The organism is Natronorubrum tibetense GA33 (genome assembly GCF_000383975.1).
GTDB lineage: Archaea > Halobacteriota > Halobacteria > Halobacteriales > Natrialbaceae > Natronorubrum > Natronorubrum tibetense.
Genome location: NZ_KB913020.1, coordinates 1 through 56,178, shown reverse-complemented (window position 1 = coordinate 56,178; position 56,178 = coordinate 1). Strand labels below are relative to the sequence as shown.

57 protein-coding genes and 1 pseudogene (1 of these 58 only partly in view) are annotated in these 56,178 nt (G+C 61.7%); 36 read left to right on the top strand and 22 right to left on the bottom strand.

Going from position 1 to position 56,178, the window contains the following annotated elements:
• The 3 genes from NATTI_RS0123320 to NATTI_RS0123310 all read right to left on the bottom strand — a co-directional run.
• Positions 1-491, bottom strand: partial view of a quinone-dependent dihydroorotate dehydrogenase gene (locus tag NATTI_RS0123320; protein WP_006091077.1) — the 5' end (the start) only. 580 nt of this gene lie to the left of the window's left edge; the window shows 491 of its 1,071 coding nt (coding positions 1-491); the start codon lies at positions 489-491; its stop codon lies off the left edge, out of view.
• A 150-nt stretch (positions 492-641) separates the two neighbouring features.
• Positions 642-2,012, bottom strand: coding sequence for an MmgE/PrpD family protein (locus NATTI_RS0123315; RefSeq protein WP_006091078.1), 1,371 nt, complete (start codon positions 2,010-2,012; stop codon positions 642-644).
• Between the two features lie 61 nt (positions 2,013-2,073).
• The gene (locus tag NATTI_RS0123310) at positions 2,074-3,261 is read right to left on the bottom strand and encodes a thiolase family protein (protein ID WP_006091079.1); all 1,188 of its coding nucleotides are present in this window, start codon (positions 3,259-3,261) and stop codon (positions 2,074-2,076) included.
• A gap of 476 nt (positions 3,262-3,737) precedes the next feature.
• Between NATTI_RS0123310 and NATTI_RS0123305 the strand changes: the two genes are divergently transcribed.
• A complete protein-coding gene (locus NATTI_RS0123305; RefSeq protein WP_006091080.1) occupies positions 3,738-5,021 on the top strand; it encodes a Cdc6/Cdc18 family protein in 1,284 nt (427 codons plus the stop codon).
• Positions 5,022-5,324: 303 nt separating this feature from the next.
• Here the strand turns inward: NATTI_RS0123305 and NATTI_RS0123300 are convergent, their stop codons facing one another.
• Genes NATTI_RS0123300 through NATTI_RS0123280 form a run of 5 tightly spaced genes read right to left on the bottom strand, consistent with a single transcriptional unit; the run spans position 5,325 to position 9,005 of the window.
• Positions 5,325-5,906 carry a MaoC family dehydratase gene (locus tag NATTI_RS0123300; protein WP_027119288.1) on the bottom strand — a complete coding sequence of 194 codons (582 nt, stop codon included), beginning with the start codon at positions 5,904-5,906 and terminating at the stop codon, positions 5,325-5,327.
• Positions 5,907-5,947: 41 nt separating this feature from the next.
• Positions 5,948-7,615, bottom strand: coding sequence for a class I adenylate-forming enzyme family protein (locus NATTI_RS0123295; RefSeq protein ID WP_019992206.1), 1,668 nt, complete (start codon positions 7,613-7,615; stop codon positions 5,948-5,950).
• 58 nt (positions 7,616-7,673) lie between these two features.
• Entirely contained in the window at positions 7,674-8,045 is a 372-nt protein-coding gene (locus tag NATTI_RS0123290) for a (2Fe-2S) ferredoxin domain-containing protein (RefSeq protein WP_006091083.1), read from the bottom strand.
• Between the two features lie 3 nt (positions 8,046-8,048).
• Positions 8,049-8,816, bottom strand: a complete 768-nt coding sequence (locus tag NATTI_RS0123285) for a CbtA family protein (protein ID WP_006091084.1) — start codon at positions 8,814-8,816, stop codon at positions 8,049-8,051.
• A gap of 3 nt (positions 8,817-8,819) precedes the next feature.
• The gene (locus NATTI_RS0123280) at positions 8,820-9,005 is read right to left on the bottom strand and encodes a CbtB domain-containing protein (RefSeq protein WP_006091085.1); all 186 of its coding nucleotides are present in this window, start codon (positions 9,003-9,005) and stop codon (positions 8,820-8,822) included.
• A gap of 247 nt (positions 9,006-9,252) precedes the next feature.
• Here NATTI_RS0123280 and NATTI_RS0123275 point away from each other — a divergent pair, with 247 nt between their 5' ends.
• From NATTI_RS0123275 to NATTI_RS0123235, 9 genes are read left to right on the top strand one after another with little or no spacing between them, the layout of a single operon-like run.
• Positions 9,253-10,290, top strand: coding sequence for a monovalent cation/H+ antiporter subunit E (locus NATTI_RS0123275; RefSeq protein ID WP_006091086.1), 1,038 nt, complete (start codon positions 9,253-9,255; stop codon positions 10,288-10,290).
• On the top strand, positions 10,287-10,574 hold the full coding sequence (locus NATTI_RS0123270; RefSeq protein WP_006091087.1) for a cation:proton antiporter: 288 nt from the start codon (positions 10,287-10,289) through the stop codon (positions 10,572-10,574). The genes NATTI_RS0123275 and NATTI_RS0123270 overlap by 4 nt, the downstream gene beginning before the upstream one ends.
• Positions 10,574-10,903 carry a monovalent cation/H(+) antiporter subunit G gene (mnhG, locus tag NATTI_RS0123265; RefSeq protein ID WP_006091088.1) on the top strand — a complete coding sequence of 110 codons (330 nt, stop codon included), beginning with the start codon at positions 10,574-10,576 and terminating at the stop codon, positions 10,901-10,903. The genes NATTI_RS0123270 and mnhG overlap by 1 nt, the downstream gene beginning before the upstream one ends.
• Positions 10,900-11,448 carry a DUF4040 domain-containing protein gene (locus NATTI_RS0123260; protein ID WP_006091089.1) on the top strand — a complete coding sequence of 183 codons (549 nt, stop codon included), beginning with the start codon at positions 10,900-10,902 and terminating at the stop codon, positions 11,446-11,448. Before mnhG ends, NATTI_RS0123260 begins: the two co-directional genes overlap by 4 nt.
• Positions 11,448-11,951 carry an MnhB domain-containing protein gene (locus NATTI_RS0123255; protein WP_006091090.1) on the top strand — a complete coding sequence of 168 codons (504 nt, stop codon included), beginning with the start codon at positions 11,448-11,450 and terminating at the stop codon, positions 11,949-11,951. Before NATTI_RS0123260 ends, NATTI_RS0123255 begins: the two co-directional genes overlap by 1 nt.
• A complete protein-coding gene (locus NATTI_RS0123250; RefSeq protein ID WP_006091091.1) occupies positions 11,944-12,324 on the top strand; it encodes a cation:proton antiporter subunit C in 381 nt (126 codons plus the stop codon). The genes NATTI_RS0123255 and NATTI_RS0123250 overlap by 8 nt, the downstream gene beginning before the upstream one ends.
• Entirely contained in the window at positions 12,317-13,924 is a 1,608-nt protein-coding gene (locus NATTI_RS0123245) for a proton-conducting transporter transmembrane domain-containing protein (protein ID WP_006091092.1), read from the top strand. Before NATTI_RS0123250 ends, NATTI_RS0123245 begins: the two co-directional genes overlap by 8 nt.
• Positions 13,921-15,885 (top strand): proton-conducting transporter transmembrane domain-containing protein, encoded by a 1,965-nt coding sequence (locus NATTI_RS0123240; RefSeq protein ID WP_006091093.1) that lies wholly within the window; start codon positions 13,921-13,923, stop codon positions 15,883-15,885. Before NATTI_RS0123245 ends, NATTI_RS0123240 begins: the two co-directional genes overlap by 4 nt.
• Positions 15,882-17,738, top strand: coding sequence for a Na(+)/H(+) antiporter subunit D (locus tag NATTI_RS0123235; protein ID WP_006091094.1), 1,857 nt, complete (start codon positions 15,882-15,884; stop codon positions 17,736-17,738). Before NATTI_RS0123240 ends, NATTI_RS0123235 begins: the two co-directional genes overlap by 4 nt.
• Positions 17,739-17,910: 172 nt before the next feature.
• On the opposite strand, the gene NATTI_RS0123230 is transcribed toward NATTI_RS0123235, so the two are convergent.
• Entirely contained in the window at positions 17,911-19,056 is a 1,146-nt protein-coding gene (locus NATTI_RS0123230) for a tyrosine-type recombinase/integrase (RefSeq protein WP_006091095.1), read from the bottom strand.
• 288 nt (positions 19,057-19,344) lie between these two features.
• On the opposite strand from NATTI_RS0123230, the gene NATTI_RS0123215 reads away from it, so the two are divergent.
• The 5 genes from NATTI_RS0123215 to NATTI_RS0123195 all read left to right on the top strand — a co-directional run bounded on the left by NATTI_RS0123215 (position 19,345) and on the right by NATTI_RS0123195 (position 25,213).
• Complete coding sequence (locus tag NATTI_RS0123215) at positions 19,345-20,175, top strand: DUF4097 family beta strand repeat-containing protein (protein ID WP_049806296.1); 831 nt, start codon at positions 19,345-19,347, stop codon at positions 20,173-20,175.
• Between the two features lie 251 nt (positions 20,176-20,426).
• The gene (locus tag NATTI_RS0123210; RefSeq protein WP_241434363.1) at positions 20,427-22,070 is read left to right on the top strand and encodes a hypothetical protein; all 1,644 of its coding nucleotides are present in this window, start codon (positions 20,427-20,429) and stop codon (positions 22,068-22,070) included.
• A gap of 3 nt (positions 22,071-22,073) precedes the next feature.
• On the top strand, positions 22,074-22,877 hold the full coding sequence (locus NATTI_RS0123205; RefSeq protein WP_006091098.1) for an ABC transporter ATP-binding protein: 804 nt from the start codon (positions 22,074-22,076) through the stop codon (positions 22,875-22,877).
• Between the two features lie 409 nt (positions 22,878-23,286).
• Positions 23,287-24,381, top strand: a complete 1,095-nt coding sequence (locus tag NATTI_RS0123200; RefSeq protein WP_006091099.1) for a tyrosine-type recombinase/integrase — start codon at positions 23,287-23,289, stop codon at positions 24,379-24,381.
• Between the two features lie 628 nt (positions 24,382-25,009).
• Positions 25,010-25,213, top strand: a complete 204-nt coding sequence (locus tag NATTI_RS0123195; protein WP_006091102.1) for a hypothetical protein — start codon at positions 25,010-25,012, stop codon at positions 25,211-25,213.
• Positions 25,214-25,228: 15 nt separating this feature from the next.
• Here the strand turns inward: NATTI_RS0123195 and NATTI_RS0123190 are convergent, their stop codons facing one another.
• Together NATTI_RS0123190 and NATTI_RS26695 are read right to left on the bottom strand one after the other, a co-directional pair.
• Positions 25,229-25,540, bottom strand: coding sequence for a hypothetical protein (locus NATTI_RS0123190; protein WP_006091103.1), 312 nt, complete (start codon positions 25,538-25,540; stop codon positions 25,229-25,231).
• Between the two features lie 110 nt (positions 25,541-25,650).
• Positions 25,651-25,815 (bottom strand): hypothetical protein, encoded by a 165-nt coding sequence (locus NATTI_RS26695; protein ID WP_162832109.1) that lies wholly within the window; start codon positions 25,813-25,815, stop codon positions 25,651-25,653.
• A gap of 118 nt (positions 25,816-25,933) precedes the next feature.
• Here NATTI_RS26695 and NATTI_RS0123185 point away from each other — a divergent pair, with 118 nt between their 5' ends.
• The 6 genes from NATTI_RS0123185 (at position 25,934) to NATTI_RS0123160 (ending at position 31,256) form a co-directional block, all read left to right on the top strand.
• A complete protein-coding gene (locus NATTI_RS0123185) occupies positions 25,934-26,644 on the top strand; it encodes an alpha/beta hydrolase family protein (protein ID WP_006091104.1) in 711 nt (236 codons plus the stop codon).
• Positions 26,645-26,815: 171 nt separating this feature from the next.
• Entirely contained in the window at positions 26,816-27,163 is a 348-nt protein-coding gene (locus NATTI_RS0123180) for an ArsR/SmtB family transcription factor (protein WP_006091105.1), read from the top strand.
• A complete protein-coding gene (locus NATTI_RS0123175; RefSeq protein WP_006091106.1) occupies positions 27,160-27,471 on the top strand; it encodes a DUF7521 family protein in 312 nt (103 codons plus the stop codon). The genes NATTI_RS0123180 and NATTI_RS0123175 overlap by 4 nt, the downstream gene beginning before the upstream one ends.
• A 310-nt stretch (positions 27,472-27,781) precedes the next feature.
• Positions 27,782-28,267, top strand: a complete 486-nt coding sequence (locus NATTI_RS0123170; RefSeq protein WP_006091107.1) for a universal stress protein — start codon at positions 27,782-27,784, stop codon at positions 28,265-28,267.
• 159 nt (positions 28,268-28,426) lie between these two features.
• Positions 28,427-29,602 carry a DegT/DnrJ/EryC1/StrS family aminotransferase gene (locus tag NATTI_RS0123165; protein WP_006091108.1) on the top strand — a complete coding sequence of 392 codons (1,176 nt, stop codon included), beginning with the start codon at positions 28,427-28,429 and terminating at the stop codon, positions 29,600-29,602.
• 214 nt (positions 29,603-29,816) lie between these two features.
• Positions 29,817-31,256 carry an NAD-dependent epimerase/dehydratase family protein gene (locus tag NATTI_RS0123160; RefSeq protein WP_006091109.1) on the top strand — a complete coding sequence of 480 codons (1,440 nt, stop codon included), beginning with the start codon at positions 29,817-29,819 and terminating at the stop codon, positions 31,254-31,256.
• 78 nt (positions 31,257-31,334) lie between these two features.
• Here NATTI_RS0123160 and NATTI_RS0123155 read toward each other — a convergent pair whose 3' ends face one another.
• Positions 31,335-31,643, bottom strand: coding sequence for a hypothetical protein (locus NATTI_RS0123155; protein ID WP_006091110.1), 309 nt, complete (start codon positions 31,641-31,643; stop codon positions 31,335-31,337).
• A gap of 76 nt (positions 31,644-31,719) precedes the next feature.
• On the opposite strand from NATTI_RS0123155, the gene NATTI_RS0123150 reads away from it, so the two are divergent.
• Together NATTI_RS0123150 and NATTI_RS0123145 are read left to right on the top strand one after the other, a co-directional pair.
• The gene (locus NATTI_RS0123150; protein WP_006091111.1) at positions 31,720-31,959 is read left to right on the top strand and encodes a hypothetical protein; all 240 of its coding nucleotides are present in this window, start codon (positions 31,720-31,722) and stop codon (positions 31,957-31,959) included.
• Positions 31,956-32,309 carry a type II toxin-antitoxin system PemK/MazF family toxin gene (locus NATTI_RS0123145; protein WP_006091112.1) on the top strand — a complete coding sequence of 118 codons (354 nt, stop codon included), beginning with the start codon at positions 31,956-31,958 and terminating at the stop codon, positions 32,307-32,309. Before NATTI_RS0123150 ends, NATTI_RS0123145 begins: the two co-directional genes overlap by 4 nt.
• 222 nt (positions 32,310-32,531) lie before the next feature.
• Here the strand turns inward: NATTI_RS0123145 and NATTI_RS0123140 are convergent, their stop codons facing one another.
• The 4 genes from NATTI_RS0123140 to NATTI_RS0123125 all read right to left on the bottom strand — a co-directional run bounded on the left by NATTI_RS0123140 (position 32,532) and on the right by NATTI_RS0123125 (position 34,392).
• Positions 32,532-32,816, bottom strand: coding sequence for a type II toxin-antitoxin system RelE family toxin (locus tag NATTI_RS0123140; RefSeq protein ID WP_006067346.1), 285 nt, complete (start codon positions 32,814-32,816; stop codon positions 32,532-32,534).
• Complete coding sequence (locus NATTI_RS0123135; protein ID WP_006067345.1) at positions 32,809-33,093, bottom strand: ribbon-helix-helix domain-containing protein; 285 nt, start codon at positions 33,091-33,093, stop codon at positions 32,809-32,811. Before NATTI_RS0123135 ends, NATTI_RS0123140 begins: the two co-directional genes overlap by 8 nt.
• A 103-nt stretch (positions 33,094-33,196) precedes the next feature.
• Positions 33,197-33,523 carry a chorismate mutase gene (locus NATTI_RS0123130; RefSeq protein ID WP_006091113.1) on the bottom strand — a complete coding sequence of 109 codons (327 nt, stop codon included), beginning with the start codon at positions 33,521-33,523 and terminating at the stop codon, positions 33,197-33,199.
• Positions 33,520-34,392, bottom strand: coding sequence for a shikimate kinase (locus tag NATTI_RS0123125; protein WP_006091114.1), 873 nt, complete (start codon positions 34,390-34,392; stop codon positions 33,520-33,522). Before NATTI_RS0123125 ends, NATTI_RS0123130 begins: the two co-directional genes overlap by 4 nt.
• A gap of 156 nt (positions 34,393-34,548) precedes the next feature.
• Here NATTI_RS0123125 and NATTI_RS0123120 point away from each other — a divergent pair, with 156 nt between their 5' ends.
• Positions 34,549-35,100, top strand: coding sequence for a DUF5796 family protein (locus tag NATTI_RS0123120; protein WP_006091115.1), 552 nt, complete (start codon positions 34,549-34,551; stop codon positions 35,098-35,100).
• A gap of 4 nt (positions 35,101-35,104) precedes the next feature.
• Positions 35,105-35,350, top strand: coding sequence for a DUF7508 domain-containing protein (locus tag NATTI_RS0123115; RefSeq protein WP_006091116.1), 246 nt, complete (start codon positions 35,105-35,107; stop codon positions 35,348-35,350).
• Between the two features lie 50 nt (positions 35,351-35,400).
• On the opposite strand, the gene NATTI_RS27400 is transcribed toward NATTI_RS0123115, so the two are convergent.
• Together NATTI_RS27400 and NATTI_RS0123105 are read right to left on the bottom strand one after the other, a co-directional pair.
• Positions 35,401-35,526: a DUF7128 family protein gene (locus NATTI_RS27400; protein WP_006091117.1), complete on the bottom strand. Its 126-nt coding sequence runs from the start codon at positions 35,524-35,526 to the stop codon at positions 35,401-35,403.
• Positions 35,527-35,595: 69 nt separating this feature from the next.
• On the bottom strand, positions 35,596-36,504 hold the full coding sequence (locus NATTI_RS0123105) for a ribonucleotide-diphosphate reductase subunit beta (RefSeq protein WP_006091118.1): 909 nt from the start codon (positions 36,502-36,504) through the stop codon (positions 35,596-35,598).
• A gap of 86 nt (positions 36,505-36,590) precedes the next feature.
• Here NATTI_RS0123105 and NATTI_RS0123100 point away from each other — a divergent pair, with 86 nt between their 5' ends.
• The 4 genes from NATTI_RS0123100 to NATTI_RS0123075 all read left to right on the top strand — a co-directional run bounded on the left by NATTI_RS0123100 (position 36,591) and on the right by NATTI_RS0123075 (position 41,703).
• On the top strand, positions 36,591-37,226 hold the full coding sequence (locus NATTI_RS0123100) for a helix-turn-helix domain-containing protein (RefSeq protein WP_006091119.1): 636 nt from the start codon (positions 36,591-36,593) through the stop codon (positions 37,224-37,226).
• A 113-nt stretch (positions 37,227-37,339) separates the two neighbouring features.
• The gene (locus NATTI_RS0123095) at positions 37,340-39,595 is read left to right on the top strand and encodes an AAA family ATPase (RefSeq protein ID WP_006091120.1); all 2,256 of its coding nucleotides are present in this window, start codon (positions 37,340-37,342) and stop codon (positions 39,593-39,595) included.
• A gap of 350 nt (positions 39,596-39,945) precedes the next feature.
• Positions 39,946-40,967 (top strand): IS630 family transposase gene (locus NATTI_RS25845; RefSeq protein WP_086009528.1). Its coding sequence is split into 2 segments (ribosomal slippage): positions 39,946-40,459 and positions 40,459-40,967, totalling 1,023 coding nucleotides; the frame shifts between segments, so codons are not numbered across the junction.
• Positions 40,968-41,349: 382 nt separating this feature from the next.
• A complete protein-coding gene (locus NATTI_RS0123075) occupies positions 41,350-41,703 on the top strand; it encodes a hypothetical protein (RefSeq protein WP_006093051.1) in 354 nt (117 codons plus the stop codon).
• A 1-nt stretch (position 41,704) separates the two neighbouring features.
• On the opposite strand, the gene NATTI_RS0123070 is transcribed toward NATTI_RS0123075, so the two are convergent.
• On the bottom strand, positions 41,705-42,148 hold the full coding sequence (locus tag NATTI_RS0123070; protein WP_006093052.1) for a hypothetical protein: 444 nt from the start codon (positions 42,146-42,148) through the stop codon (positions 41,705-41,707).
• Between the two features lie 331 nt (positions 42,149-42,479).
• Here NATTI_RS0123070 and NATTI_RS26295 point away from each other — a divergent pair, with 331 nt between their 5' ends.
• A complete protein-coding gene (locus NATTI_RS26295) occupies positions 42,480-42,914 on the top strand; it encodes a hypothetical protein (RefSeq protein ID WP_152423988.1) in 435 nt (144 codons plus the stop codon).
• A gap of 30 nt (positions 42,915-42,944) precedes the next feature.
• Here the strand turns inward: NATTI_RS26295 and NATTI_RS26290 are convergent, their stop codons facing one another.
• Entirely contained in the window at positions 42,945-43,811 is an 867-nt protein-coding gene (locus NATTI_RS26290) for a hypothetical protein (RefSeq protein ID WP_152423989.1), read from the bottom strand.
• A 285-nt stretch (positions 43,812-44,096) separates the two neighbouring features.
• On the opposite strand from NATTI_RS26290, the pseudogene NATTI_RS25840 reads away from it, so the two are divergent.
• From NATTI_RS25840 to NATTI_RS0123045, 5 genes and pseudogenes are all read left to right on the top strand, one after another.
• Positions 44,097-44,555 (top strand): annotated as a pseudogene (locus tag NATTI_RS25840) (hypothetical protein); the annotation flags it as partial.
• 268 nt (positions 44,556-44,823) lie between these two features.
• Positions 44,824-45,792 (top strand): DUF7283 family protein, encoded by a 969-nt coding sequence (locus tag NATTI_RS0123060; RefSeq protein ID WP_006093054.1) that lies wholly within the window; start codon positions 44,824-44,826, stop codon positions 45,790-45,792.
• Positions 45,793-45,856: 64 nt separating this feature from the next.
• Positions 45,857-46,822 (top strand): DUF7284 family protein, encoded by a 966-nt coding sequence (locus NATTI_RS0123055; RefSeq protein WP_019992201.1) that lies wholly within the window; start codon positions 45,857-45,859, stop codon positions 46,820-46,822.
• Positions 46,819-49,881 (top strand): DUF7286 family protein, encoded by a 3,063-nt coding sequence (locus tag NATTI_RS0123050; RefSeq protein ID WP_006090869.1) that lies wholly within the window; start codon positions 46,819-46,821, stop codon positions 49,879-49,881. The genes NATTI_RS0123055 and NATTI_RS0123050 overlap by 4 nt, the downstream gene beginning before the upstream one ends.
• Positions 49,882-49,988: 107 nt before the next feature.
• Positions 49,989-51,929, top strand: coding sequence for a DEAD/DEAH box helicase (locus tag NATTI_RS0123045; protein ID WP_006090870.1), 1,941 nt, complete (start codon positions 49,989-49,991; stop codon positions 51,927-51,929).
• Between the two features lie 21 nt (positions 51,930-51,950).
• Here NATTI_RS0123045 and NATTI_RS0123040 read toward each other — a convergent pair whose 3' ends face one another.
• Together NATTI_RS0123040 and NATTI_RS0123035 are read right to left on the bottom strand one after the other, a co-directional pair.
• Positions 51,951-52,421, bottom strand: a complete 471-nt coding sequence (locus NATTI_RS0123040; protein ID WP_006090871.1) for a hypothetical protein — start codon at positions 52,419-52,421, stop codon at positions 51,951-51,953.
• Positions 52,414-53,244, bottom strand: coding sequence for a ParA family protein (locus NATTI_RS0123035; RefSeq protein ID WP_193787792.1), 831 nt, complete (start codon positions 53,242-53,244; stop codon positions 52,414-52,416). The genes NATTI_RS0123040 and NATTI_RS0123035 overlap by 8 nt, the downstream gene beginning before the upstream one ends.
• A gap of 1,050 nt (positions 53,245-54,294) precedes the next feature.
• On the opposite strand from NATTI_RS0123035, the gene NATTI_RS0123025 reads away from it, so the two are divergent.
• Positions 54,295-56,034, top strand: coding sequence for an ATP-binding protein (locus tag NATTI_RS0123025; protein WP_027119283.1), 1,740 nt, complete (start codon positions 54,295-54,297; stop codon positions 56,032-56,034).
• Positions 56,035-56,178 lie beyond the last annotated feature (144 nt).

The following is a 56,178-nucleotide window of genomic DNA, read 5'->3' as shown; positions in this document are numbered from 1 at the left end:
CGCCGGTAGTCCTCGATCGCCTCCCGTTCGTTCGAGGAGTTCATCTTGCCGATGTTCACGCCGAGCGGGAAGCCGGGCGTCCCGTCGGTCTCGAGTCGTGATTTCACGCGTTCCATCCCCTGGCCGTTGAATCCCATCCGGTTGACCATCGCCTCGTCTTCTTGCAGACGGAACAGGCGCGGTCGATCGTTCCCCGACTGGGGGTATGGCGTCACGGTACCGATTTCGACGAAGCCGAAGCCGAGCGCCTCGAGGGCGTGGGTCACTTCGGCGTTCTTGTCGAACCCAGCGGCGACGCCGACGGGGTTCGGAAACGTGGTGTCGAACAGATCGACCTCGAGGGCCGGATGCTCGTACTGGTACACAGCTGAGAGAGCCGTTCGCGTTGGCCACGTCGACTGGGCCGTCCGGAGCGTCCGCTTGCCGAGGTCGTGGGCGGTCTCGGCTGGTAACTTGAACGCGAGGGGGCGAACCCGCGAATATAGCGTCATTAGCGAACGTTCGGGACGGCTGTTACCTAAACGTCCCGAAGGGCTCGAGGGGCTGGTCGGTCCGGGCGACAGTGCGACAGGCCCTCGGTGGAGTTACGGCGATATTCGACACGGCTTCGTTTTGGCCTCGATCGTCGGTTCACGGTTGTATCAGAGCGTCTCGAGGACATCTCCGACGTCTGGAACCGTCCGAAGCGAGCCCAGCGCGTGTAAGGCGTCGTCGATATCGACGGCCGCCGGTGCGCGCTCGGCGCACATGCAGAACTTCTCGCGGAGTTCCTCGTTCGAGAGCGGATCGTCGTGGGTCCCCGGCGGTCGTTGCTGGGTGCGCTCGTACGTCTCCCCGTCGCGCGTCGTAATTTCGATGCGTACTGCGTTCGAATCGTACGGTAACTCGTCGTCGATCGTCAGCTGAACTCGGTCGCGGACGAACTGGACAGCCGACTCGTCGAGTCGCTCCGCGTCGAACGCGGCCAGATCGACTCGTTCCCGGGCGATGGCGCTCGCGACGAGATACGGCATCGAAAACTTCGCCTCGAGTCCGGTATCGGGATCGTCGTACTCGAGCGCGTCGGCTGCTCCTTGCGAGGCCGTCACGGCGACCTCGTCGATCGTTCCGGCCTCGAGTTCGTGTCTGTCCGCCAGTTCGCTCGCGGCGTAGATCGCGGCGTGGGTGTAGTAACAGCAGGGGTACTTTTTGACATCGATACCGTCCTCGAGGATCGACCACCGCGTTCCCAGCTTGGGCAGTTTGTCGAGGGTCGGCCGTTCGTCGCCGCAGTACAGGTCGAAGAAGCCGTCCTCGCCGTCGATCGCGCCCGGGTTCGCCGTCGCGCCTTCTGCCGCAAGCAGTGCCGCGGTCGTCCCCGACCGGGCCGCCTGTCCGGCGTGGATCGGCTTGGTCGTCGAGCCGAAGTTCCGCTTGAGTCCGGCCGGCATCGAGGCGGCGATCGCGAGCGCGTGTTCGATGCGTTCGGGGGATAGCTCGAGCAGTCTGCTGACTGCCGCGGCCGCGCCGAAGACGCCGATAGTGGACGTCGCGTGCCAGCCATCCTCGTAGTGTCCGGGGCTGATCGGTCGCGAGAGATAGTTTTGGGTTTCGAATCCCGCAACGAAGGCCGTCAGTAGTTCGCTTCCGCTCGTACCCTCGCGCTCGCCGACGGCCAGCAGTGGCGCGACCATCGTAACGCTCGGATGGCCGTCCATCGCGGCGAGCGCGACATCGTCGAAATCGAGCGCGTGCCCGGCGGTCGCGTTCGCGAAGACCGCGTCCGAGAGCGGACGGCTCTCGTCGCGACCGAGAACGGTCGTCTCGCCGCCACCGTCGTCCAGTGCGGCCGACGCGATCGTGCCGGCTTCGGTGCCCGCGCCGGCCAGCGTCACGCCGACCGTGTCGAGAACCGCCCGTTCGGCCAATCTGAGGGCTTCTTCGGGGACGTCTTCGCTCGAAAGTGTTGCGACGAATGCAGCGAGGTCCGCGGCCGCTCGACCCGCTACTCGACTCGTGCTCGTACTCGTCATGCCCGTACCGTGCGGAGTGAGCGGTATAGCTTTTCTCGCTGATACTGATCGTCGGCTGCGCTCACCACTCCTCGAGCAGCGCCATAATTGCCCCGCCGCCGCCGATGCTCATGCCGAGGAAGCCCCGGGAGACGTTCGGATCGTTCTGGAACTGGTAGGCGAGGCTGGCCGCGAGCATCCCGCCGGAGGCACCGATCGGATGGCCGAAGGCGACCGCCCCGCCGTTCGGGTTCATCTTCTCCCTCGGAATGCCGACCCGGTCCATGACGTAGACCGCCTGGGCGGCGAAGGCTTCGTTGATCCAGTAGGCGTCGACATCCTCGGCGACGAGGTCGTTTCGCTCGAGCAGGTTCTCGACGACATCGCCGACGGCCTCGTTGAACCGGTCGGGGTCTCGATAGGCGGTCGCGTAGTCGACGACGCGCGCCATCGGCTCGAGACCGCGGTCCGCGGCCGCCGCCCCGTCGGCCAGCAGAACCGCGCCCGCCCCGTCGCTGAGCTTTGAGGCGTTTCCGGGGGTGATCGTGCCGTTCTCCGCGAACGGTGTCGGCAGTTCGGCCAGATCCTCCAGCGTCGAATCGGGTCGCGGGCCCTGATCAGTGTCGACCGTCTCGCCGTTCGTCTCGACGGGGACGATTTCGTCGTCGAACGCGCCGAATTCGATCGCTTCGGCGGCGCGCTGGTGACTCTCGAGGGCGTACTCGTCCTGTGCCTCACGCGAAACCGCTTCGCGCTCGACCAGCCCTTCGGTGATCTCGCCCATGTGGACGTCGAGGTTCACGTCCCACAGCGAGTCGAGCAGCATCGAGTCCTCGAGTTCGACGTTGCCGTGGCGACGGCCCTTCCGGTAGCCCGGGAGGATCCACGGGGCGTTCGACATGGACTCGAAGCCGCCAGCAATCGCGAACTCGGCTCGGCCCGCCGCAATTCGGTCCGCGGCGAGCGAGATGGCGCTCACCCCGGATCCCGAGGCCTCGTTGATCGTTGTCGCGCGCGTCTCGTTCGGGAGCGCGGACTTCACGACGACCTGTCGACCCGGAACTTGCCCGATTCCGGCCTGGATGGCGTTGCCGAGGGCCACCCAGTCGACGTCTGTGTCGTCGATGGAGACTCGATCGAGGAGGCCGTCCAGCGCTATGCGGCCCAACTCGACTGGTTCGACGTCCGCGAGCGATCCGAGCAGCGTTCCGTGTGGTGTTCGCGTGCCGTCGACGAGGACGATGTCGGTGTCGGAGTCAGTACTGGGCATAGTGGGTCGACCACGTGGGTTCGAATTAATGTTGGCGTGAGGCCACAAGTGTTCGGGAGCGATAGGGGTCTGCTTTCTACAGTGCGAGCAGTGTTGGTAGAAGGGATGAATATTGATCGTGGGGGCGCACGAGTGGAGAGTTGGTTCGACGGACGCACCCCTCGTTTTCAGTGAAAGCTCTCGAACGTATAGTGCGAAGGCTCGTTTGGTTGCTATCACGTGTAACGAAGGATCGACGGAGAGAGCGGAAGTGAGTAGGTCGGTTTATGTTAGATAACTTTCAATATCACATATCACCCAATACTCATTCCGTATTTGAATCGAATGCGATCTTGTTTCACTGAAAATGAGGGGTGGGGTAATCGGTTATCGATCATCTGTAGTCTCTGTATAGTGTCCATGGCACAAACTTTCCCAACTTTCACTGAAAATGTGGTCCGACACATTTATTATAGATGGTTGAAATCATTCTGGTAATGGGTAACGATCCGATTCCGACTCCGTCTATCGAGGATCTTCAAGATGATCCGATGACGGACGAAACTACGTCTATTTTTCGCCGCCGAGAACTGCTTCGACCACAACATGTTCCACAAAAAGACCGGATCGTTGGTCGCGACCGGGAGATCGAAACCGTGGAAACGTTGTTGAAACCGGCTGCATTCGGCAACCCTCCGGAGAGCGGCTTTCTTTTTGGGAAGACCGGAACTGGAAAATCGCTCGTTGCGAAACACGTCACTGGCCGTGCTCGAGGCATTGCACAAATGCAGGGAACGACTCTGACGGCGGCCTATGTCGACTGTGACCAGTACAATACCGAGACACGAGCAGCGCGAAAGATGGCGTTCGAAGTCCGTAACGTAATCGATCCAGATAGGTACATTCCGAAAGAAGGTGTTGGGACGAGTCGGTACTACGACGCGCTCTGGGGCGGTGACGGACTGCTTCACAAGTCCGATTCTTTGATCGTGATCCTCGACGAAATCGACAAACTCGGCGACGATACCGACGAAATTCTCTCGAAACTCTCTCGATCGGAGGAAGCGGGGAAGACGGGATGTTACATTTCAGTCATCGCAATCAGCAACAAGACAGACTATTCCGATGCGCCCGATGAACGCGTTGCTTCAAGCTTTCAGGATGATCCGATCATTTTTCCTCCGTACGATGCGAATCAACTGCAGGCGATCCTCGAGCGTCGGATCGATGCGTTCAGAGACGGTGTTCTCGAAGATGGCGTAATCGAACTAACCGCCGCGCTCGCTGCCCGCGATCACGGTGATGCCCGTCGCGCGCTCGATATTCTTCGATCTGCCGGGAAACTCGCAGAGAAAGACGACCGCAAACGGGTCACCGAAGAGCATGTGCGTGAAGCTGACGAGTACAGCGATCTGAACCGATCGGTCCAGATTATTAAGAACGGGACGCCCCATTCCAGATACGCACTCTACGCATTAGCATATCTAACTAAGACGCGCTCGACGGATTCCTTCTCGACTGGTGAACTGTATGATGTGTACTGCATCGTCGCTGAAATCGCCACCGGCGAATCTCTTACTCATCAGCGCATTCTCGATCTGATGAAAAAGTGGACTCTTCCCGAAATTACGGAGAGCAGGCATACAGGTGGTGGAAAAAGTGAAGGGAGTTATCGAATTCATCGTCTCCTTCACGACCCGGACATCGTCATGTCTGCCTGTGTCAACTCCTCGGAAACCCAGCGCGATGTTTTAAACAAACTGTCCGAGTCAGTGTCGTAGGTACTCTTCATCGACACCAAAGGGATTCCGACTACTCTTTCACTGAAAACGAGGGGTGTGCCGATTCGTTTCTATAGGGAGACGAGCATCTAATCAAGGATTCTCCGATTATCGGAGAACAGCTGTTCTCGAATATGTTTCGACTAGAAAAGATGGTATAGATTATCCTCGATCAGTTTCACACATCCGTCACTATTGTGTTGCCCTGAGTCGTCGATGGTCGTTTGTTTTCACTGAAAATGAGGGGTGTGCCGTTTTCTCTCTCGAACGCGAGGTGACTGAAATCACTACTAATAATGCGTATTAACAGTCCTCCGGCTGCGTCCCGACCCCCTCGAGCCACCCCGGCGGCGTCGCGGCCGACGGCTCGGCGTGCTCGCGTTTCAACACCATCGGCGTGCGCTCTAAGCTCAACACGTGCTCGCCGTCCTGGTTGTACGCCCGGAGTTCGGTCTCGACGATGCCGACGTGGTCGCGGGACTCGAGTTCCCGTTTGCTCAGCACCTCGCTCTCGGCGTAGATGGTATCGCCGTGGAAGACGGGTGCGTGATGTCGAATATTGTCGTAGCCGAGGTTCGCGGTTGCGTTCACGGAGATGTCGATGACGCTCATCCCGACCGCGAGCGCGATGACGAAGGTGCCGTCGACGAGGCGTTCGCCGAACTCCGTCTCGGCGGCGTAGGCCTCGTTGAAGTGCATCGGGTTGAGGTTCATCGTGACGTTCGTCAGCCAGACGTTGTCCGTCTCGGTGACGGTGCGTCCAAAGGGGTGTTTGTAGATGTCGCCGACCTCGAAGTCCTCGTAGTAGCGGCCGTGCCAGCCCGATACGAGGCGTTTGTCGCTCGCCCCGTCGTCTGCGTTTTGTGTTTCGTCCGTGTCGTCCATGTCGTCTGTCTCGTCCGTATCTGGAGTCTCGGTCATCTGTCTCACTCGGTGAATCGATCCTGCACCTGACCGCGCAATAGCGCTTTCTGTACCTTCTCGCCGTTTGGCCCTTCAGTCGTCGGGAACTCGTCGACGAACTCGAACGCCGCGGGGACCTTGTAGTCGGCCACTCTGTCGTCGAGGAACGACTCGAGAGCCGCTGCGGACACGTTGTTACCTTTGTCATCGGCTGCGATAACGAACGCAACCGGCACGTCTCCGTGACGAGGGTGGGGCGCGCCGACGACTTCGCAGGACCGAACGCCGGGGTGGTCCTCGACGGCGGCCCCGATCTCTCGAGGCGCGACGAGAAAGCCCCGCGTTCGAAGCGCGTCGTCGAGTCTCGAGCGGTAGTAAACGTAGCCGTCGTCGTCCACGGTCGCGAGATCGCCGGTGTAGAACCATCCTGACTCGTCGAACGCCGCTGCAGTCGCCTCGGGTTTCCCCAAATAACCGTCCGCGAGCAGGTAGCCCCGGAGGGCGAGTTCGCCTTCCTCACCGGTCGGTAGCTCCGCCCGAGTTTCGGGGTCGACGATCGTCGCGTCGATCGCCGGATGGATCGGCGGCCCGCCGACGCGCTTTCGTCGCTCCATCGCGTCGGCTGGATCGCCGACGAAGATCTGGCTGTTGGCCTCCGAGAGCCCGTAGGGCTGGACGACCGGAAACCCGAACGCCTCTTCGATCCGTTCGAACAGCGTCTCGTCGTATCCCTTGCTGATAAAGCCGACTACCCCGCGTTCGATCGTCTCCACGCGCGACCGCGCGAAGGACTCGTACTCGAGCAGCCGTTCGAACATCACGCCGAGTCCGGTGAGCGAGGTCGCGTCGTACTCGTCGACCAGTTCGAGGGTCGTCTCGGGATCGAAGTGGGTCTGCGTGACGAGCGTCGCGCCGGACGCGAGGTGGCTGAACAGGGTGTTGTACCCCCAGATACCGCAGAACGGGAGCGTCGTGACGCCGACATCCTCGTCGGTGATGCCCAGATGCTCCGCGACGTGTGCGGAGTGGTTCAGCAGCGATCGACTCGACTGCAGACAGCCCTTCGGATCGCTCGTCGTGCCGCTGGTGTAGAAGACCGCCGCCGGCGCGGTCGGATCGGACACCGGCTCGAGCGAGTTTCGTCCGTCGTCCCGTTGCTCATCTTCCAGCCGATCACGTCCCGTCTCGAGTACGCTCTCGTAGCCGCGCAGTGCTGGCAATTCGGTATCGGAGTCGAGGCTGACGACCGCTTCGAGAGAGGGAATCGAGTCGGGAGCGAACGAGTCGGGCGATTGCGTCGCAATTTCGGGAACGGCGGTCTCGAGCATCCCATGGTAGTTTCGGCCGAGCAGCGACGCTTCGGTGAGAAGTACGCTCGCTGCCGAATCGGAGAGCATGTACTCGAGTTCGTGGGTCCGATAGCGGGTGTTGACGGCGACCATCGCCGCGCCGAGGAACGATGTCGCGAGCTGACAGACGGTCCACTCGGGTCGGTTCCCGAGCCAGACGGCGACGACGTCGCCCGACGAGACGCCCAAATCGGCGAGCCCGTGGGCGAGCGCGCGGCTCTCCGCGACCAAATTCGCGTAGCTCCAGGTAGTTCCTCGAAAGACCACGGCCGCCCGGTCCGGCCGGTCCGTCGCGACCGACGCCACGCCTTCGTAGAGGGTTTCGTCCGGCCAGGCGAGCATTCTCGTACGCAACCAGTCGGAACCGGAAGACAAAATCGTTGTGTCGTGTGACCGTTTCTCACTCGTCGGCTGCGTGCTCGCCGTCGCCGGCATCCTCGCTGAACTCGTCGCCGACACGGTCTCCGTTCGGGCCGAACTCGCGCTCGAGGAGTTCGGGGACGTCTTCGGGTTGAATATCGGAGTACCACCTGTTTCGCGGCTGGATCGCGATCGCCGTTCCCTCCTCACTGCAGAGGCCCAGACAGCCGGTTTCGGTCACCGAAATCGGACTCCAGAACGCGTTGCGCTCGCGGAGCCACGATTTGATGGCCTCGAGGGTCTTCTGACCGCCGACGTCTGCACAGCAGGCGTACTCCGAGTCGCGATCGTTCGTACAGACGAATACCTGTGCGGCGAGTCGGTCGCGTTGTTTTTCGGTTCGGTTCTGCATTGGTTATGGGCTGGCCGTCAGGGCTTCGTGCGAGTCGCTAGCATCTGCAGACGGTTCGGCACGCCGTCGAAGGGCGTTGAACGACCCAGCGAGCAGCGCCCAGACCGCGGCCTGGCTCAGGACGGCCAGCGCCTGGTACGCCGAAACGAGATCGCCGGACAGCTCGGGGTGGGTAACGATCGTCGGCGTGGCCAGCGGCAGAACGGCGGCGACAGCGACAATCGGTACTGCAGCGGCCACAACCCTGAGTGCTGGCTGTCGTGGTGCTGTACGCCTATACGCGAGAATCGCTGTAGCGGAGACGATCGCGCCGAGGGCGACGAGACCCACGTAGATGGCCAGCCGCATGTCAATGGTGTACAGCTGTTCGGCCCCCGGAGCTGCGGGCGGGAGCACGAGCCATGGCGTTGCCGAGACAGTTACGAAGCCGGCTCCGGCGAGAACGTATGCTTTCACGCCGTCGGGGCCGGGGAGTGCCGGCTCGAGGAAGTACAACGCGATGGCGAACAGTCCGCCGAGGAAAATCGCCCAGAGGACACCGCTGCCGATACTCACGAGCGCGGTCGTCGTTTCGGAGACGGCGTGTTCTGCGTGCTCGTGTGCGTGGCCGTGCTCGTGGCTGTGATCGTCGTGCCCGTGGTCGCCGTGTCCGTGACCGGCGTCGTGAAGATATTCGCTGAGCGGGTTCGCAACGACAGCCACGTACAGCCCGTACGCGAGCCCGGCGACGACGCCTGCGAGGACGCCGCGCTGAAGATAGTCGTAGATCATCGATCAGTGACAGACGATCCCTGCGCCGTGTCGGAAGTTGTGCATCGCGTCGTGAGCGAGCGGTTCCTGCAGAAAGATCAGCGTAAAGGCGATTGCCGCGGCGAACAGAAGCCCGGTCTCAACCTGCAGCGCCGTTAGTTCTGTGCGGGCGGTTTCGAATCGACTGTGGACGGTATCGTTCGTCTCCATGGTGAAAGTCAGATTGGAGTAGAGCAAATATGATTGTAAAAGTATCGGTCGGACGGCCGGTCCGCTCTCGAGCGACGATGTCGATACGGCAAAAAACAAATCGTGTTGTCACGATTCGCCGGATACAATTCGCTGAACCGTCAGTTCGTCTGGCGGATAACGAAATCGTTTTCCTACGGCTACCGCTTGACTCGACTAACAACGAGTGACATGAATATCTATCGACGGTCACGAGGAGGGACGTGCCGTGGCGGTTGAACGAGTACTCGTACCGCTGTCGGACACGGTGACCGTCCGGCAAACGGTCGCCTATACGGTTCAGTCCGGTCTCGAACGGGCCGACGAACTCGAGATCCATCTGGTGGTTGCGTTACCCCACGAAGCGGACCTGATCGAGGGCCAACAGGAGACCGAGGCAGCCGAAGAACTCCTCTCGAAAGCGGCCAACTGGGTTCGAGAGGACGCCGGCAGTGCGTCGGTCACGGTCGAGACGACGCTGCTCGGTACCGACGAGTATCTTTTCGGTCCTCGAGACTTTGCCAGTGTGTTCGACGACTACGCGCGCGAACACGATCTCGATCTGGTCGTGCTCGACCCGGAGTATCAGCCGGGAGCGACGGCCCAGTTGCTCCAGTCGATCGAACGCGAACTCGATGCGGTCGGGTTGGCGTACGACGAGGCACCGGTCGAACGACCGGCGCGCCACGAGCGACTGGTCGGCGACGGTACCGAACGCTTCGATCGACTGTTCGCGCTGTTCTGGATCTCTTATGGCTTCTATCTGATCCTCGGGGATCCGACCTACTGGTTCGACCTCGTGACGGGCGCGGCCGTCGCCGGGATCGTCTCTGTCTCGCTGGCTCACATCACGTTCACGTTCCCGCTCGATCGGCTCCAGTCGCCGATCCGAACCGTTCGATTCGCGTTCTACGTTCCCTATCTCATCTGGGAGATTGTCAAGGCCAATCTCGCGATTTCGATCGTGATCTTGCGGCCGTCCCTGCCGATCGATCCCACGATGGCCCGTCTCAACGCCCGCGTCAGGGGTGGACTTCCGCTGCTCGCGCTCGCGAACAGCATCACGCTTACGCCGGGGACGCTCGTGGTCCGTGGCGACGATCAACGGCTGATCGTCCACACGCTGATCCCGTCGGCCCGTGAGGACCTCTTCGACGGCTCGCTCGAGCGCGCCGTCAGGTTCGTTTTCCACGGCCGAGAGGCGGCCGCAATCGCGACGCCCCGCGAGCGCGGGGATACCGAGGTCCTCGGAGGTGACGAGCAGTGATTCCGAGCGGCGTGACGATCGAGGAGATCTTCCTCGGCGCGGCGGCGCTGTTCGTCGTTCTCGCAATCATGATGTTCTACCGCGCCGTTGCGGGGCCGACCACGCAGGATCGACTGCTCGCCGTCAACGTTCTCGGGACGAACACGGTCGTCATCCTGGCCCTGCTCGCAGCAGGGCTCGACGAGCCGTGGTTCCTCGATATCGCGTTGATCTACGCCCTGCTCAACTTCCTGATGGCGGTCGCTATCTCGAAGTTCACCGTCGAGCGAGGTGGTGTGCTGTGATGGAATCGATCCGGTTCTGGGCGATTATCGTTCTCATCGCCTTCGGACTGTTCTTTACGTTCGTCTCGGCGATGGGCGTGCTTCGACTGCCCGACGTCTACGCGCGCGCACACACCGCATCTCAGGCCGACACGCTCGGTGCGGGGCTCGCGCTTGCGGCCGTCGCGCTCGCGCTCGGCTGGCAGCACGCGACGGTGTACACCGTCTTACTGCTGTTTTTTGTCTTCATCACGAACCCGACCGCGGCCCACGCGATCGCCCGTTCGGCTGCCGAAACTGGCATCGAACCGTGGACGAAAGAATCGGAGGAGGAGGGTGAGTCCAAATGAGCCCGTTCGCCCTCACCCTCGCCGTGTTCATCCTGTTGACCGCAATCGCTACGGCCCTGTTCCGTGACGTTCTCTCGGCGATCGTCGTCTTCGGGGCTTACAGCCTTGGCATGGCGATTCTCTACACGTACTTGCTCGCGCCCGACGTCGCGATGACCGAGGCCGCGATCGGCGCCGGCGTGACGACAATTCTGCTCCTCCTGACTATCGCGCGGACGAGTCGTCCGCCGACCGATCAGCTGTTCGAACGAGTGAGCGTGCCCGCCGTCGTCGCCGTGGGCGCGTTCGTCCTCGTGACGCTGACGCTGCTCCCGGATATGTACGCGGTTGGCACCGAAGACGCGCCGATCTGGGGCGGTGGCGTGCTCGAGCAGACGCCCTCGCTGTACTACCTGCAGGAAACGTACGCCGACACCGGCGCACAGAACGCGGTTAGCGCGGTGTTGGCCTCCTACCGTGGGTTCGACACCTTCGGCGAGGCGGTCGTCGTCTTCGCCGCCGGTGTCGCCGTTCTCCTCGTTCTCAAACGGGAGGTGTTCACCTAATGTCTCAGACCGACTCCTACGACGATACGTACACCGAGAGTCAGGTGATCATGACGACGGTCAAGATCATCGCACCGTTTACGCTCACCTACGGCATGTTCATGAGTCTCCACGGGGCCGACACGCCCGGCGGCAGCTTCCAGGGCGGCGCGATTATTGGCGTCACCGTGCTCATGCTCGCCTTCGCCTTCGGGATCGAACCCACCCGCCAGTGGCTGAAGAACTCCTTCGTCGTCGGTCTCGTCACCGGCGGCGTCACCATCTTCATCGCGACCGGTCTCGCAACGATGGCTCTCGGGGGGAGCTTCCTCGAGTACGACGCCTTCAGCGAGACGTTCGGTATCGCTCACTACTGGGGGATGGAAGCCATCGAGGTCGGCGGCGTCGCGCTGATCGTCGCCGGCGTCGTCATCACGCTGTTCTTCGCGACGGCCGCGGGCTTTACGCCCGAACGCAACAGACGCGAAGACGAGCCGCTCGAGGGGGTAAGCGACGATGATTGAGGGTGCACTCGACGTCCTCACGACGCGCTACGCCTACGCGCTGATGTTCGTTCTGATGGGCATCGGGATCTACATGATCATCGCCAACGAGAATCTCGTAAAGAAGCTGATCGGCGTCAACCTCTTCCAGACCGCGATCTTCCTGTTTTTTGTCGCGGTCGCCTACGTCGAGGGCGGGAAGGCGCCGATCGTTCCGTCGGACGGAAGCGATCCCGGCCTCATGGCGAGTCCGCTTCCACACGTCATCGTGCTGACCGCGATTGTCGTCGGCATCGCACTGACGGCCGTCGGGTTGGCGCTGATCGTCCGCATCTACGCGGAGTACGGGACCCTCCGCGAGGATACCCTTCGGGAGGTGCGTGCCGATGAGTAGCCTCGTCGAGATGTTGCCGGCCCTGCTGGTCGCGGTCCCGATCCTGCTGGCGGCCGTACCGATCGTCCTCGGACTCCGGTTCGAGCGCACGGGCTGGTCCGTCGCCGCGCTGACGACCACCGCGCTGACCGCGGCTACGGTCTACCTCGCGGCCGCCGTCTACGAGACCGGCCGCGTCGTCCACGTCCTCGGCGGCTGGGGCGAAACGGAAGACCGCCCGCAAGGCGTCGGCATCGAACTCGTCGCCGACGAGTTCTCCGTGTTGATCGCCCTGCTCGTCACCGTCACCGCCGCAGGCGTCCTCGCGTACACGCGCGTAGGCGGGCCGCGCGGGAACACGTTCTACACCGGCTACCTGCTGCTCATCGGCGGCCTGCTCGGACTCTCGCTGACCGGCGACGTCTTCAACATGTTCGTCTTCCTCGAGATCGTCGGCCTGGCGACCTACGCCATGATCGCCGCTGGCGACGGTCCTGAGTCCGCGGTTGCGGCCCTGAAATACCTCATCCTCGGCACGATGGGGGCGTCGCTGTACCTCATCGGCGTCGGCTTCCTCTTCATGGCGACCGGTGCCCTGAACATGCAAGTTCTGGGCGAGGCGATTCCGCTGGTCGCGGAGGAGGGCGGCAGTGATCTGACGTTGCTCCGTGCGGCCTTCGCCTTCATCTTCATCGGCTTCGCGCTGAAGGTGGCCCAGTGGCCCCTCCACACCTGGCAGCCTGACGCCTACCAGCACGCTCCCGACGGCGTGACCCCGGTAATCGCAGCGCTCGTCTCGACGGTTTCGGCGTACGCGCTCGGGCGCATCATGTACAACGTGTTCGGGCCCGAATTCCTCACCGCGACGCCGTATCTGACCGAGATTGTCGTCACGGTCGGCTGCGTGAGCGTCCTCGCCGGGAGTACGCTCGCCGTGATTCAGCGTGATGTCAAGCGCATGTTCGCCTACTCTTCGGTCGCGCAGTTCGGTCTCATCGTCGCGGCCTACGGCCTCGTCACGCAGACGGCGTTCGTCGGCGCGGTGATCCACCTGATCGGTCACGGCGTCATCAAGGCCGGGCTGTTCGTCGCCGCCGGCATCGTCGCCCTCGGCTACGGCGCCCGTACCGTCGACGAGTACGCCGGTCTCGCCGAACACAGACCGTTCACCGCCGGTTCGATCGCAATCCTGTTGATCGCGCTGATCGGTATTCCGCCGTCGGCCGGCTTCATCGGCAAGTGGTATATCGCCGTCGGCGCGGTCGAAGCCGAGGTCTGGCCCGTCGCCGTCGTCATCTTCCTCAGCACCATGCTCACGCTGGCCTACTCGGCCCGGTTGCTCGAGAAGATGTACTTTACCCCGGCGACACCGGTCGAATCGCCCCATCCGCCGGGCCGGGTCGCTGCGGACGGCGGAACTGATACCGGTGCCGACACCGAACACGACGGCGCCACGGCCCTCGATCGCGATTCGATCCGCCGAGGATCCCCCGACGCGGTCTCGGTCGGCATGCTCGGAATCCTCGTCGTCATCGCCGTTTCCGCCGTCTTGCTCGGCTTTGCCGGTGGTGCCTTTTTCGAGTGGCTCGAGCCGTTTACATCGGAGGTGTTTACTGAATGACTGAAGTTGCAGACCCACGTCCGTTAGCCGCCGTCCTCGTTTCGGCGCTCGCGATGTGTCTGATCATCGCGTCGTATCGCTACCCGAACGTCCGCGAGAGCTGGTCGGTCGTCGCCGCACTGGCGAAGTTCGGAATTATCCTCAGTATGCTCCCCGGTGTGATGGACGGCACCGTCTACGAGTGGAGTCTCGCGGACTCGCTCGGCGTCGAGTTCCTCGCGGGAATCGACTTCGTGTTGCGCGCCGATCCGCTGGGACTGCTGTTCGCCTTGCTCGCGAGTTTCCTCTGGATCTTCACCTCCTTTTACGCAGCGGGCTACATGCGCGGGCTCGACGAGCACGCACAGACGCGTTTCTTCGCTTCCTTCGCAGCCAGTCTCTCGACGGCGATCGGCATCGCCTTCTCCGGCAATCTGGTGACGATCTTCCTCTTCTACGAGCTGCTGAGCCTCGTCACCTACCCGCTGGTCGCTCATAACGAGGACAACGAGGCCCGAATCGCGGGGCGGAAGTACCTCGCGTACACGTTCTTCGGCGGCGGGGTCTTCCTGCTCGCCGGGACCGTGCTGGTCTACTGGCTCAATACGGGCGTCGGTGCCGAGGACCCGCTCGCGTTCGAAGCGGGTGGGATGGCGGCGCTCGCTGAGGCCGCACAGGTCGATCCCGTCTTCGCGCAGGCCGCCTTTTACCTGCTGATCGCCGGCTTCGGCGTCAAGGCCGCGGTGATGCCGCTTCACTCCTGGCTGGCCGACGCGATGGTCGCGCCGACGCCGGTTTCGGGACTGCTCCACGCGGTGGCTGTCGTCAAATCCGGCGCGTTCGGGGTAGCACGGGTCATCCTCGAGGTCTTCGGTCCGGGACTCATCCACGACCTCCCGTTGAACGTCCCCGGGGTCGGGGAAGTGGGGCTGAATATCCCGGTCGCGATACTGGCCGCGTTCACGCTTACTGCGGCGAGTATCATCGCGCTGCGAAAGGACCACCTGAAACGTCGGCTTGCGTTCTCGACGACGGCACAGCTGTCTTACATCGTACTGGGGCTCTCGATGCTCCATCCCCTCGCGATCCTCGGGGCACTGTTCCACATCCCCGCCCACGCGTTCGGGAAGCTCACCCTGTTCTTCTGTGCAGGGGCGGTCCACGTCGAGACCCACACCGACTACGTCAGCGAGATGGCCGGCATCGGAAAGCGAATGCCGCTGACGATGTCTGCGTTCGCCATCGGCGCAGCTGGGATGGCCGGCATGCCGCTGATCGCCGGCTTCGTCAGCAAGTTCTACATGCTGATCGGCTCCGGTTCGGTCGGCGGGGGCTACTGGCTCTTCGCCACCGCGCTGATCGTCTCCGGTATTCTCAACATCGCCTACCTCTGGCCGGTCGTCTACACGGCCTTCTTCGAGAGCGAGGATCGCCACGACGCGAAACCGCTGCTCGAGTTCCCACCGGGTGGCAAACGCGAGTCGTACTTCGACGACGACGCGGCGGTCGCGACCGATGGCGGCGACCGGTCCGACGAGAAACCCGAAAGCGGCCAGCCACAGCCCGCGGACGAGCGGGACGACGAAACCGAAGCCAAAGGCGCTGGCACGCCGGAGACGGTTGACGACGAAGAAGAGCCCGAATATGCTGTCGACAAGTACCCGAGCGACCACACCGTTCCAGAGGATGCAGAGACCCACGACGACCACGCTGAGGACCATCACGACCACGGTGACCATCACCACGGTGGGCCGCCGGCCGGCGGTTGGGAACGCCACTCGCCGTTCACCGAGAGCACGTGGCTCATGATCTTCCCGATCAGCGTCATCGCGGTCGGCGCGGTCACGCTCGGCGTGATCCCCGACTACGCCGTCTTCCTCGACCTCGCGATGTACATCGTCGAGGGCGTCTTCGGCGTCGACTCCTTCGACGAACTGCACGGCCTTTCCCTTGAGGAGGCCATGGAGGTGATCGACGAATGATCGAAGCAGACCTGCTAACGATGGCGTACCCGCCGCTGATCGTCTTCGCGGCGGCCCTGCTCGTGCTCGTCCTGCCGCGAATCCTCGGCTTCGCGATCGGCGCGCTCAGCCTCGCGGCCGTGGTGGCTATCGCCGCATTCGCTCCAGACGGAGCTCATCTGACCGGAACCTTCCTCGGATTTTCCGATATCCGGCCGTTCTACATCGACGAGTTCACCCGAATGATGGGGATCGCGCTGGGCTTCCTCGGTACGTTCGCCGTGATCTACGCGTACTCGAGTGAAGCCACCAAAACGATGGCCGCGTTCGCGCTGGCGTACGTCGCGAGCGCGCTCGGTGCCGCCTTCGCGGGCGACTGGCTCGTCCTCGTCTTCATGTGGGAGATCATGGCGCTGACGAGCACCGTCTTGGTCTGGCACTACGGCGGCGACGCCGTCCGCGCGGGCTATCGGTACGCACTTGCCCACGGTATCGGCGGCAGCCTCGTGCTGTTCGCGGTGATCGCCCACTACGCCCAGGTCGGAACCTTCGTCTTCGGCGAGGGCGTGGACTACCCGAACGCCTTGCTCGCCGGCGGATTCGCCGAGGGGCTACCGATGTTGCTCGCGATCCTCGGGATCGGCGTCAACGTCGCGTTCGTCGGCTTCCACACCTGGCTGCCGGACACCTACCCGCGTCCGCACTTCGCCGCGTCGGTGTTCCTCGCGGCCTTTACCACGAAAACGAGCGCGTACGTCCTCCTGCGTGCGGTTCCGGAGGGCAACATCTACCTCGCCTACATGGGCGGGCTGATGGCCGTCTACGGCGTCGTCTTCGCGCTGCTTCAACACGACATGCGTGCGCTGCTGTCCTACCACATCCAGGCCCAGCTGGGCTACATGGTGGCCGGGATCGGTATCGGGACCACGATCGGCGCCGCCGGCGCGATGGGGCACCTGTTTAACAACGTGCTCTACAAGAGCCTGCTGTTCATGGCCGTCGGGGTCGTCATCTACCGCACGCGGGAGAACGACCTCTACAAGCTCGGTGGGCTCTGGCGGGAGATGCCGTTGACCGCCATCGCCTTTTTCATCGGTGCGCTCTCGATTACCGCCGTCCCCGGCTTCAGCGGCTTCATCAGCAAGGGGATGGTGCTCGACGCCGCCGATCCGGGCTACTACGGCGGATCCGAGTATCAGGCGCTGTACTGGCTGCTCTTTATCGGGGCGATCGGGACCTTCCTCTCCTTTATCAAGCTCGGCTTCTACGTCTTCTTCCACGGCGAAAGCGACCGACAGGTCAGAGACGCCAAGCCGGGTCAGATCACGGCGATGCTCTCCGTCGGCGGCGCGTGTGTCGTCCTCGGGTTGCCGGCGGTCGGCTGGCCGGTCTTCACCGACCTGCTCCCGCTGATCGACGGGACGGAGTTCCTCGGCCCCGGCGGCGAGGGCCAGACGCTGACCCCATACAGTACGGGCCACCTGATGGACGCAGCCATCCTGATCGCCATTTCGGCCGTCGGCTTCAAACTCATCCGTAAGCCCCTCTCGAAGATCGACTACTCCGACCCGGCGCTGATCGTCAACCCCGTCTCCTATCACGTCGGTCGCGGAACGATGCGAGCGACAACGGGAACGTACGCTGCGGTCGACAACGCGGTCGTCGGCTTCGTCAAGCGCTGCTACTGGGTCGGCAACAATCCCGTGCTGGCGGTCGATGCGGCCGCCCGGCGGCTACCGATGGTCGAGGCCGAGGAGCGGCGTCCGGCGGACGGCGGTCGTCCGTCGACGATCCACCTGCGGACCAGCATCGGCACCACCGTCCTGTTGCTCACGATCGTGCTCACGGTCGTCCTCTGGCTGCTCATCAGCTGAGGTCTGCCTCGATCGAGTTCCTGTTTTCGTCTGCGTCCGAATCGATCCGACCCCTCGAGAACCGTCAGTCAACGGTCGACGGCCGACGCTCGAGAGATCACACACGTCTCAAATACCTCGTCGAACGGTTGTTTTTCCGGAAAACTGAACCAACCTGAGTTTCGATATCGCTTCAGTCCTGTTCTGGCTGTTCATCACGGTCGCTCGAGCCGACGTCGATGATCGAGGGCGGTGATTCCGGGACGGCGATCGTTCGCTCGAGGACTGACACACGGAGTGCGGGCTTCGATGTCGTCGCTTCGCGTCTGTACTGGTCGCTGTCGTTGTCGCATGTCTCCCGGACTCCCCGTGGGGTCAGGTAGTCGCCGTCGATATCGACGTTCGCATCCTCACAGAGCCGTTTCAGGACCGATCGGGCACCTTCGGTGGTGATCGTCGGCGGCGCGATCGAGCGCTCGCGAGCGAGTCGGGTCGCCGTCGTCCCCGCGAGCAACGCGTCGGTTTCGGACTCGGTGTGGCCTCGATCCTCCAGTACGTCCCTGACGCGGCGAGCGATCGAGGGCGCGTGGCGCGTCGGAAACAGCGGCCAGTCGTTCGACGGGGGATCGAGAACGACCCGGTAGCGTCGCAGCGGCGTCCGGGCGGGTGCCGGCAGCGGCACGTCCTCGAGCCGCTGCGATTTCCCGAGCACGCGGATCGTTCCCGTATAGAAGTCGACGTCGTCCCAGGTCGCTCCCGTGCGACGTTCGTCGTCGGGGACGCGAAACAGTTCGGAGCCGCGTACCCCGGAGTGGGCCAGGAGGGCAACCATCGCGTACTCCCGCAGTCGGCTGCGCCGTTCGTCCCGATCGAGTTCGTCCGCCGAGGCCTCGAGTGCGCGTTCTCGGACGTGCGTCCGGAGGCGTCGGCGCTGTGCGGCCGTCCAGAACTCGTCGGTGGATCGATCGTCTCCGGAGGGAAGGGCGGACTCGGCGGCGTCGGCCGCGCCCGGATTCGATTCCAGAATACCGCCGTGGACGCACCACGAGAGAAACGCTCGGACGACCGCGTAGTAGGTACCGGCGGTCGACGCCGCGTACTCGCCGCGGTCGGCTCGGGATCGCAACTCGACGGCGTAGGCCCGCATCTGTTCGGTCTCGAGGGAAAATAGCGAAACAACGCCGTGTTCGGTCTCGAGCCAGTCGGCCCAGCGCCGCAGGATCGACTCGGCGTTCGACGCGTAGGTTCCGGCACCGGAACCGTCGGGGTCGCCGACGGCCTTCCGTTGGAGGTAGGCGTCGACCGCGTCGACGACGGTGACGCCGTCGGCGTTGCTCACGGTTCGATCACCCGTTCGACGGACGGCTCGATATACGAGGTTTGTACCTGCTTCATACCGTTTCGGGACGCCGTTCGCTCGCGGTTGCCGAGGACACGGCGAGCGCAGCCGGTGGAATCGACGCCGCGAATCATCTGTTCGTACGGTACTGGTCCACCATCCTAAATCTGTGTTTCGGTCTCACGCCCCCGGAAAGAAACGAGAGCAATCGAACGAACTGTCGTTTCGAACGGACTCTCGCTCGTCGTGACGGTCGCCATTATGGCCGCTGGCGACGTACGTCACCATATGACACGCCAGGCGTCACGGCGCTCCGTGCTGGCCGGCGCCGCCGGTGGGGTCCTCTGTGGCGTTGCCGGCTGTCTCTCGAGGAGCCGAGACGTCGAGCGGACGGTGACGAAGACGCACACCACGGAGGAACTGCGGGCGGTAACGATCTCGACGACGCTCAGCGATATCGACGTTCACTCGGCACCGACGGACGCGATCGACATCGAGGGCCAGAAAGCGGCCGTCAGCCGCGACGATCTCGAGTCGATCGGGCTGTCGACGACGATCGATGACGGTGTTCTCGATATTTCGGTCGACCGAGACGACGCGCGGACCGTCTTCGGGCTCCGACCCGATCCGGTGCTCGACCTCTCGGTCGCCGTTCCCGACCGACTCGAGGTGCGACGGATCGAATCGCGGGCGGGAGATCTCGACGTGAACGACGTCGTGGGGAACCTCCAGGTAACCTCCGAAACGGGAGCTGTGAGTGCAACGGCCGTCGAGGGGATCGTTTCGGCCGCGACGGAGACCGGCGATCTCGTCGTCGAAGATCCCGCGTCGATCGACCGACTCGTGACTGACACCGGCGACGTGGACGTCGCTCTATCCGGGATCGACGACGACGCGACCATCGAGTCGTCGACGGGTTCGATCGATCTGCGCGTTCCCGACGAACTCGATCTGACGCTCGAGATCACGACCGAGACGGGCGAGATTACAGTCACCGACGTGGAAGACCTCCCGGAGATGGCCGGCGATTCGTTGATCGAAGCCGTCGTCGGTGACGGAGCGACGCGACTCGAGGTTTCGACGGAAACGGGAGACGTGACGGTGACGGGCCGGGAATAGTGATCGTCCCGGTGGGTACCGGGGCCGTTCACGGTCGATAGCTGTCGATTGAGTGTGCAAATCAAAATATATTTAGTAATATAGATTGATTTTTTGACTGTAACTACTACATTGCACGCTCGCTCGAAGATGAAACGACGGCGGCGGACTCCTGAAGGGACGACTCGGCCAAGACGCGGTCAGTTACTCGTTTGGCCGAACCGTTCACGTCGGGGGAACGACGAGCAATCGAGTGCGTTTACCGAGTCATGATGACACCACGGTGGCTCCAGCAGAGTCTCGCGATTGCCCGTGCCGAACGGCGGCGCTACCGCCGTGAGTTCGGTCGGCAGGGAATCGGACCGGGAATCGTTCGCGGCGTGTTACTGATCGTTACGGTGGTCTCGGGAATGCTGGCCTACTCGGCCGGCCGGGACCTCGCTTCCGAGCGGGCGATGCCGCTCGAGGCCCTCTGGATTCTCGTCGTCGTGGTGTTCGGCTGGTTGGTGTGGCGGAGTGCGACACTGACGCACATGCGATTCGAGCGCCTGGCCCCCGACATGCTTCTCACTACCGTTCCGACCCGAGCCGCCGCCACGGGAGTACTCCTGTTCGTCTATGCCCGAGTAGTCGCGGTGATCGCCCTGCCAACGGTCGGCGTCGGAGTCGGGGCCGCGTTCGGGCTCCGGTCGCCGGCGGTCGCGGTGACGATCGTAGCGGCGACCGTCGGCGTCACGGCTCTCGCCGTCGCCGTCGGCGTTGCGGCCAGGCTCGCCGTCTATCTCGTTGGAACGCGGCTAACCCGGGGAGGGTTGTACAGGGACTTGCTCGTCGTGTTCGGCTGGGTGCCGCTACTCGCCGGATGGTTGTTGCTTCAGGAGGCGTCGCTGTCGGTCGCTCCGCTGCGCTCCGCTCTCGAGTCACAACCGCTCGCGTGGTTCGTCGACCTCGCGCTCCTCGGTGCAGGTGACCTGCCGGCTATCGAGACCCATCGTGGGCTGGGTGCACTCGGACTCGTCGTCCTCGCGGTGCCGCCCGCCGTAGCCGTAACCGTCGCGGTCGCCCGTCGGATCTGGGAGTCCGAACCGGCCAGTTCGAGCGGCTCTCACGGCTCACGCACACTTACTGCGGACGGCTGGCTCGATCGCCTTCTCGGAGACTACGTCTCGCGGCCCGTCCGTACCATCGCTCGAGAGCGCTGGCTCATGGAACGACGCGTTCCACGAGGGCTGCTGTCGACGGGGTACGTACTCCTGTTTGCAGCGCTGGTCCTCCTCCCGACGTTCAGTATCGCCGGGGGGCCGAACGGGCTGCTGTTGTTCCTGACGATATCACTTGGACTCGCGGCTGGCATCGCCTTCGGGACCGATCCGTTCGGGATCGAGTACCGCAGCCTGCCGATGCTGTTGACCACCGTCGGTGGACGACAGTTCGTCGGCGGCTACCTCCTGGCTGCGCTTTCTGTCGGGGTCGTCGTCGTCACGGCAGTCGTCTTCCCGCTCGGACTCGTGGCTCCCGTCGGTATCGCGGAGACGATCCTGCTCGTCCTCGTCGGTATCGCCATCTGCGCGGCTACCGCCTCGGTCGGCGTTGCGATCGGAACCGGTGTTGAGCGCAACGAGTTCGTTCCCGCTCCGTTTTTCTTCACCGACGTTCCGGTGTATACCGAAATGGGGCTGGTTCCGTTCCTCAGGCTCGGGGGGGGGGTCTTCGCGATCGTGTCGATCGTGGGACTGCCAGCCTTTCTGGGGAACTCTCCGCCAGTGTACGAACGGCTCGCAGTACTCGGTCTGTCGACCGGCGCCGTTCGACTCGGTGCGCTCTTCGCCACGATACTCGTCGCTGCTGGCGTCTCGAAAGCGGCGTCCCGAATCGCTATCGAGCGATATCGTCGGTACCGAATCAGACGAGGCTAATCCATGACAGACAGCACGAACGACACGAACGCAAAGGCACGGTCGATCGATCCCGAGCGGCGCGGTCAACTCGCTGTCGCCACGGACGGATTGACGAAACAGTACGGCGCGAAGACGGCCGTCGACGACCTGACTCTCGAGATCGAGTCCGGCACGGTGTACGGCTTCCTCGGACCCAACGGCGCGGGCAAAACGACGACGATCCGGATGCTGACGTCGTTGCTGCCACCGACCACCGGAACCGGTCACGTCGCCGGAGCGCCGATCACCGACCGGGAAGCGGTCGTCGACCACATCGGATACCTGCCCGAATCACCGCCGATACACGAGGAGTTCACGGCTCGCGAACAACTCGAGTACCACGGCGGACTACGAGATATGAGCCCGGACGAACTCGACGTCCGCATCGAAACGTTGCTCGACCGCTTCGAACTCGCCGACGATGCCGACGATCGGATCGTGACTTACTCGAAGGGGATGCGCAAGAAGACCGGCCTGATTCAGGCCATTCTGCACGAACCGGACGTCGTTTTCTTGGACGAGCCGACGGGTGGGCTCGATCCGCACGCCAGACGAACCGTTCGTGAGGTGCTGAGCGAGCTCGCGGCAAACGGAACGACCGTTTTTCTGTCGACACACATCCTGCCAGTGGTCGAACGAATCGCAACCGAGGTAGGGATTCTCTACGAGGGACGACTCGTCGAAGAAGGTGCGCCCGACGTGCTCGTCGATCGGATGGAATCCGGTGACGAATCGACGCTCGAAGCAGTGTTTCTCGACGTAACGACGGACCCGGAGTCCGAGTGACTCGTCGGGCTGCCAGTACTCTCGGCGTTCGGTTACCAGAACTGTGGGATTTACCGCAGACAGATAACTTCACCTCGAGCAACTAGCCAAAAATTCTGTGAACCCTTTGAGCAGGTTTGTGAGTGCCATGACCGCTACTCACTGTAATCTATCGCATCTCAAACGCTCGACTAGATAGTTCCCCGATGAAAATCACCGAGGAGATTCCACGGCTCCGACTTCCAAAACGATGGTGAATTGATATACCACTATAGAATTTACGTACTTCGACAATCAGGCCAATATCTTCGTATATTGCCCATTCAGGCACTGATACCGTCATTCGACTTGGTTTGCGAGTACACAGTACATTAGCCCAATAATGTACGGTGGATTTAGGAGGGTCGCCGCCGTCCACGAAGCCGAGTCGATGGCAGATACCGAATCCGGGGGGTCATCCGATGAAACGTCCCTCGAGAACGCGACAGCCGAGTTCGTCGCCGAACGCGACGGCAACTACGCACAGAACCTCGAGTATAGCCTCGAGAACTGGATCGACTGGTGTGGCGACCGGGATGTCGACACGCTCGAGGAGGTGTCACCATTGACGATGCGGAACTACGCGTCACACCTCAAGCGTCGGGTGCACGCCGATGCGATTAGCGCCTCGACTGCGCAAACGTACTACAACTACGTGTCGGCGCTGTTGGCCAGATCCGTCGAAGTTGGCGTCCTCGGGGAGAACCCTGCCGAAAAACGCGAGGCGAGGAAACCGCTTCCGGCAGCGACGACCAACAGCGGGGACCAGCAGTTCTGGCACCCCGAACAGCGAGCGGTTCTCGTCGAGTACGTCGATGAACGCGCTCGAGCGGCGATCGATGAACGCGGTGCCGACGCTTTCGAAGCGGTTCGTGACCGCGCACTGATCACCGTCCTCGCGTACACGGGCGTCCGCGGCTCGGAAGTGGTGGCCGATTCGCGTCACGACCGCCGAAACGGCCTGCGGTGGTCCGACGTTGATCTCGAGAACGGGGTGATCCAGGTCTTCGGCAAGAGTCAGGACCGGGAGGAGGTCGGACTGACGGGCCAGACGATCGATCCGCTTCGCCGGCTTCGCTCGCTCGTCGATCCGCCCGCCGAATCGTGGCCGGTGTTCCCCTCGAGACACCCGCCGTCGTTGTACGAACGTATCCGGGACGCAGGCCACGATGTCCCCGACGCCGACCCATGGGCGTTCGTTCTCGAGAACGCGATCGAACCGCCGTCGATGAGCACCTCAGGGACGCGAACGCTGTTGAAACGACTGTCGGACGAAGCCAACGTACCCGGACTCGAGGACGGCGAGTACCTGACCCTCCACGGCGCTCGACGGGGGGTCGGTGAAACGCTGTACAGGGAACACGGGGCTCAGCGAGCCCAGCGAACGCTTCGCCACGCCGATCCGAAGACGACGTCGACGATGTACTCCCACATCGAAGCCAGCGAGTTGGGTGCGGACAATACCGAAGTGTTCGACAGCGAGTGATTGTCCGTTCGGGTGTTCCCCGCTCGGATACGGTCCGTTTTCAGTCGGTACGTTCGCTCACGAACCCAGCTATCGCTTCGAGTGACGTGAGAACTGCCAGGAACACTAACAAACCAATAGCGATTGATTCCAAGTGAAGGAACGCGACGACACCCCACAGTACGGAAGACGCGGCCGCGGCTCCGCCTGGCGAACCGGGCGGTGCCAGTCGATCCCGCTCAGCAGTTTCCGACCGATCCGGACCGCCGTCGCTCTGACGTTGCTCGTCGGTCATACCTGCGCGATACGACTTGCCGGTACAACTACCTGTTCACGGGTCTGCCCTCGAGTTCGCCTCTCCCCTCTTCGCCGGAGTCGACAGATTCCACGCCGCGAGTCGACCGGCTGCCGGTATAACTCGCGGCCAAATACAGGCTACGAGGGATACCGATTCGGTCGTTCGTGTTCACGCAAAGGCGGTCAGGAGCCCCGCCGCTGATGAACATTCAGAAGCCGACTATCGCCGTTCGATCGAGGTGGTCTCCGAGTAGGTGACACGCCGCTCCAGCGACGAGGGTGGCTCGTTTCCGCGACCTGTCTCACGCTCTGGGCCGCGAGCACGCTCTCGTTCGCCTGGTACGTCTTCGTGGTGGGTCTTTCGAGGAGCCAACAGCGGGCGCTCGAGCAATTCGCACACCGTCCGCTCGAGGCGACGACCGAACCGCTGGTCGCGTTACTGGTCTCGACCATTGCACTGGGCGTGCTCACCGGTCTCTCGCTGGTGTACTACGGATACGTGCAGTGGCGATACGCCCGATACCGACGGCTCGAACTCGAGTGCGACCGTCAGTAACGGCCGCCGACGCACTCAGGTATCGTCGTCGTCCTCGTCGGGAGCGCCGCCCGTTGGCTCCGCCGCGTCATCGGCACCGGCATCGCCCTCGTTACCGACTTCGTCGGGATGCTCGGCCTGCTCGTCGTCGCCGTTTTCACCGTTTGCAGCATCGTCACCGTTCTCCGCGTCGTCACCGTTCTCCGTGTCGCCGCCGTTCTCATCCGGTTCACCGCCGTCCGACTCCTCGTCACCTGGACCCTCGTCGCTACACCCGGCGAGCAGGGTTATCGAGCCGACTGCGGCGAGTCCCGTCAGTTCGAGCGTGCGCCTGCGGTTACGATCCATCGTGTGCGCTGGATGTCCCCTCCGAGATATATTCCCGATGCTTGCGATGCCGTAGGGTGACGCATCGAACTTGTGCCCCCATAGTTCGCCGTCCGGAGCGTCGTTGGTAGTCAGGACGGATGCTGGTGGCGGACCTTCTCGGCGATCTGTCCCGGTACGGGCGTCCCGCAGTCCGTGCATTTCCAGCTCCGCGTCGCGATTCTGGACTCTTTCTCGAGATCCTGCGCGAATTTCAACAGCGCGCCGCAGGTACATCGGTAGGTCGTGCGGGTCATACCGGGGAAATCTCCGCGCCGGTGCGTAAACGCTGTGCCAGCGATGGAAGCCGCAGTCGGGTTCGTGATCGGCCACAAACGACAACGCCTACGGTCGCGAGTCTCATGGGGACGCACAATGGCCGAAACGGACCATCGGATCCCAGTCGACGACGGCGAGTCCGTCGCTGCCGTCCACCACGAGGCACCCGGAAACGACTGGCTGATCTTCTGCCACGGCTTTCTGAGCGACAAATCAGGGAGCTACGAGCGACGCTGTCGTCGAGCGGTCAAACGGGGGTACAACGCCGTCCGGTTCGACTTTCGCGGCTGTGGCGAGTCCGACGGCGCGTTCGTCGAGCAGACGCTCAGTTCGAAGCTTGCGGACCTGGCTGCCGTCGTCGATCGGTTCGATCCACCGTCCTACGCGCTCTTCGGCTCGAGTTTCGGCGGCAAGGTTGCGTTCCACGCCGCCGTGCGTGACGACCGAGTCGAGGCAGTCGTCACCCGAGCGCCCGTGACGTACAACCGCGTCTTCGACGAGTACCGGACGGCGGTCGATCGCGACGGCGAGTGCCGATTCGAGACCGGGGACAGTATCGATCGTCGCTTTTTCGAGGATTTCGCACAGTATGGCTTCGACACCGTCGAACCCACGCTCGACGTTCCGGTCGCGATCTTTCACGGTTCGCAGGACGATTCCGTCGACGTGGCTCACAGCTTCGAGGCGGCTGCGCAACTCGAGACCGATGTCCTCCTCGAGACGTTCGCGACGGAGGGGCACCTGTTTTCGTCCGAAGCAGAAGAACGGCTGCTCGAGCGGACGTTTCACTGGCTCGAGACGCAGTGATCGCCCCCACAGTAAACCATATACCGGTATACCATTTTCCTCGCACGCTCGAGCCGATTTTTCAGTATCGACATCAGTCCCGAATCACCATCGATTGGCCCCGAGGGCGGATTCTCTCGGTCAGAAAAACCGGACCGTTTTTCATAGCAATGCCAGAACGAACAGTTAGCAGTGAGTGAGGACACCGATCTATCGACAGTGCTCGCGGTGCTCGACGACGAGTACGCACGCAAGATCCTCACCCATACGAGCATCGAACCCATGTCTGCCAGTACCCTGAGTGACCGGTGTGATGCGTCCCTACCGACGATCTATCGTCGACTCGACCGCCTCGAGGAGTGCCAGCTCGTTACTGAAGAGACGGAGCTCGCACCCGACGGAAACCACTACAGCGTCTACAGCGCGAACCTCGAACACCTCGAGCTCTCTCTCGAGGACGGCTCGTTCGAACTCGAGGTAACGTATCGCGAGGAAGATGTCGCCGACAAGTTCACCCGTCTATGGGAGGGGATGCGATGAGCCAGGACGTCGTCCGGATTGACGAAGCACCCCTGTTCGAACTCCTGACCGTGGCGAGTCTCTTTCTCGTCGCGCTGTTTGGGACGGTTATCGCCTACCAGGCCTACCGAGGGTATCGTCGCAACGACGCGGGGTCGATGCTCTATCTCGCCGCTGGATTGCTCCTCCTGACGCTCTGTCCGTTCCTGATCAACGTCACGGTCACGACGGTTGCCAGCCCGGGACAGGTCGTCACGGTATTTCTCGAGAACGTGAGTCGACTTCTCGGACTGGTCGCGATCATGTACTCGCTGTACGGTCACCACTAGTCGGCGACGCATACGGGCGTTCGGACACGGGTTCTACTGGCGACAAAAGGCACTGGCTGCAACACGAGACAGCATCGTGTTCATCGGGCCGAAGCGGAGGCGGGGACAGCCTCGTCGGCGATACCGTGGGGACGGCCGCGGGGTCGAAAGCGGCCGTCCGTCGGAGCGACAGTTCGTCAGCGGAGAGATACCGCGGGAGTGGTCGGTTTTGGACACACGCCGTTCGGAGGAGGGGTTCTCCCACCCTCCCCTTTCGAGTACGATATAATAGTGGTACGAGCGTGTTTTCTGGGTCGGAAAATCCTCGGCGGTGCCCCGGATCCGGCGGGTCGAACCGGTCAATATCCAGCCGATCACGCTCGAGGAGCAGGTACCATACCTTCTTGATGCCACCACCGAAGCGTTCGATATGCATTATCTCGTCTTCACGACATCCGTACACACGACGGCGGCGATCTGTGACTACCTCGACGAGCGCGCGACGAGCGACGACGGCGTCACGGTCGTCGCCACCACACCGGCGGACGACGCGACGGCACGGCGGGACGCACAGGAGGCGTTGAATGTCGCTCCCGTCAGATTAGCTGCACTCGGTGACGTCCAGACGGAGCTACGGACCCATGACGAGCCAGCGCGATCGCTCCTCGAGACCGCGTCCGCCGTCGGTGCGGACGAGATACTGATCGCCGCTCACGACGGACTCACCGCCGAGTCGTCGTCGGTCGGATCGACCGTGAGAAAACTGCTCGAGACGGCGTCGCTCCCGGTCGTCGTCGTGCCAGTCCCGGACGCGTAACGGGGATCGCGAATCGCTGGAATCTCTCTCGAACTTCGAGACGATTCGAGACGACCGCACTGATAACGACTGTGCAGGAAACTGCAAGCGTCAAAACGGCCGCATTCCCCGTCGGTAGCGGACGGCTACTTAATCGGGAGTCCCGCGAATCGCCGCTCGATGAGTGACGAGATTCCGTTGTTCGAAATCCCGTGGGACCAAGACGATGTCGCGAACGCCGTCGACTCGATCACGCGGGGTTCCTACTGGGCAAACGGGCCGTACATCGAGGAGTTCGAGGACGGACTCGAGGGGTATCTGGGAGTCGAACACGCGGTGACCGTCAACTCGGGAACATCCGCTCTGGTCGCCGCGCTGGCGGCATACGGTATCGGCGAGGGAGACGAGGTGATCGTCCCCTCGTTTACCTTCATCGCGACCGCGAACGCCGTTCGACTCGTCGGTGCCACGCCGGTGTTCGCTGACATCGAGCGGGAGACGTACGGTCTCGATCCCGAACGCGTCGAGGCGCGGGTAACCGACGACACCGCGGCGATTCTCCCGATCCATCCTTACGGTGCCGCCTGTGATATCGGTGCCCTCGAAACGATCGCCGCGGAGGCGGGCGTCCCATTGATCGAGGATGTCGCAGAATCGTTCGGTGCCGATTATTACGGCCGCACGCTGGGAACGATCGGCGACTCGGCGATCCTCAGTTTCTGCCAGAACAAGATCCTGCCGACGGGAGAGGGTGGGGCCATCGTTACCGACGACGACGACCTCGCGCGCCGCCTCGAGCGCTACCGTTCGCACGGTCGCGCGTCGTCGGAGTACTTCGACTCGCCCGGCAGTGGCGAGTACACGGGCGTCGGAACGAACGTTCGAATGTCGGACCTCGTGGCGAGTATCGGCTGTGCGCAACTCGAGAAAGTCGACGAACACATCGCGAATCGCCGACGCGTGGCGTCACGCTTGACCGACGGACTGGCTGCTATCGAGGGCGTCGAACCCCACACTGCTGGCGGCCGCGGACGGCACGTCTATCAGCTGTATACGGTCACGCTCGACGATACAGTCGACAGAGACGCCGTTATCGACGCCCTAACCAGACGAGGAATTGCGTCGAAGGTGTACTGGGATCCGGGTGTTCACCTGACGCAAGCGTACCGTGACGAGTACGGCTACGAACCGAGTGTGCTTCCCGTCACCGAGGAAATCGCGGGTCGCGTACTCTCCCTTCCGATCCACCCAGGACTACGCGACGATGAGGTCGAACGGATCACGGCTGGCGTTAGAGCCGGTGTCGAGGGTGACAGGGCTACGGGTGCAGGCCAGTCGAACACAATACAAAACTGATATTTTCGGACCTGGAGAAGTCGGTAAAATCTATCGAACGTCACGACAGCGCTCTATCAAGAGTTAGTGGACTGTCAATCCAACCGATCCATAACAAAGGGGGAACGGTTCGGATTGAGTGAATAGGCCGCGTCAGCGTCGGTGTCGAACCGACATCAGCGGCAATTGGAGTAGATACGTAATCATGAGATGGCCAGTTACAGCCGATTCGCGGATGTCGATCCGGACCGCACTTTCACGGATCGATCGATCCGAAGCAGGGGGTATCGTTGTCGTCGACGACGGGAACCAACTCGTTGGGACCGCCACCGACGAGCGGCTTAGACAGAAACTGTTCGACGGTGTTACACCAGATACGCCGGTGTCAGACGTGGTGGACGAGGATCCCATCGTCGTCGATACGAGCGGGAGTATCCGAACAGTGGAAGGAGCGTCGGATGTCGTTGGAAGCAACGACCGAGCACAGCAGACGACCATCGCGCCCGTGGTCGACGGCGGCGAACAGGTCATCGACGTCACGACGATCGAGTTAATCGACAACGCGACCCGAGAACTCGAGCCGAATTCGAACGCCGTCGACACGGTTCTCGTCGTTGGGGGGGCAGGGTATCTCGGCTCGGTACTCTGTCGGCAACTCCTCGAGGACGGGTTCGACGTTCGGGTGCTCGATCCGCTGATGTACGGCGACGCGGGCATCAGTGCGCTCCGCGACGACGGCCGGTTCACCTTCTATCGAGGCGATGCGCGCTCGGTCGATACCGTTCTCGAGGCGATCGACGGGGTCGACGCGGTCGTCCACCTGGGCGGCATCGTCGGCGATCCGGCCTCCGAGATCGACCCGGAGAAGACCCTCGAGTACAACCTCCACTCGACACAGCTGCTGGCGTCGATCTGTAAGTACCACGGTATCAACCGCTTCGTTTTCGCCTCGACCTGCAGCGTTTACGGGCGCTCCGAGACCGAAGCCGAGCGGCTTTCCGAGGAATCGCCACGAAACCCCGTCTCGCTGTACGCTCGGCTGAAGATTCAGTCCGAACGCGTACTCCACGACCTCGCCGACGACCACTTCTCCCCGACGATCCTCCGGATGGCGACGATCTACGGGCAGTCGCCGCGGATGCGGTTCGATCTCGTCGGAAACATCCTGCCGGCCAAGGCCCATACCGAGAGAACGATCCCGGTGTTCGGTGGCGACCAGTACCGACCGAACGTCCACGTCGCCGACGCCGCTCGAGCGTACGTCGACTGTCTCACCGCGCCGGTCGACGACGTTGCTGGCACCGTGTTCAACGTCGGGTCGAACCAGCAGAACTACCGAATCGATGAACTCGCGACCATCGTCGCCGACTGCTTCCCCGACGCTTCGATCGAGTACCACGACGAGCTAACCGACGAGCGGAGCTATCGTGTGGAGTTCGAAAGGATCCGGGAGGAACTGGGATTCGAACCCGAACGGACGGTTCGCGACCACTGTCTCGAGTTGAAAGAACAGTTCAAATCCAACGCGTACACCGAGTATACGGCGACCAGATACAACAACTACGAGACGCTCGAACAGGCGCCGAGCTACGAGAACGCGGCCGCTATCCTCGACTGTTCAGATCCGATCTCACGCGAGCAAACGCATGAGACGCTCTCGTCGAAAGAGGTGTAGTTCCGAACTGCCAGATTGCGTAATCGAACACTCTCGACGCCGACAGCCCGTGCAAGCGATTTCCTCCTTCGAACCCGATCAGGAACGCTCGAGTGGACTCTCATCCAGTTCGTCGGGCCCGTCGTACGCGTTACGGAACGACGTGGCACACGATTCAGCATCGGGGTTCCGGACTGACACGTCTCCGCCACCTGGAACCGCCGGCGTTCCGGCGTCAAAGAGTTCGATTCCAGGCGTGAGTTCGTCCATCACGTCGAGTGCCTCGATCTTCTCTCGGATAGCCTGGCGGGTAACCTCGCTCCAGTGATCTCCGGATGTGCTCCATTCGGTACTTGAGCCTAACCGATTCTCGTGCTGCGCTACCTTGTTCAGGTAGATGAAATTCATGGTACGAGTCACAGAAAATATCCGCCGTGGGTAATAGTGGGCAACACTTATTCAGCAGTGGGTCCAAGTCGGTAACATGACGAAAGTAGATGCTCGGGACCTACGAACTAACGAGACCGATGACCGAGGTCGAATCTATCTCGGAACGGAGTACGCGAACAAGCGTGTAACCGTCGCCGTCGTCGACGTGGAATCCGACCGACCTGACGAGGGCGAACTGGCCACCGCGTACCGTGAGGCTTCAGAGGGCGCAGAGGAACTGGCCGAAGAGTGGAACGAAGTGTCGGATGAGGCATGGGACGGGCTGAATGAATGAGCGAGCGACCGGAAGTTCGGCGCGGAGACGTCGTTATTGTCCGACTGGACCCCGCCGAGGGCCACGAGATGAAGAAAACTCGACCAGCGGTGGTCTTACAGAACGATATCGGAAACGAAAACTCTAGTACGACCATCGTCGCGCCCGCAACGGGAACGTATCGAGACTATCCCTTCGAGGTACTCGCTGAAGCGGCGGAGTCGCCGTTCGAGAAAGATTCGTCCGTTCGTCTCGACCAAGTTCGCGCCGTGTCCATCGAAAAGCGGATTCACTCGGTAGTCGGAAGTCTCGACGCCGAGACGATGGAGACGGTGGATGAAGCGTTGAAACTGAGTCTCGGACTAGACTGATTCGTGCATACTGTTTCCAGAGAAATCGGTCGCTTCCGACCGGGCGTCTAAATCAGCGACAAACCAACTGAACAGCAACCAGAAGATTTCCAGTGGCCAATCACCGGAAACGATATCTGAAAACGCTGATTTCGACTACCGATTCTCTCTTTGTTCTACCTTGTTCAAGTCTCAGACTGATGTTACAGAGTTCGTCTATTTTGCCGGTTCTGGGATGTCTACTCAGTCGTCGTCAGCGGTATACGCGCCACCACGACGTTTGATTCGAGCAACGACCATTCGATGGTCATCTTTGTGAAAAGTGACCGCAAGACGAAACTCACCAACACGTACCTTACGGCGTGGACTGTTCTGGAGCGGTTCACCATAGTCTGGTGGGTCGCGCCACGGAGAATCGACGATTTCGTCGAGTTTGTCGATGATACGCTGTTGCTCGTCCGGATTCAGCGCATCGAGGTCGTCCTGTGCGTTCGATGCGAGTTCCCACGCCCACCCGCCGTCACTCATTCGTATCGCCAGTACCGAATCGTTCGCGCGCTTCTTCGGCACTCATCGTCTGTTCTTCACGGACGTCCTCTTCAGCTTGGAGGAGTGCGACGAGTTCATCGCGGTCGAACGTGGGATGTTCGACAGCATCGCGTAAGGTATACCGAATAAATTCGCTCCGGCTGTTGAATCCGCGTCCTTGCCATGTGTCTTCAATCTCGTTGAGAAACGACCGTGTGACTTTGAAGTTTACCGTGACGATCTCGTCGTCGCCGTTGCTTGTGGATGCTTTGGACATACGCCCGTATTACTCGTGTGTTACTGTAGGTGTTTCGGCGTCCGAACGCAGATGCTAGTGGCGAGGAGAAACAGTAGTAGATACGTGAAATTAGTGCTATTTGCTACCGATTCTCACGCTGCTCGACCTTGTTCAGTTCGATCAACAGACGAAAAATTGCCTTCACCAGATTGTCGTCGACATCGAACTGTTTTGCGTTAGTCCCTGCCCGATCCATCACCTGCTGTTCTTGCTTCTCGTCGGTCGTCGGCAGCCCATGCTCGTCTTTGACCTGTGCGATCGTGTCCGCGACGTACGTTCGCTGCGCGATCAGCTCGACGATCTCGCGATCGATCGTCTGGATCTCCTCGCGCAGTTCGTCGAGGCTCATCTCGTCCGGTGTTCGCTGCTCTTCGCCGCCGTCCGTGGCTGTATCGGATTTGCGAGTCATATCACTTGTGTCCCGTCGGTTCGCGTTCGCAGTAATCGTGTCGTTCCGTCGCGTTCGTGCCACCGCTCCTGGACCGTCTCGAGCGTCGCCCGATCCCCGACGGCGACGTAACTCGGCCCCGTCCCTGACAGCGAGACGCCTGTGACATCGGGCAGGACGTCGATCATCGGGCCGGTCGAGAACTCGAGGGCGCCACAGAAGGCGAAGCCGTTGACGGTCATGGCCTCACCGTAACGCCCGTCGAGGGCGAGTTCCGCGACGAGATCCGCCATCGGGGCGATCCGCTCGCAGGCCGAGACGTCGGCGTCGGCGCTGAACGACTGTTCAGGCGGGGTGTACACTAACGCCCACCAGTCGATCTCATCGCGGGTGAGCAACTCATCGCCCAGGTTGTCGGTAACCGTCACGCCGCCAAGCATGCTCGCGCTAGCGTCGTCGAACGCGCCGGTGACCGTGACGCCGGCGTCCCGGGCCGCGCGAACGCCCAGCCGACAGGCATCGATTCGTTCGACCGCACCGGCGATCTCGAGGGCGTCGAGCGTCGCGAGCACGGTCGCGTTCGCCGCCGCGCTCGAACTCTTCAGCCCCGACGCCATCGGCACCTCGCTCTCGGTTCGGACGCGAGCGCCGACGGCCGAAACGTCCAGTCCCGCGGTCTCGGCGTACTCGTCGATCGTCAGTTCGGCACAGCGCTCGACGAGCGCCGTATCGGCGTCGGGCTGGCCGGCGATTTCGGCGTCGATACTCCCGTCGGTCGTGAGTTCGACGGTGGCTGTCGTCTCGAGGTCGATCGCGAACGCAGCACCGGTCCCGGTTGCGAGCGCGTTGAGAACCGTTCCGGCTGCTGGAGCGACGGCGCGGCCGTCCATACGACAACCGACTCAGAGCGCGTATTTACGGCTGACGGTCTCGACGATTCTCTCCGCGGCCCTCGGCCGATGAGAAGTGGGCGCGAGAGACGGGTCGATGATAAAGCGAGCGCCAGAACGGACCGTTTTTCCGGGAACCGACCCAATAGACGAGTAATGAGCGTTCGCAGCAACGTTGCACCCAGTACGATCGGGGTCGACTTCGTCGAGGGTGGCGTCGTCGTCGAGTATCTCGACGGCCGGGACGTCTTCTATCACGGCCCGCCGAAACCCGTCGAAGAGTCGATCAAGACCCCGCCGGGGAAGGAGGTCCACGTCCTCGTTACCGACCCCGACGGGATTGAGGGCGTCATGACCTACGTTAACGACCACAATACTCACGACGACATCCTCGAATCGACCGGCGTCGGCCGCGTGATGCTCGAGGGCGACGACGAGGAGGTCCTGTTCCCGGGCGTAACCGTCTCGACGGAAGCGTACTCGATCCGCGTCGATGCCGACCTGTCGCTGGTCGACGGCCGCGTGTTCGTCTTCGCCGAGGACGAGTTGAGCGAACACGCCTACGAACTCGTCGAGCACGTCGAACGCGAGGATGACAGCTCCACTGCCGAAGCCGACACGACAGGCGCAAACGGCGAGCAGAACGAGGCTGACGGCTCCAACGACGCCGACGGGAACACCGAGACCGGAAGCACCGACTGGGGATAACACGATGCCACTACAGAAACCCTGGCGCGACCTCGACCGTGGGACGGTTGCCAGCGCACCCGACCGACCGGGCGCATACGAACTCGCCGATTCGTCGGGGACGGTTCAATCCGTCGGACACGGTGTCCTCCGGGACGAACTCAAGACGGCGCTCGCCTACGGCGACGGCGACCGTGTGCGCTGGACGGAGACACATACGCTCGAGCAGGCCCAGGAACTGGCTGCCGATCATCGCGAGCGACTCGAGTGATCGGCGGTCGATCCGCCGAACGACACGGTGTGTGATTCGAGTTACTGGATCTACGACGGTTCGCTGTCGTCACACCGCCCTTCGTGCTCCGAGGCGTCCGCCTCCTCGTCGAACAGTAGCCCGCAGGTCTCACACTCCCGCCACGTGGCGTCATCCCGCTCGGTCTGGACTACCATACCCGACAGTTTACGACGAGCGAGGAGGGGTTGCGAATCCGGAACGGATCGCGATTCAGCGAGGGCCGTTCAGGCCTCGAGTTCCGTGAGTTCCTCAACCTCCGGGATCTTCTCGCTAGCGGTGGTGATCTGTCGCATTCGCTGTTCGTGTTTGTTGTACGCGTACTCGGAGAGATCGGACGGGCTCGGACCAGGGCCGCCTTCGGAGCTGGCGCCGTCGTCGCTGGTCAGACTCTTTTGGACGAGCGGCACCAGTTCGCCGACCGTCTCGCGGAGGAGGTCGGCCTCGACCTCGCCGTCGATCACGAGCGACTTGAGTTGTGCCATCCCGAAACCGACGTGGCGTCCCTCGTCGCTGCGGATCAGTTTGAGACCCTCGACCAGTCCCGGCAGATCCGGGAGTTCGGGCTCGTTTTCGCCGTAGGCGAGCGTGAGTCCGTAATAGCCCGTTTGGGCCAGAATCCCCTCGATCGTCAGGTGGTAGTGGCAGTGGGCCTTCGCGCGGTTTTCGGGTGAGTCATCCTCGAGGAGGCGATCCATCGCCCGCTCGTTGCGCTCGAACAGTTCGTCGTAGGGGTCGTTGAACCACTTCTCGTCAGTCGGTGAAGAGAGCTCCTGGCCGCGGCGCTCTTCCTCCGTGTGTACGACTTCTCGCCAGTAGCGGTCGAAGAAGTCCGTGTGTTTCGACTCCTCGTAGAGCTGGGTGGTGAGGAACATCTGGTCGCCGATGTCGTCCAGGACGACCGCCAACGGTGCGAGATCCTCCGTCACCGACTCCTCGCCGGCACCGAACAACGCGAGCGACTGTTTGAGCCCCTCGAACGCCGGTTCCGGAAGTTCGGCAGCGCCCTCGAGGTCGGCCTCGAGGTCGATCTCGTGGGGATCCCAGTGTTTCTTGACGGCGTTTCGGTAGTAGTTGTGCGAACGCACCGTCGTGTCGAGTTGCGTTTCGGGTTGTGGCTGGCTATCGGTTGCCATCGTTGAACAGACGTAGCGGCAGAATCCACATGAATTTGTATCTCACAGAGTAGGGCATTTAAGTAAGCGAGGCTGGATCTGGGGTCATGGGACTCATCGCAGAGTTTCGGGTGACGTCACTCGACCTTCCGTTGACGAACGCAGTAGCGGCCGTTCCGGCGGTCACGGTCTATATCGAACGGATCCTCGTCATCGACCCCGACCGTCCCGTCGCGCTCTGTCGAGTCGTCGACGAGCCCGGCAACGAATTTCGCGACGCACTGGCGGACGACGCCACGGTCGCAGGGGCCGTGACGCTGGACGAGTACGACGGGAACGCGCTGTATCGGATCGAACTCCGCGATCCGCCGGTACCGATATACCGGAAATTCATCGAGTTGGGCACCACGCCGCTCGGCAGTATCGTGACCGTCGATGGCTGGTGGAGCCGGTCCCGATTTCCGGACCGAGAAGCGCTCGCGGAGTACCGCGAGTTCTGTGTCGAGCGCGGAGCCACGTTCCAACTCGAGCGACTGACTCGAGAATCGACGGCCGACGATCCGCCGTTCGGACTCACAGACGAGCAGTACGAGGCGCTGACCGCGGCCCGCGACGCGGGCTACTTTGCGGTCCCGCGAGAGGCGTCGACCGCGGAGGTCGGAGACGAACTGGGGATTTCGGGGCCGTCAGCGTCCGAACGGATTCGACGAGGGATCGATCGGGTGCTCGAGAACGGGCTTTGACATCCACCCACGACTAAAGTCGTGGGCATTCTTTTTGATTCTACGTCAGTGACTCGATTTCGGAACCGACTGACAGGACAATTCTCAAGACGGCCCGCGCGAAAGGAACAGTCATGAGCCAGTCGGATTCGGACGGCGTTTCGCTGACGGTCCGGGCCGCCGAGAAGCGAGACGCGGGGCGAGGGGTCGCACGGATCCCGGAGATCGCACGCCGGCAACTCGGCGTGTTGAGCGGCGACACCGTCGTCATCGAAGGCAAAAAAACGACCGTCGCGAAGATGTGGCCGGCAGACTCGTCGGTTCCGGAGAACGTCATTCAGATCGACGGCGACACCCGCGCGAACGCCGGCGCACACGTCGGCGATACGGTGGCCGTCCGGACGAAGGACACGTCGACGATCGCCGAAGCGAATCGAGTCACACTCGCCGCACCGTCGTCGTTCACCGACACCCAGCGGGGCAGCGCGGAGCGAGCGGCGGCCAAGACGCTCCGGAATCGACCGGTTCGGGCAGGTGAACAGATCCGAGTCGAGGGTCTCGGACAGGAGCCGTTCAGAGTAACTGACACCGATCCCGGCGGCGACGTTCGGATCACGAGCACGACCACGGTTCGGATCGCCGGGGCAAGCGCGAAGACGGCTCAGCAGGGCTCTTCGAGCGCCAGCCGAGGCGCCGACGGGAGTGCCGAGGGTGGCGGCGGAAGCGGCAGTAGCGGTGGGACGGTGGGAACCGGCGGAACGGCAGATGGTCCTCCGTCCGGGACGGCCGAGGCGGAACCCACCTCCGGGGTCACGTACGAAGATATTGGCGGGCTGGACGAGGAGCTCGAACTCGTCCGCGAGATGATCGAACTCCCGCTCTCGGAGCCGGAGCTGTTCCGACGGCTCGGCGTCGAGCCACCCTCCGGGGTTCTACTGTACGGGCCGCCGGGAACCGGGAAGACGCTGATCGCTCGCGCGGTCGCGAACGAGGTCGACGCCAACTTCGAGACGATCTCCGGCCCGGAGATCATGTCGAAGTACAAAGGCGAGTCCGAGGAACGACTCCGCGAGGTGTTCGAAGCGGCCGAGGCGAACGCGCCGACGATCATCTTCTTCGACGAGATCGACTCCATCGCCGGCACCCGCGACGACGACGGCGACGCCGAAAACAGGATCGTCGGCCAACTTCTGACGCTGATGGACGGTCTCGACGCCCGCGGCGAGGTGATCGTCATCGGCGCGACGAATCGGGTCGACGTGATCGATCCGGCGCTCCGTCGCGGCGGACGCTTCGATCGCGAGATTCAGGTCGGCGTCCCTGACATAGAGGGCCGAAAGGAGATCCTCGAGGTCCACACCCGCGGAATGCCGCTCGACGACGACGTAAGCGTCGACGCTATCGCTCGGCGCACGCACGGGTTCGTCGGGGCCGACCTCGACGCCGTCGCGAGCGAGGCCGCGATGGCTGCGATCCGGGACCGACCAACCGAATCCGACGAGCGAGACGAGTGGAACGAAAGTCCGACGGTGACGAAATCGCACTTCGACAACGCGCTCGCCGCCGTCGAGCCCTCCGCGATGCGCGAGTACGTCGCCGAATCGCCGAACACGGACTTCTCGAACGTCGGCGGGCTCGAGGACGCCAAGCAGATCCTCCGAGAGTCCGTCGAGTGGCCGCTGACCTACGATCGGCTGTTCGAAGAGACGAACACCGACCCACCCTCCGGCGTCTTGCTCTACGGCCCACCCGGAACCGGAAAAACACTGCTCGCACGCGCACTCGCGGGTGAAACCGACGTCAATTTCGTCCGCGTGGACGGCCCGGAGATCATCGACCGCTACGTCGGCGAGAGCGAGAAGGCGATCCGCGAGGTGTTCGAGCGCGCCCGACAGTCCGCGCCCTCGATCGTCTTCTTCGACGAAATCGACGCGATCACAGCCGCCCGCGGCGAGGGCCACGAGGTGACCGAACGCGTCGTCTCACAGCTTCTAACCGAACTCGACGGGATGCGGGAGAACCCGAATCTGGTGGTGCTCGCGGCGACGAATCGGAAAGATCAGATCGATCCCGCGCTGCTCCGTCCGGGACGGCTGGATACGCACGTTCTGGTCGGTGAACCGGACCGGGAGGCCCGAGAAAAGATCCTCGAGGTCCACACCCGCGGAAAGCCGCTCGACGACGAAATCGACATTTCGGCGCTGGCCGCCGAGTTGGAGGGGTATACGGGAGCGGACCTCGAGGCGCTCGTCCGAACGGCCTCGATGAAAGCGATCCGGGAGGTCGCCAGCAAGTACGATCCGGACGAAGCGAACGAGAAGGCCGATGAGGTTGTGATTGAACGACGGCATCTCGAGGCAGCGCGGGAGAACGGGAAGCCGACGCGGTGAAAATGGGTTTTGGGTAGTTTGGAGTTTAGGCGGGCGTTTTTGGATGTGAAATCGGGATTAGAGGAACTTCTTCAGACGACACCCTGACCCACCCCACTGCTTCCGCTGTTAGTTTGCGAGAGGGGATGGGTCATCGACAACGCTTCATTCCGCGATGGGGGAACAATCAGTCAGTATTAACAACGGAACTGGTGGGGTGAGTGGGTCCTAAATATACTCTCTGCGGAAGTTCCGGAAACAGTGGTGTGCACAGAGATACCGCTCGAGAACTGTTATTCTTAACTTCAGGAGCACGCGGTCTTATACTACCGGCTAAAAGTATTTTAAACGAGGAACAACATTGATCGATTATGAACTCTCTCGACAACGTCTCTATTGAAGACCTCCGCCAGGTCTTGGCGGAGGTCGAGGGGAAGAAGCCGACACAGCGGCTAATGGCGGCAATCAATTATCTCGAAGAAGACGGTGCGACGTTAGAAGAGGTCGCTGAACGGTATGGATATACTGCTGCCTGGCTCTCGCAGTGGCTTGACCGACTCGAACGGCTCGCCGACGAGCCGTTCGAGGAGGTCGTCTACGACGAACACCGGTCGGGAAGACCCTCAGAGCTCTCCGACGAAGAGTACGAGCAGTTCGTTGAAGTGCTCCACAAATCACCAGAGGAAATTGGGCTTGACGCGCCTGCGTGGTCTGTTCCACTCGCTCGTCATTATCTCGTTGAGGAGTTCGGTGTCGAGTACTGCGAACGACACATCCGACGACTGATGTCTGAGGCCGGGCTGTCCTGGAAGACAGCCCGGCCGGAGTTCCACAAGTCCGACGAACGAGCTCAGGAAGCGTGGAAAGACGGGTTCAAAAAAAGCTCGACAACTTGGACGACGAATACACGCTCCTGACCATTGATCAGACGCGTCAGGTGCTCTCAACGCTGATCTACGCGTGGTTTCCAGAAGGAGAGCGCCCGTCACTCCCGGTGACGGGCGCGTGGGACAGTATCAAACTCCTTGGGGCGGTCAGCGACAGCGGCGAGACGTTCTTTTTGCCGTGTGAGGAAAATTTCAACAGCGACACCACAATTCGGTTTCTCGATGCTCTCCAAACCGAGTTCGGCGACAAGATCTGCGTCGTCTTGGACAACGCTTCCTATTTCACGGCGAACAAGGTGCAGGAATACGCCGAAAGAACCCCGATCGAACTGTGCTACCTTCCACGGGGTTCACCGGAGCTGAACCCCGTGGAAGAGTGCTGGCGACGTCTCAACCAAGCACTGGGCAACCGCCTGTTCGACACACTGGATAAACTTCAAGGGGCTGCACTGACCGCGCTTGACACCATTGAACCGCCGAGCGTCTTTACGTACTTATGTCCTTGAGTATTAGTCCGATTATAGAATTGACGCACTCTGGCGTGCCCGGATCACCGACAAGACCGGCGACGAGTGGGAACACGTCGGCTGGACGCTGCTGTACGAAACACGGTCGTTCGCGACCGAGGCGGCCTACCGCTACATGCTGATGAACCATCTCGACAACGTGTCGGTCTCGAGTATGTCCTGGTACGGCGAGGACTACCGGCAGGTCGAGGCGCTCGAGGCGGGGCAGACGGACAGTACCCGATCTACGTCGGCTTCGATGAGGACGGCCAGCCGCTTGAGCACGACGCGAACCAACTGCAGTACGCCCACCACGTCACGAACACGACGCTGAATCGGTTCGATCGACAAGACAGAGAGTCAGAACCGGAGGTAACTGAACATGCCCAGTAGTGAAAACGACGACCGAAAACGCGAACGAACGCTCGAGGACGTTCTCAAGAACCCGGCCGACGACCTCGAGTCGACGGTCTTTCTCTGGCTCACGCCCGACGATATGGACGACTCGATACCCGCCGTTCGACGAGCATCCCTGGTCTCTCTGGTCGCTCGCGATGGGGACCGACTGCTTGTCGAAGCGCGGGAAGGCGAAGATATCGGGTCACTGGTTGAGTTCGAAGGCCGGGAGAACGTCGAACTGGCTTACGGGAGCCGAGATCCGACCCGTAGCGCGAATATCTTTGAACGGGTAGAGATTGCGGAGCGAGACCTCGAGCGGCCTTCTACTGGCGAGTGAACTACAGCTCTTTTCGAATCGCCACCAGGTCACCAGCCAGTCGACCGGCATCGGCCACAGCAGACGTACCGTCGTCTCTCGAGATCGCGACATTACCAGGCGCTGGGTGGCACGGAGCCCGATCCCCTTCAGTGAATCCTGCATCGGACGCAGGCGGCAACTGGACCTGATACCCGTGGCCGGCGATCTGGACGGTCGCGTCGACCGCTCGATACACGCTGTCGGTGTCGGTCGCCGCTGCAACGACTACCTCCGCCACGTCCGGCGTCGAGACTGCATCGATATCGATCACGAGCAAGAGGTGGTCGAACGCGAATACGCGTACGTCGGCGAGCTCGGTTGCGTCGCCGTCAGCGTCTTCCTCAACGAGTCCGGCCGCCCGTGCGGGTTCGGTGACCTGCAACGCGAGCCCCGCAGCGCCGGAAGACTTGATCTGGTTCGCCACATCCTTAGTACTTAGTACTAACTCAAGAAGCTTCGGACGTTCACATCCGTACTCCCCCATTGATCAGCAGTTTCTGCTTGAGCATTGCTAAAGCAATTTGAGAACGAGGGGTCTCTACATTCCACCTCTCGCAATACACGTTCAGCACCAAGATATTAAAGTTTTGTAGAGTTTTTAAAAGCGAGAGTCCGGCAAGGGGGAGTTAAGTACAAAGTTTCATCAACAGTTGCGGTGTAGTTCTTGTTCGACAAAATTCAAGCTGAACTGGCCGATACGAGGAGTGAGACAGAATCAGCCCAAGGGTTTTATCCCACTAAATACAGCATTAGTTATGGACGGTATTAGATCAACAAAACAATCAAGACCGGTTTTATCTCGAAGAGGCTTACTAGGCGGCGTTAGTGTCATTACTTGCACAACAGTCGCAGGTTGTACCTATTTTCCGTCTGAAATTGGGGCTAGCGAAGATGAAATTGAAGTTCTCGTTGATAACGCTTCTGGACAACCGGTAGAGGTAGCAGTTCTCTTAACTGATGATGAAGACGAACACTTGTTTAGTCACGTATTTTCACTTGACACCGATCAATTTGGCAGAGCGGGGGATATTACTCAGGAACCACTAGAAGTCAACATATTTACTTCAAATGGCCACTCTAAATCTTGGGAATACACGCCCAATCATCCACGAGGTAGCGACTGCGATATGGGGGATATCGGAATGACCTTAAATCAAGATGGAACGGTTGACCAGTGGTACGATTGTTGAGAATAGAATAAAGTCTTAAACAGTCAATGTCTATACATCGTCTAAACTCACACTCAATGTTGTTTCATCAACTTCAGTTTGTAGATCCTCTTTATTTGAGGAACCTGTTGCAGTGATATCCACAGCCCATGGGAAAGCGACACCAACATCATAAATATTAAACGTGTCCCAAGTGTAATAATATTTTGCGTTTATATTATCACTTTCCTCAAATTCGCTTCCAGGTACAACATACGCCGCTACACCCAGACTCATACTCCATTCATATTCATCTGGTGGACCAGTAGTAGTAGTATTTCCACTATCTGCAGCTCGCTTATATGAGTCCACATGGAATGCGAGCCCCTCTTCATTCCAACTCCCTTCATCCCATTCAGTATATTCACCTGTATTCGTCGAATCTGGAATGTCTTGTTGATCTCTTAGTTCCCATCGATTTTGTTGCCAAATAAGTGCGGCTAGATCATCTGGGGGTTCTGGCCCCTGATATACGTTAGCATTTTTCATATATTTGTACCTCACACTTAAATCTGCGATATAATAGTCTGACCACATTGGGGCAACAAGCGAAAGAGTTGCATCAATAAATGGATCATCACATGAAGTTGGTTGTATGCAATAGCCACTAGGTGCCTGTGCACTTATGTCATCTGGCTCCTCTTCCGCGAAATATTGATGCTGAACGTACGTGGATTCCATGTCATGCGCCTCAAGATAATTTTGGCGTGCATCTTGTCCCGCATTATCTCCTATCTTACGCGCCTGTTCTAGGATACCACCAACATTTCTACCACCCTCCGAGGCTGTACTAATTGTAGGGACAGCTCCAACTGCACCAAATGCGGTTACTGTTTTCAGCACATTTCTCCTGGTTGAATTATCTCTATTTCCAATCATTACATATTAAAAATAGACATATATACCTATATAGTTAACGTACTATATAATATAGTTATTGTTTCCAATTTTTGAGCGTCTGGTTAGACATATTTTATTACATCTCAAAATATTTCAGTAGTTAGTATTGTTTGAGTGTGAGTATAGACCATTTATTTGTTACAATAAACCCAACTATAGAATTTGGTGCACACGTTTGGCGGTATTCAGATAAGGTTGAAGCAGAAGGGCGTGCCGTCTCTAAAATGTTCTATTGCATAAAACGCAAGACCAGACTCTATAATCGGGCAGTTCGGTTTCAACATCGGAAAGCGCGGCCGTCAGCACGGACTCGGAATCGTCGGGATCTCCCAGCGACCGGCCGATGTTAAGAAGGACTTCATCACACAGGCCAATTGGCTTGTCTGGCCCCGACTCACGTGGGAGAACGACACCAAAGTCGTCGGTCGGGTCGCCGACACCGAGTATCGCGACCGCGTGGCCGATCTCCGAGACGGAGAGGCATTCGTCCAGGCCGATTGGAACGCGTCGATCGACCGGGTCCAGTTCACGCGCAAGCGCACGTTTGACGCGGGTGCGACGCCGGGACTCGAGGAGTTCGAACGACCGGATCTCAAATCCGTCTCGGAGGACCTCGTGGACGATCTCGAGGAAATCAACACTCACGAACAGCGCCGACAGGATCGGGGTGCCCAACTCGAGCGGACGGTCGACGCCAAAGACGAGCGAATCGAGGAACTGGAACAGCGCCAGAATTGACGAACACCCTGGATGGCAACCTGAATCTACACCACTGCTTCCGCTGTTAGCACAGGGTATCGACTCCGTTGAGCGGGGTGGGAGGGTCCGCAAACATTCTTTTATTGGAAGCTCCGGAAGCCGTGGAGTGGGAGGCTTAAACCTCGAGTGGCCGCCCTCGAGAGACGAAAATTCACAAGAGAGCACAGCAGAGAACTCACGCGCTACTCCATCGCTACTGAGGTTTAAATACGAATAGTCGGCCAGTGGCCGCATGGATTGGGAGACACCGGCCGACGCATGGTACGTCTGGCTGGCCGTCAGCATCGTCAGTGTGGGGCTCGCCGGTATCGTACTCGGACTCCCGACGGGTCCGCCGCCGGACGCGAATCAGGCCGCGAACACGATCGACCGCGTTGCCGGGACCACGCACGACGCCAGCGCGACGTACGGCCACGACGCCGCGGAAGTCAAAGTCGAGGGGCCCACCGTCTCGCTGCGAAACGACCACGGGACCGCTCGCTCCACTCTCGCGTACGGAACCGTGGTCCCCGTCATGGGGAACGAACGGCTCGAGGCGATCGCTCGCGGCGCATCGCTCGAGTCAGCCTACGGTGACGCCGTCGGGACCGATCGACAAGATATTGAGGGCGAGTTCCTCACCGATCTCGTCGAGGCACACGACGAGACCGACGGCGAGTGGAAACACGCGGACGGCGAACTGGCCGTTCGAACGCTCGAGGTCGAGGCGGAAGCAGGAACGACTGTCGAGACTGCCGGCTCCATCGACCGGGCTGAAAACGCCCCAAGCAGTTTCGAGACGACAGCTGCCACCGAAGCGACGGTTCGCTACACGGCCGCGTCGGGAACCGAGATCAAAGTCGTGCTCACCGGATTCGAGTTCGCTGGCCACGGAAATCGAGATTTCGACGACGTCGAACACGGTGGTGACAACGAACTGCTGGAGACCGAGAATGAGACGGATATCGGGGACGGTTCGCAAATCGATTTCGAGGTCCCGCTCACGGAACACGGAGAAAGCCAAAACGCACTCGTCTACCCCATCGCCGTCGGCGTCTACACCGACGGCTCGCTCGAGTGCGAAGGTCGGCTCGAGAGCAGTCATGGGTTTGCGGACATCTGCGAGGGTGGACCGATCACGGCCGACATCGCCAGCGACGCCGCGGAGATAGCGCAGGACGCCCAATCGGGTGAGTACCGTGTCACGCTCGTCACCGCGTAGGGATCGGAGCATACGGCGTAACCGACACACCGAACGGGGTGTCAGCACGGTCGTAGACGTCGCGATGGCCCTGCTGCTCGTCAGTGCGAGCGTGCTTCTGCTCGGGGCTTATCTCCACGCGGCGGACGACGAGCGCGACGAAACCCGCCCCGACAGAACGGTCGAGACGCTGGCTGCAGTGACCCTCAGCGTCGAGTACGATCTCGAGGGCGTCGACCCGGTCGACGAGCGCGACGGCAACTACACCCGAACCGACTACGGCTCGGCAACCGGGCTGCTCGCCGACGCAGCCGTCACGAATCTCCACATCGACGGCGAGCAGATACTGCCGTATGCTAACGACTTCGAGGACGCCGTCGACGCCTCTACGGCGAGTGCCCTCCTCGGGGCGAACCGCGAGTTCTACGTCGTCGCAGAGTGGGAACCCTACGAGGGCGCGGCGATCAACGGCACGGCGACGGCCGGCGAGCGACCGCCACCGAACGAGGACATCTCGAGTCGAACGCTCTCCGCCTCAAGTGACCGTCCGGCTGTCGAGGAAGCCGATCTGTCCACCGAGTCTGACGAATCCGACGACGTGCTCGAGACCGCCGGAGAAGCCATCGGGGCGGCCATAATCGAGGGCTATTTTCCGCCCGAGTCGACCCAGCGAACGCTCGAGAGTCAGGGACTCTCGCGGGAACTCACGGTCTACCACTACGAACGACTGGTCGCCCCGCTAGAATACGAGTTCGACGAGGAGACGAATTCCGACGACGAGAGCCCACTCAATCGAAGCGAGGCCGACGCGCTCGAGGCGAACGACCACGTGCTCTACGGCTCCGACAGCCAAAGCGAATCCGACTCCGGAGCGAGCGGCCTCGCAGACTGGATCGCGAGCGATCTGGAAACCGCCTTCGCGGACGAACTCGAGGCGATCGACGAGACCCACGGCGACGACAGCGAGAGAGATGAAGCCATCACGGTGCTGCTCGCCGACGAGGTATCGACCGATGACGTGACGATCACCGTCCAGACGTGGCAACCATGAGCGGGCGACGAAGAACCGTCTCGCTCGCATCGGACGACCGGGCGCGGATCCCGTTCGCGCTGCTCGCGGTCCTCTTGCTCGTCAGCAGTATCTCGATCGTCGCCGTGCTCGAGTCCAGAGACCGTCCGGAAGTCGATGTCGATCAGGGGCTCGCGGTCGACAGAGCCGAATCGATCGCGACCGGAGAAATTCGTCACGCGGTCGTCCGTGCGACGGACGACGCCGCCAAGGCACCGGTCAGTTCGACGGACGGCGCCGACGCGGCGTTCGCCGATGCGATCGATTCCGACGACGTGTTCGAGCAGTATCTCGCGCTCCGTATCTACCGCGACGTTGCGGTATCGCTCGCCAGCACCGAGCAGGAGATCGGCCACGACCGAACCGTTGTCGCGTCGGTCGACCGACTCGACTGGGACGACAGCGACGACCTCGAGAGCGCCATCGATCGGATCGAACTCGAGCAAACCGACGACGACGTGCTCACCGTCACGGTCGAAGACGTCGACCTCACCGTCGAGCACGACGGAGCGGAGACGGTCAGCGAGCGGCGTGATATCACGATATCAGTGGGAACGAACGCCCTCGGGTTACACGATCGGACGAGTGAGTTCGAGGAGCAACTCGAGACCGGCTTCTTCGAGGCCGACGAGTTCTACGACGGGTTCGGCCGCTACTTCGCGGCACGGATGTACCCCTACGTCTGGGGGAAGGCCTACTACGATCGCCTCGTGAGCAGCGACCGAACGTTTCACAACCTCACGCCGAACGAACACACCGAGGTGATGGCCAACGACGCCATCTTCGCGCTGCAGGAGGCCTCGTTCGGGACGGCAGATCCGTACGAGGATCACGCAAGGTTCCTACCCACGGTCTGTATGGCGAACGACCTCACCTCAGAGGCGGGCGATATCGATCTCGACGAACTCCTGGGTGAGCAGCTCGGAGACGAAATCAACGGATCGGATACATTCTGTGAGAGCGATTTCGTCGACACCGAAGGGGAGATCGATTATCCTGAGCCGCCGACGATCCAGGAAATCGTCCTCACGCTCCTCGAGGAGAACATCGACACGGATGTCGAGATTCAGCCCCACCCGTTCGCCGACATCGCGTACATGGAGCTGGTCGCGGGGCTCACGATGGACGACGTCGAATCCGAATTCAACGACTCGCTCGAGAAGCACGAGCGGTTCAACGACGTCTATCTCGAGGAGTACTACGACGACGAGCCGGCGAATCAGGACGCAGCGGACGCCGTCGACGGGCTCGAGGAGCAACTGGCCGATCTCGAGAAACTCATCGACGAGTCCGCACCCGCAAGCGATCTAACAGACGACAGCATGGAGACCGTCTACGACGTGGATATCGACACGAGCGAAGCGGGACCGACCAAACACGATCAGTTGCCTCGGACGGAGCGACCGGGCGAGAACTGGTCTCGAGTCGACCGCAGCTATACGACCAGCGGCGGCGACGCCAGCGTCTCGATCGACGTCGCCTCCGACGACGGGACCGGATTTGACGACCGAGAGCTCGCCGAGATCGACCTCGAGTACGAGACCGACGTCGGAGTGAGTGAAACGTGGCGACACGACCACGAGACGGACCTCGATCCGATAACGAACGTGACGATCCCCCTCGAACAGGTTCGAACGAACTGGAAACGGCCGGTGACGTACAGTGCGAGTTACGGAATCGACGCGGATCTCGCGGAAGACATCGAGGTCGAACGCGAATCCCGAGGGCTCGAGTCGCCGTTCAGTACCGATTCGTGGAACGAGTCGTACGGTTTCGTCGGCAACTTCGAGGGCATCGAAGCGGATGCCGTCGGCGAAACGTTCGATCTCGATGCGGGATCAGTGGGGGGACAGGAACGTGAACTCGAGGACGAGATCGAAGGTTCGAGCCGGTCGATCGTCACGGAAAGCGACTTCGAGCGCGCGATTCCGTACTCGAGCGATCCGGACATCGACGTCGAACCGCGGGACAGAACCTTGCTCTACGACTGGGTGATCGGCGAACTCAACCGAACTCACGAAGCGGTCGTCGCGTCGGTTCCACCCCACGAGACCGACCTCTGGAGTATGCTGGAGCAACCGAGTCCGCTCGGCGAGGTCGAAGACACCGTCCGGAGCGTCGAGGACGAACTCGTCTACGAGAACACGACCGGAAGCTACGAGAACACCGCCGATTTGCTTCGGGCCGAAGTTCGGAAACAGTACTTCAAGGCGATCTACGAGCACATCGAGACGGTCGAGAGCTATCACGAGGAAACGATCGAGGGCGGTTCCGGGATGGTCGACGACCTGCTCGGTGGGCTACTCGACGCCGGCAACGACCTGCTCGGCGCACCGCTCGAGTTCGTGGAGTCGATGCTCGACCCCGAGAGCCGACCCGAAGACGCACGGGCACCCGGCCCGGATTCGGAGCTACTAGAAGACACCAGCTATCAGGTCGAAGGCTCGCCGACGTATCTGTCGCTCGAGACGGTCAACCGAACCGATGTCCCTGCGGTCCGTCCGGAAGGTGGAACACTGCTCGAGACTCATTCGACGAGCGAACACGCGTCGATGGGGACTGGCTACTTCGACGCTGTCGGCTTCCCAGGACTGCCGCTCTTGCCCGTTCCATCGCTGTCGTTCCTGCAACTCGATATCTATTATCTCGAAGTGCAGGGCGAGTACGCCCGCTTCGAGGTTCGGGCGAACAGTGGCGATCCCGCGGCCAGCGACGAGACGACATACGTTCGCCAGGACACGCGAGTCTCCTTCGAGACGCCCCCGTGGGCGGATCAGGACGAACTCGTGGTCGGTTCCGTCGAGCCGATCGGATTCGAGAACAGCCTCGTCGTCCCGGTCGTCGTCCCAAGTCCGCAGTTGCTCCCGCGGGGGACGCCCGGCGTCGGCGATATGTGGCAGTCGACGAACCTCGACGTCCCCCGCGAGGAGTGTTCGACGGCGTGGGACGACGTGGGCGCGAGCTTCGAGCCGGACGAGCAGGGCGAATCAGACGAGTGCATTTCGGACGAGATCGATCTCGAGCTACCGGTTGGGGGATGAAACGGCTGAGGACGAGCGAGTCCCGTCGGAGCTAATGAGACGCAAACGGACCCGAAAGCGCCTGCCGAGCGAAATCGGTTTACCCGCACCGCCGCTACGACCCGCCAGTGACCGACGAACGTGCTTCGGGGGAGACTGGTGGCGAAAGCCACCAACCCGACGACCAAGCGGCCGAAGCGGACGACGAGACTGCCGAAGAGACCGAAGACGAGCGAGAGGACGACCGGCTTACACTCGCGGACTTTCACGATGCATCGCAGGAAGCAGGTCGGCCCGTCCTTACCGCTGCAGCCGTCGCGCGGACGCTCGAGATACCCTCCGAAAAGGCACGGGACGCGCTCGCGGATCTGGCCGGCCGCGGCGACGTCGAACGCCTCTCCGTCGAGACGGATCCCGTCGTCTGGTATCCGAGCGAACTCGAGGACCTCACCGACCGCGAACGGGTCGTCGTCTTCCCGAAGCGTCGCGAGGTTATTGTCGATCGACCGGATCAGTTTACCCGCGCACAGCTCTCCCAGTTCGCCCACCTCGCAGACGGCAACGGCGAGCAGGGGTATCGATACGTCGTCAGGCCGGAGGATATTTGGCAGGCACCCCACGACTCGTTCGACACCCTCGCGCGAACGATGCGACAGGCGCTCGGCCAGCGCTCGGAGGCTCTCGAGGATTGGGTCCACAGCCAGTGGGATCGCGCCCACCAGTTCAGACTGACGACTCACGAGGAGGGCTACACCGTCCTCGAGGCCAAGAGCCCGGAAATCATGGGGAACGTCGCCCGCCAGAAACTCGACGAGGAACACGTCCACGCGCCGATCTCGGACACCGAAGACTGGGTTCGCGAGGGATCGGAAGCCGCCATCAAGCGGCTTCTCTACGAGGCCGGTTACCCGGTCCAAGACCACCGGGATCTCGAGTCCGGCGAGGACCTCCCGATCGACCTCGAGATTTCGCTGCGCGACTACCAGCGGACGTGGGTGGATCGCTTCGCGGAGGGCGGCGAGGGAGTCTTCGTCGGTCCACCGGGGAGCGGAAAGACCATCGCCGCGATGGGCGCGATGGCCCACGTGGGTGGCGAAACACTCGTGCTCGTCCCGAGTCGGGATCTGGCAAGACAGTGGGCCGACGCGATCGAGGAGTACACCTCGCTCGAGCCCCACCAGATCGGGCAGTACCACGGGGGTCGAAAGCAAGTCCGCCCGGTGACGATCGCGACCTACCAGATCGCGGGAATGGACCGCCACCGCTCGCTGTTCGACGACCGCGAGTGGGGACTCGTCGTGTTCGACGAGTGCCAGCACGTCCCGTCGGACGTCTACCGGCGGAGTACGCACCTGCAGTCCCGTCATCGACTGGGCCTAAGCGCCAGCCCCATCCGGGAGGACGACCGCCAGACCGAGATCTTCACCCTCGTCGGGCCGCCGATCGGCACCGACTGGGAAGCGCTGTTCGAGGCCGGCTTCGTCGCCGAACCCGAACTCGAGATTCGCTACGTCCCGTGGGGCGACGAGGGACAGCGAAATGCCTACGCCTCCGCGGACGGCCAGGAGCGCTACCGAATCGCCGCGAAAAACCGGGGAAAAGTCGACGACGTCCGCTATCTACTCTCGGCTCACCCCGACGCGAAGGCGCTCGTCTTCGTGGACTACCTAGAACAGGGACGTGACCTCGCGGCCGCACTCGACGTTCCCTTCCTCAGCGGCGAGACGCCCCACCACGAGCGACGGCGGCTGCTCGAGGAGTTCCGGCGGAACGAACGCGACTTGCTGGTCATCTCCCGCGTCGGCGACGAAGGGATCGACCTCCCCACTGCGGATCTCGCGATCGTCGCCTCGGGTCTCGGTGGCTCTCGTCGGCAGGGCACCCAGCGCGCCGGCCGAACGATGCGTCCCGCCGGCGGGGCGCTCGTCTACGTGCTCGCCACTCGCGGCACGCGTGAGGAAGATTTCGCCCGCAAACAGCTCCAACATCTCGGCCGTAAGGGGATGACGATTCGCGAACAAACAGTCGAAACGAGCGGTGAGAGCGATGGATCCGACGCAGACGAGTAAGGAAACAAGAACGCCGGCTGACTACTCCTCGCGGGCCTCGAGAATCTCGTCGATCAACCCGTCCGTATCGGCGGCCGCGAGTCGAAACGCGGCGTCGTAGAACTCCCGGCCGGTCAAGTCGCGGACGTCGTGTTCGGTACGCAGCTGTGCGTCCACGAGCGCGCGGGCGTCCTCGAGTCCGTCGAGCGTTTCGGGCCGGACGTACACCGTCTTCTTCTTGGTGGCGTCGAAGGGGAACGCGGTCGGATCGTCGGCGTCGCGGTCGGCCGAGTCGTTGGCGCTCGACTCGTCTTCGAACTGCTCGCCGTCACCTTCCTCCGCGTCCGCTTCGGTGGACTCGTACTCGACCGTCGTCGACGAGTCCGCGTTGGCACTCGAATCGTCGTCGGGAACCGACGATCCGGTGTCCGACGCCGATTCCTCGTCCGCGTCGTCGAGTTCGTCGTCCTCGACGGCGTCGCTCAGCCCGGCAAACCGGTTGTCCTCAGGCATCCGCGACACCTCCGCGCTCGACGGCTGCAGCCAGTTCATCCAGCCGGTCCAGCATGTCGTTATCGGGGTCGTACTCCGCGAGCGGGACGCCCTCGCGCCACGCTCGTTTGAAGGCGATCCGTTCCCGAATTCCCGGCCCGGGGGAGTCCGTATCGTCGAAATGGGCCGAACGAGCGAACGCCGGGAGGTACTCGCCGAACTGGGACTCCTCTAAGTCGCCGATGATCCGCTTTTCCTCGTTGTCGCCGGCCAGCGAATTGGGGACGATCGCAAGAATGTCGAGGTCGATCTCCTTGCGGATCGGCCCGATCTGCTGGGTGTACATGCGCTCGAAGCCGCTGACGCTGGGTTCGCTCATCCGCAGCGGGACGATAACGTTCTGCGTCGAGATGAGCGACGCGTCGGCGAGTGGCCCGAGGTTCGGCGGCGAGTCGACGACGACGTAGTCGTACTCGTCGCCGAGCACGGGATCGACGATCTCGTTTCTGATCCAGAGTTCGCCGAAGGTCGCGCTGCGGATGCTGTTCTCGACGCTATCGAGATCCTCGTGGGCGGGGAGCACGTCGAACGAACTGGTCGAGTGGATCACGTCCTCAAGCGTCGTGTCGGTTCCCTCCTCAAGGACGTCACCGATGTGCACGTCACTCGAGTAGGCGTCGCTCAGGCCGACGCCTTCGGTGGCGTTGCCCTGCTGGTCCAGATCGACGAGCAGGACGTCGTTGTCTCGGTTGGCGAGTCGTTCCGCGAGGTTGATCGCGAGGGTCGTCTTGCCGACGCCGCCTTTCTGGAGGGCGACGCTAACGGCGCGTGGGGTTTTCGTCATTCGTGGAAACACCTCCGTCGCCGTGTCGACGGTCCGGACTGTTCGAACGGGGAAGAGCGTCCTCGAGGCCCGAACAGTCCACACCGTGCACACGGTGTTGAATTCGAACACAGTGTTCGACGTTCGAACGGTCCGTTGAGTGGCCGAGTTGGCGCACGCTCCGAACGATCGATCGCGCGAGGCAAGCGGCCGCTAACGGTCGAACGGTACGAACAGCCGACACAGTTCAAGCCGCCTGAACGTTGTGAACTGCGTAGAATGTCTGCACAGTGTGCAAATCGAACCCGTCCAACGGCCGATCGCGCGACTGACCGTTCGAACGGTGCTCGAGGTGCGAGCCGTTTACAGCGTGGCCACGGTGTAGACATTGTAGGATGTTTGGTCCGATCTGACACGGCGAGTATCACATCAATCATCCGACCAGCGTGACTTAACAGTAGCGGAAACAGTCTACACAGTTCGAACGGTCTGAACGGTGTAGCAGAGGCACAAATCTGACACCGTGTACACGGTCTACAAAGTAATTACTGAAGAGGGAGTATCGAAGGAGAGAGGGAGAGTACGGGATGTCTGTCGGATGCCGAGTAAGCAGCTCAGAGAAGGACATTTTACACAGTGTACAATGTGTGTAACTCTTACACTGTGTGAGAAATTCCAACAGTACAGAATTCGGAGACAGTCAACGACAGTCGGCGGCCACCGGCCGAGGAACGTAGCCGGCCTAAATACACAGTGTAAGAAGTGTACACCGTGTCCACTAGCGACAGTCGTCTGAACCGCCTTCCCGAGGACACCTCTAGGACAATGACGATTCGATCGGCGGTCGTTATTCGAGGGGAACGACGCGCGGGCGATTCAACGTGCAAAGACAGTTAGAACAGTGTGTGCATTTTACACCGTTCACACAGTGTACACTGTTAGAGGATGAGAGAAGCGGAACGTCACTCGACGTATCGAGAGCCGGGACACGAATCGAGGCCAATATTCAAGGTGTCGTGTTCGAACTGTACGACGTATGAACACGTCGCGCGCGAACGAGGTGGTGGGGCGGTGAGCGATCAACGCGAGATCCTCGTCGGCGAACGCGACGACGGGACCGATCTGCATCTTCCCGTCGTCGAACTGCTGACCGGCCGCGGGTTCGTGACCGGAAAATCGGGATCGGGGAAATCGAACACGGCGTCGGTGATCGCCGAGGAGTTACTCGAGTCCGGATTCCCGCTCCTGATCGTCGACACGGACGGCGAGTACTACGGGCTCAAAGAGGAGTACGAGATGCTCCACGCCGGGGCCGACGAAGAGTGTGACATTCAGATCGGACCGGAGCACGCCGAACAGATGGCGTCGCTGGCACTCGAGGAGAACGTCCCCGTGATCCTCGACGTGTCGGGCTACCTCGACGAAGACGTAGCCGACGAACTGCTTCGGAAGATCGCCCGACAGCTGTTCGTCAAGGAAAAGAAGCTGAAGAAGCCGTTCCTGCTGGTCGTCGAGGAGGTCCACGAGTACATTCCTGAGGGCGGCGGGATGGGCGAGACGGGCCGGTTGCTGATCAAGATCAGCAAGCGAGGGCGCAAACACGGGCTGGGAATTCTCGGCATCAGCCAGCGCCCCGCCGACGTCAAGAAAGACTTCATCACGCAGGCGAACTGGCTCGTCTGGCACCGACTGACCTGGGACAACGACACGAACGTCGTCGGGCGGATCATCGACACCGAGTACTCGGAGCTGGTCTCGGAGTTGAACGACGGCCAGGGGTTCGTCCAGACCGACTGGATGGATGTCGATGTCCGCAAGGTGCAGTTCCGACGCAAGCGCACGTTCGACGCGGGCGCAACGCCCGGTCTCGACGACTTCGAACGACCCGAACTCAAATCCGTCTCCGACGCTCTCGTCGGCGACCTCCAGGATATCTCCGAACGAAAGGATCGCGAAGAGAGTCGCATCCTCGAACTCGAGAACGAACTCGAAAAGAAAGAAAAGCGCATCGAGACCTTAGAGGACGAACTCGAGTCGGCGCGGGACGTCTCGAACGCGGCCAAGCAGATGGCCGACGCGCTGACGCGAAAGGAGACCCTCCAGACGAAACTCGGCGGCAGTGACGACGAGGAACTACGTCGGCTCCACGACGAGATCGTCGACCTCGAGGCCGAGCGGGACGACCTCGCGGACGAACGCGACGAGCTAACGGTGGAACTCGACGAGCGATCGGAGCGGATCGAGACGCTCGAAGAGCAACTCGGCGCCAGAACGGAGACAGTCGACCGGCTTCGCGAGGAAAACGAACGGTTACGCGATCGGGTGCAGGCGCTCGAAGCGGCGAACACGGCGGAGTCGGAGGCAACAGGAGGGTCGAACGCGGATTCAACCAGCGAGACCGAGATCCTCCAGGCTGGCGGCGACGACGTCGAGTTCGGGTTTACGTCGGTCGATTGGCCGAGCGAGACTGAGGTCAATGCTGACGAGAGCGAAGAGATCACCACCGCGACGGAGCCGAAACCCCCGGAATCAGTCTTCGAAGGCGAGTGGATCGACGACCGCCTCCAGCGCGCGGCCGATCAGTCCCAATGTACGGTGCCGACGGCTCGGCGGGCGCTCGTCGTTCTGGCTCGAGACGGACCGCTCGAGTCGGCCACCATCGCCGACGCCGTCAGCCGGTCGACCGTCGCGGTGCAGGGGCTGTGTTCGGAACTGCTGACGGAAGGCGTGCTCGATCGACCCGTCGAACGGACGTATACGCTAAGCGACGACGTGCGATCAAAACTGAACACGATGGCGAGCGCTGAGTAGCGCTGGTTCGGTGGTGCGGTGATGCAGTGGTGCGGTGATGCAGTGGTGCAGTGGTGCAGTGGTGCGGTGATGCAGTGGTGCGGTAGTGCGGTGGTGCAGTGGTGTTCGGTAGCGCCATGACGGTGCGGTGCGACGACGACGGAG

Bases quoted from the DNA above. Each gene is read 5' to 3' on its own strand.
- NATTI_RS27400 (WP_006091117.1), bottom strand. From the start codon at position 35,526: ATGGTAGTCCAGACCGAGCGGGATGACGCCACGTGGCGGGAGTGTGAG.
- NATTI_RS0123200 (WP_006091099.1), top strand. From the start codon at position 23,287: ATGGCAGATACCGAATCCGGGGGGTCATCCGATGAAACGTCCCTCGAG.
- NATTI_RS0123185 (WP_006091104.1), top strand. From the start codon at position 25,934: ATGGCCGAAACGGACCATCGGATCCCAGTCGACGACGGCGAGTCCGTC.
- NATTI_RS0123060 (WP_006093054.1), top strand. From the start codon at position 44,824: ATGGATTGGGAGACACCGGCCGACGCATGGTACGTCTGGCTGGCCGTC.
- NATTI_RS26290 (WP_152423989.1), bottom strand. From the start codon at position 43,811: ATGATTGGAAATAGAGATAATTCAACCAGGAGAAATGTGCTGAAAACA.
- NATTI_RS0123120 (WP_006091115.1), top strand. From the start codon at position 34,549: ATGAGCGTTCGCAGCAACGTTGCACCCAGTACGATCGGGGTCGACTTC.
- NATTI_RS0123140 (WP_006067346.1), bottom strand. From the start codon at position 32,816: ATGAGTGACGGCGGGTGGGCGTGGGAACTCGCATCGAACGCACAGGAC.
- NATTI_RS0123050 (WP_006090869.1), top strand. From the start codon at position 46,819: ATGAGCGGGCGACGAAGAACCGTCTCGCTCGCATCGGACGACCGGGCG.
- NATTI_RS0123125 (WP_006091114.1), bottom strand. From the start codon at position 34,392: ATGGACGGCCGCGCCGTCGCTCCAGCAGCCGGAACGGTTCTCAACGCG.
- NATTI_RS0123240 (WP_006091093.1), top strand. From the start codon at position 13,921: ATGACTGAAGTTGCAGACCCACGTCCGTTAGCCGCCGTCCTCGTTTCG.
- NATTI_RS0123035 (WP_193787792.1), bottom strand. From the start codon at position 53,244: ATGACGAAAACCCCACGCGCCGTTAGCGTCGCCCTCCAGAAAGGCGGC.
- NATTI_RS0123165 (WP_006091108.1), top strand. From the start codon at position 28,427: ATGAGTGACGAGATTCCGTTGTTCGAAATCCCGTGGGACCAAGACGAT.
- NATTI_RS26695 (WP_162832109.1), bottom strand. From the start codon at position 25,815: ATGACCCGCACGACCTACCGATGTACCTGCGGCGCGCTGTTGAAATTC.
- NATTI_RS0123295 (WP_019992206.1), bottom strand. From the start codon at position 7,615: ATGCTCGCCTGGCCGGACGAAACCCTCTACGAAGGCGTGGCGTCGGTC.
- NATTI_RS0123190 (WP_006091103.1), bottom strand. From the start codon at position 25,540: ATGGATCGTAACCGCAGGCGCACGCTCGAACTGACGGGACTCGCCGCA.
- NATTI_RS0123160 (WP_006091109.1), top strand. From the start codon at position 29,817: ATGTCGATCCGGACCGCACTTTCACGGATCGATCGATCCGAAGCAGGG.
- NATTI_RS0123130 (WP_006091113.1), bottom strand. From the start codon at position 33,523: ATGACTCGCAAATCCGATACAGCCACGGACGGCGGCGAAGAGCAGCGA.
- NATTI_RS26295 (WP_152423988.1), top strand. From the start codon at position 42,480: ATGGACGGTATTAGATCAACAAAACAATCAAGACCGGTTTTATCTCGA.
- NATTI_RS0123150 (WP_006091111.1), top strand. From the start codon at position 31,720: ATGACGAAAGTAGATGCTCGGGACCTACGAACTAACGAGACCGATGAC.
- NATTI_RS0123235 (WP_006091094.1), top strand. From the start codon at position 15,882: ATGATCGAAGCAGACCTGCTAACGATGGCGTACCCGCCGCTGATCGTC.
- NATTI_RS0123215 (WP_049806296.1), top strand. From the start codon at position 19,345: ATGACACGCCAGGCGTCACGGCGCTCCGTGCTGGCCGGCGCCGCCGGT.
- NATTI_RS0123300 (WP_027119288.1), bottom strand. From the start codon at position 5,906: ATGGACGACACGGACGAAACACAAAACGCAGACGACGGGGCGAGCGAC.
- NATTI_RS0123310 (WP_006091079.1), bottom strand. From the start codon at position 3,261: ATGCCCAGTACTGACTCCGACACCGACATCGTCCTCGTCGACGGCACG.
- NATTI_RS0123280 (WP_006091085.1), bottom strand. From the start codon at position 9,005: ATGGAGACGAACGATACCGTCCACAGTCGATTCGAAACCGCCCGCACA.
- NATTI_RS0123075 (WP_006093051.1), top strand. From the start codon at position 41,350: ATGCCCAGTAGTGAAAACGACGACCGAAAACGCGAACGAACGCTCGAG.
- NATTI_RS0123290 (WP_006091083.1), bottom strand. From the start codon at position 8,045: ATGCAGAACCGAACCGAAAAACAACGCGACCGACTCGCCGCACAGGTA.
- NATTI_RS0123205 (WP_006091098.1), top strand. From the start codon at position 22,074: ATGACAGACAGCACGAACGACACGAACGCAAAGGCACGGTCGATCGAT.
- NATTI_RS0123245 (WP_006091092.1), top strand. From the start codon at position 12,317: ATGAGTAGCCTCGTCGAGATGTTGCCGGCCCTGCTGGTCGCGGTCCCG.
- NATTI_RS0123135 (WP_006067345.1), bottom strand. From the start codon at position 33,093: ATGTCCAAAGCATCCACAAGCAACGGCGACGACGAGATCGTCACGGTA.
- NATTI_RS0123095 (WP_006091120.1), top strand. From the start codon at position 37,340: ATGAGCCAGTCGGATTCGGACGGCGTTTCGCTGACGGTCCGGGCCGCC.
- NATTI_RS0123175 (WP_006091106.1), top strand. From the start codon at position 27,160: ATGAGCCAGGACGTCGTCCGGATTGACGAAGCACCCCTGTTCGAACTC.
- NATTI_RS0123210 (WP_241434363.1), top strand. From the start codon at position 20,427: ATGACACCACGGTGGCTCCAGCAGAGTCTCGCGATTGCCCGTGCCGAA.
- NATTI_RS0123255 (WP_006091090.1), top strand. From the start codon at position 11,448: ATGTCTCAGACCGACTCCTACGACGATACGTACACCGAGAGTCAGGTG.
- NATTI_RS0123105 (WP_006091118.1), bottom strand. From the start codon at position 36,504: ATGGCAACCGATAGCCAGCCACAACCCGAAACGCAACTCGACACGACG.
- NATTI_RS0123315 (WP_006091078.1), bottom strand. From the start codon at position 2,012: ATGACGAGTACGAGCACGAGTCGAGTAGCGGGTCGAGCGGCCGCGGAC.
- NATTI_RS0123100 (WP_006091119.1), top strand. From the start codon at position 36,591: ATGGGACTCATCGCAGAGTTTCGGGTGACGTCACTCGACCTTCCGTTG.
- NATTI_RS0123055 (WP_019992201.1), top strand. From the start codon at position 45,857: ATGGCCCTGCTGCTCGTCAGTGCGAGCGTGCTTCTGCTCGGGGCTTAT.
- NATTI_RS0123250 (WP_006091091.1), top strand. From the start codon at position 11,944: ATGATTGAGGGTGCACTCGACGTCCTCACGACGCGCTACGCCTACGCG.
- NATTI_RS0123285 (WP_006091084.1), bottom strand. From the start codon at position 8,816: ATGATCTACGACTATCTTCAGCGCGGCGTCCTCGCAGGCGTCGTCGCC.
- NATTI_RS0123260 (WP_006091089.1), top strand. From the start codon at position 10,900: ATGAGCCCGTTCGCCCTCACCCTCGCCGTGTTCATCCTGTTGACCGCA.
- NATTI_RS0123145 (WP_006091112.1), top strand. From the start codon at position 31,956: ATGAGCGAGCGACCGGAAGTTCGGCGCGGAGACGTCGTTATTGTCCGA.
- NATTI_RS0123155 (WP_006091110.1), bottom strand. From the start codon at position 31,643: ATGAATTTCATCTACCTGAACAAGGTAGCGCAGCACGAGAATCGGTTA.
- NATTI_RS0123040 (WP_006090871.1), bottom strand. From the start codon at position 52,421: ATGCCTGAGGACAACCGGTTTGCCGGGCTGAGCGACGCCGTCGAGGAC.
- mnhG (WP_006091088.1), top strand. From the start codon at position 10,574: ATGGAATCGATCCGGTTCTGGGCGATTATCGTTCTCATCGCCTTCGGA.
- NATTI_RS0123305 (WP_006091080.1), top strand. From the start codon at position 3,738: ATGGGTAACGATCCGATTCCGACTCCGTCTATCGAGGATCTTCAAGAT.
- NATTI_RS0123115 (WP_006091116.1), top strand. From the start codon at position 35,105: ATGCCACTACAGAAACCCTGGCGCGACCTCGACCGTGGGACGGTTGCC.